The 57090-nt window shown below is 68.1% G+C and carries 52 protein-coding genes, 3 tRNA genes, 1 other RNA gene and 1 pseudogene (1 of these 57 only partly in view); 37 read left to right on the top strand and 20 right to left on the bottom strand.

Features of this window, described 5'->3' with window-relative positions:
• Positions 1-192: 192 nt before the first annotated feature.
• Complete coding sequence (locus DFR72_RS29445; RefSeq protein WP_090068096.1) at positions 193-720, top strand: M48 metallopeptidase family protein; 528 nt, start codon at positions 193-195, stop codon at positions 718-720.
• A 70-nt stretch (positions 721-790) separates the two neighbouring features.
• Here DFR72_RS29445 and DFR72_RS29440 read toward each other — a convergent pair whose 3' ends face one another.
• A complete protein-coding gene (locus DFR72_RS29440) occupies positions 791-2110 on the bottom strand; it encodes a zinc-dependent metalloprotease (protein ID WP_090068098.1) in 1320 nt (439 codons plus the stop codon).
• A 44-nt stretch (positions 2111-2154) separates the two neighbouring features.
• Here DFR72_RS29440 and DFR72_RS29435 point away from each other — a divergent pair, with 44 nt between their 5' ends.
• The gene (locus tag DFR72_RS29435; protein WP_245983615.1) at positions 2155-3234 is read left to right on the top strand and encodes a YlbL family protein; all 1080 of its coding nucleotides are present in this window, start codon (positions 2155-2157) and stop codon (positions 3232-3234) included.
• A gap of 114 nt (positions 3235-3348) precedes the next feature.
• On the opposite strand, the gene DFR72_RS29430 is transcribed toward DFR72_RS29435, so the two are convergent.
• Positions 3349-3888 carry a PPA1309 family protein gene (locus DFR72_RS29430; RefSeq protein WP_090068102.1) on the bottom strand — a complete coding sequence of 180 codons (540 nt, stop codon included), beginning with the start codon at positions 3886-3888 and terminating at the stop codon, positions 3349-3351.
• A gap of 94 nt (positions 3889-3982) precedes the next feature.
• Here DFR72_RS29430 and DFR72_RS29425 point away from each other — a divergent pair, with 94 nt between their 5' ends.
• From DFR72_RS29425 to DFR72_RS29415, 3 genes are all read left to right on the top strand, one after another.
• Positions 3983-6982, top strand: coding sequence for a UPF0182 family protein (locus DFR72_RS29425; RefSeq protein ID WP_090068104.1), 3000 nt, complete (start codon positions 3983-3985; stop codon positions 6980-6982).
• Between the two features lie 51 nt (positions 6983-7033).
• A tRNA-Met gene (locus tag DFR72_RS29420) sits at positions 7034-7107 on the top strand.
• Positions 7108-7441: 334 nt separating this feature from the next.
• Positions 7442-7515: transfer RNA gene (locus DFR72_RS29415), tRNA-Met, on the top strand.
• 79 nt (positions 7516-7594) lie between these two features.
• Here DFR72_RS29415 and DFR72_RS29410 read toward each other — a convergent pair.
• Positions 7595-7804 carry a hypothetical protein gene (locus DFR72_RS29410; RefSeq protein WP_090068106.1) on the bottom strand — a complete coding sequence of 70 codons (210 nt, stop codon included), beginning with the start codon at positions 7802-7804 and terminating at the stop codon, positions 7595-7597.
• Positions 7805-8189: 385 nt separating this feature from the next.
• Between DFR72_RS29410 and DFR72_RS29405 the strand changes: the two genes are divergently transcribed.
• The 6 genes from DFR72_RS29405 (at position 8190) to DFR72_RS29380 (ending at position 13003) form a co-directional block, all read left to right on the top strand.
• Positions 8190-8690: a PadR family transcriptional regulator gene (locus DFR72_RS29405; protein ID WP_030470382.1), complete on the top strand. Its 501-nt coding sequence runs from the start codon at positions 8190-8192 to the stop codon at positions 8688-8690.
• Between the two features lie 70 nt (positions 8691-8760).
• Positions 8761-9864 (top strand): peptide chain release factor 2, encoded by a 1104-nt coding sequence (gene prfB, locus DFR72_RS29400; protein ID WP_090068108.1) that lies wholly within the window; start codon positions 8761-8763, stop codon positions 9862-9864.
• Between the two features lie 172 nt (positions 9865-10036).
• Positions 10037-10726, top strand: a complete 690-nt coding sequence (gene ftsE, locus DFR72_RS29395) for a cell division ATP-binding protein FtsE (protein WP_030470385.1) — start codon at positions 10037-10039, stop codon at positions 10724-10726.
• 40 nt (positions 10727-10766) lie between these two features.
• Positions 10767-11669, top strand: a complete 903-nt coding sequence (gene ftsX, locus DFR72_RS29390; RefSeq protein WP_030481520.1) for a permease-like cell division protein FtsX — start codon at positions 10767-10769, stop codon at positions 11667-11669.
• 30 nt (positions 11670-11699) lie between these two features.
• Entirely contained in the window at positions 11700-12176 is a 477-nt protein-coding gene (gene smpB, locus DFR72_RS29385) for an SsrA-binding protein SmpB (RefSeq protein ID WP_090068110.1), read from the top strand.
• Positions 12176-13003: an amidohydrolase family protein gene (locus DFR72_RS29380; protein WP_090068112.1), complete on the top strand. Its 828-nt coding sequence runs from the start codon at positions 12176-12178 to the stop codon at positions 13001-13003. Before smpB ends, DFR72_RS29380 begins: the two co-directional genes overlap by 1 nt.
• On the opposite strand, the gene DFR72_RS29375 is transcribed toward DFR72_RS29380, so the two are convergent.
• Positions 12988-13629: a response regulator transcription factor gene (locus DFR72_RS29375; RefSeq protein ID WP_170176439.1), complete on the bottom strand. Its 642-nt coding sequence runs from the start codon at positions 13627-13629 to the stop codon at positions 12988-12990. The genes DFR72_RS29380 and DFR72_RS29375 overlap by 16 nt on opposite strands.
• On the bottom strand, positions 13617-14855 hold the full coding sequence (locus tag DFR72_RS29370) for a sensor histidine kinase (protein ID WP_425459919.1): 1239 nt from the start codon (positions 14853-14855) through the stop codon (positions 13617-13619). Before DFR72_RS29370 ends, DFR72_RS29375 begins: the two co-directional genes overlap by 13 nt.
• A 121-nt stretch (positions 14856-14976) precedes the next feature.
• On the opposite strand from DFR72_RS29370, the gene ssrA reads away from it, so the two are divergent.
• Both ssrA and DFR72_RS47165 read left to right on the top strand, forming a co-directional pair.
• Positions 14977-15354: a transfer-messenger RNA gene (ssrA, locus tag DFR72_RS29365) on the top strand.
• Between the two features lie 206 nt (positions 15355-15560).
• Positions 15561-15911, top strand: a complete 351-nt coding sequence (locus tag DFR72_RS47165) for a DUF6416 domain-containing protein (protein ID WP_256239441.1) — start codon at positions 15561-15563, stop codon at positions 15909-15911.
• Between the two features lie 98 nt (positions 15912-16009).
• On the opposite strand, the gene DFR72_RS29355 is transcribed toward DFR72_RS47165, so the two are convergent.
• Positions 16010-16933: a saccharopine dehydrogenase family protein gene (locus tag DFR72_RS29355; RefSeq protein ID WP_090068114.1), complete on the bottom strand. Its 924-nt coding sequence runs from the start codon at positions 16931-16933 to the stop codon at positions 16010-16012.
• Between the two features lie 53 nt (positions 16934-16986).
• Here DFR72_RS29355 and DFR72_RS29350 point away from each other — a divergent pair, with 53 nt between their 5' ends.
• Together DFR72_RS29350 and DFR72_RS29345 are read left to right on the top strand one after the other, a co-directional pair.
• The gene (locus DFR72_RS29350) at positions 16987-17931 is read left to right on the top strand and encodes a GlxA family transcriptional regulator (RefSeq protein ID WP_090068116.1); all 945 of its coding nucleotides are present in this window, start codon (positions 16987-16989) and stop codon (positions 17929-17931) included.
• A gap of 28 nt (positions 17932-17959) precedes the next feature.
• Positions 17960-19372, top strand: a complete 1413-nt coding sequence (locus DFR72_RS29345; protein ID WP_090068119.1) for an amino acid permease — start codon at positions 17960-17962, stop codon at positions 19370-19372.
• Positions 19373-19390: 18 nt separating this feature from the next.
• Here the strand turns inward: DFR72_RS29345 and DFR72_RS29340 are convergent, their stop codons facing one another.
• The 3 genes from DFR72_RS29340 to hrpB are packed head-to-tail and all read right to left on the bottom strand — an operon-like array spanning position 19391 to position 23409.
• Positions 19391-19993: an HD domain-containing protein gene (locus tag DFR72_RS29340; RefSeq protein WP_245983610.1), complete on the bottom strand. Its 603-nt coding sequence runs from the start codon at positions 19991-19993 to the stop codon at positions 19391-19393.
• Positions 19990-21048 (bottom strand): macrolide family glycosyltransferase, encoded by a 1059-nt coding sequence (locus DFR72_RS29335; protein WP_170176438.1) that lies wholly within the window; start codon positions 21046-21048, stop codon positions 19990-19992. The genes DFR72_RS29340 and DFR72_RS29335 overlap by 4 nt, the downstream gene beginning before the upstream one ends.
• 57 nt (positions 21049-21105) lie before the next feature.
• Positions 21106-23409: an ATP-dependent helicase HrpB gene (gene hrpB / locus DFR72_RS29330; RefSeq protein WP_090068123.1), complete on the bottom strand. Its 2304-nt coding sequence runs from the start codon at positions 23407-23409 to the stop codon at positions 21106-21108.
• A 127-nt stretch (positions 23410-23536) separates the two neighbouring features.
• Between hrpB and DFR72_RS29325 the strand changes: the two genes are divergently transcribed.
• From DFR72_RS29325 to DFR72_RS29295, 7 genes are all read left to right on the top strand, one after another.
• Entirely contained in the window at positions 23537-24346 is an 810-nt protein-coding gene (locus DFR72_RS29325) for a GNAT family N-acetyltransferase (RefSeq protein WP_090068577.1), read from the top strand.
• 50 nt (positions 24347-24396) lie between these two features.
• On the top strand, positions 24397-25680 hold the full coding sequence (locus DFR72_RS29320) for an MFS transporter (protein ID WP_090068125.1): 1284 nt from the start codon (positions 24397-24399) through the stop codon (positions 25678-25680).
• Positions 25681-25726: 46 nt separating this feature from the next.
• Positions 25727-26509: a DsbA family protein gene (locus DFR72_RS29315; RefSeq protein ID WP_090068127.1), complete on the top strand. Its 783-nt coding sequence runs from the start codon at positions 25727-25729 to the stop codon at positions 26507-26509.
• Positions 26510-26821: 312 nt separating this feature from the next.
• Positions 26822-26894 (top strand) — tRNA-Ala (locus DFR72_RS29310).
• A gap of 815 nt (positions 26895-27709) precedes the next feature.
• Positions 27710-30919, top strand: coding sequence for a LamG domain-containing protein (locus DFR72_RS29305; RefSeq protein ID WP_170176437.1), 3210 nt, complete (start codon positions 27710-27712; stop codon positions 30917-30919).
• 31 nt (positions 30920-30950) lie between these two features.
• Entirely contained in the window at positions 30951-37721 is a 6771-nt protein-coding gene (locus DFR72_RS29300) for an RHS repeat-associated core domain-containing protein (RefSeq protein WP_090068131.1), read from the top strand.
• Positions 37722-37852: 131 nt separating this feature from the next.
• On the top strand, positions 37853-38431 hold the full coding sequence (locus tag DFR72_RS29295) for a hypothetical protein (protein ID WP_090068132.1): 579 nt from the start codon (positions 37853-37855) through the stop codon (positions 38429-38431).
• A 73-nt stretch (positions 38432-38504) separates the two neighbouring features.
• Here DFR72_RS29295 and DFR72_RS29290 read toward each other — a convergent pair.
• Positions 38505-39069: pseudogene (locus DFR72_RS29290) on the bottom strand (hypothetical protein).
• A gap of 441 nt (positions 39070-39510) precedes the next feature.
• Here DFR72_RS29290 and DFR72_RS29285 point away from each other — a divergent pair.
• From DFR72_RS29285 to DFR72_RS46450, 6 genes are all read left to right on the top strand, one after another.
• Positions 39511-40500, top strand: coding sequence for a DNA/RNA non-specific endonuclease (locus tag DFR72_RS29285; RefSeq protein ID WP_090068134.1), 990 nt, complete (start codon positions 39511-39513; stop codon positions 40498-40500).
• A gap of 102 nt (positions 40501-40602) precedes the next feature.
• Positions 40603-41166, top strand: coding sequence for a hypothetical protein (locus tag DFR72_RS29280; protein ID WP_090068135.1), 564 nt, complete (start codon positions 40603-40605; stop codon positions 41164-41166).
• A 5-nt stretch (positions 41167-41171) separates the two neighbouring features.
• Positions 41172-42266 (top strand): sensor histidine kinase, encoded by a 1095-nt coding sequence (locus tag DFR72_RS29275; RefSeq protein ID WP_090068579.1) that lies wholly within the window; start codon positions 41172-41174, stop codon positions 42264-42266.
• Positions 42263-42886: a response regulator transcription factor gene (locus DFR72_RS29270; RefSeq protein ID WP_090068137.1), complete on the top strand. Its 624-nt coding sequence runs from the start codon at positions 42263-42265 to the stop codon at positions 42884-42886. The genes DFR72_RS29275 and DFR72_RS29270 overlap by 4 nt, the downstream gene beginning before the upstream one ends.
• A gap of 32 nt (positions 42887-42918) precedes the next feature.
• Positions 42919-43626, top strand: a complete 708-nt coding sequence (locus DFR72_RS29265; RefSeq protein ID WP_090068138.1) for an excalibur calcium-binding domain-containing protein — start codon at positions 42919-42921, stop codon at positions 43624-43626.
• 121 nt (positions 43627-43747) lie between these two features.
• Complete coding sequence (locus DFR72_RS46450; RefSeq protein ID WP_245983609.1) at positions 43748-44614, top strand: peptidase inhibitor family I36 protein; 867 nt, start codon at positions 43748-43750, stop codon at positions 44612-44614.
• A 54-nt stretch (positions 44615-44668) separates the two neighbouring features.
• Here DFR72_RS46450 and DFR72_RS29255 read toward each other — a convergent pair whose 3' ends face one another.
• Positions 44669-45895: a PucR family transcriptional regulator gene (locus tag DFR72_RS29255; protein WP_114773784.1), complete on the bottom strand. Its 1227-nt coding sequence runs from the start codon at positions 45893-45895 to the stop codon at positions 44669-44671.
• A 175-nt stretch (positions 45896-46070) separates the two neighbouring features.
• Here DFR72_RS29255 and DFR72_RS29250 point away from each other — a divergent pair, with 175 nt between their 5' ends.
• The 6 genes from DFR72_RS29250 (at position 46071) to DFR72_RS29225 (ending at position 50580) form a co-directional block, all read left to right on the top strand.
• Positions 46071-46367: a hypothetical protein gene (locus DFR72_RS29250; RefSeq protein ID WP_143086823.1), complete on the top strand. Its 297-nt coding sequence runs from the start codon at positions 46071-46073 to the stop codon at positions 46365-46367.
• Between the two features lie 12 nt (positions 46368-46379).
• A complete protein-coding gene (locus DFR72_RS29245) occupies positions 46380-47222 on the top strand; it encodes an NYN domain-containing protein (RefSeq protein ID WP_090068145.1) in 843 nt (280 codons plus the stop codon).
• 70 nt (positions 47223-47292) lie between these two features.
• A complete protein-coding gene (locus DFR72_RS29240; protein WP_090068147.1) occupies positions 47293-48183 on the top strand; it encodes an ABC transporter ATP-binding protein in 891 nt (296 codons plus the stop codon).
• Positions 48180-48920, top strand: coding sequence for an ABC transporter permease (locus DFR72_RS29235; RefSeq protein WP_245983607.1), 741 nt, complete (start codon positions 48180-48182; stop codon positions 48918-48920). The genes DFR72_RS29240 and DFR72_RS29235 overlap by 4 nt, the downstream gene beginning before the upstream one ends.
• Positions 48917-49981: a sensor histidine kinase gene (locus tag DFR72_RS29230; RefSeq protein ID WP_090068149.1), complete on the top strand. Its 1065-nt coding sequence runs from the start codon at positions 48917-48919 to the stop codon at positions 49979-49981. Before DFR72_RS29235 ends, DFR72_RS29230 begins: the two co-directional genes overlap by 4 nt.
• A complete protein-coding gene (locus DFR72_RS29225; protein ID WP_090068151.1) occupies positions 49978-50580 on the top strand; it encodes a response regulator transcription factor in 603 nt (200 codons plus the stop codon). Before DFR72_RS29230 ends, DFR72_RS29225 begins: the two co-directional genes overlap by 4 nt.
• Here the strand turns inward: DFR72_RS29225 and DFR72_RS29220 are convergent.
• From DFR72_RS29220 to DFR72_RS29210, 3 genes are all read right to left on the bottom strand, one after another.
• On the bottom strand, positions 50577-51215 hold the full coding sequence (locus DFR72_RS29220; protein WP_090068584.1) for a DNA alkylation repair protein: 639 nt from the start codon (positions 51213-51215) through the stop codon (positions 50577-50579). The two genes, DFR72_RS29225 and DFR72_RS29220, sit on opposite strands and share 4 nt — an antisense overlap.
• Before the next feature lie 74 nt (positions 51216-51289).
• Entirely contained in the window at positions 51290-51655 is a 366-nt protein-coding gene (locus tag DFR72_RS29215; RefSeq protein WP_090068153.1) for a MerR family transcriptional regulator, read from the bottom strand.
• A 6-nt stretch (positions 51656-51661) separates the two neighbouring features.
• A complete protein-coding gene (locus DFR72_RS29210; protein ID WP_090068155.1) occupies positions 51662-52021 on the bottom strand; it encodes a hypothetical protein in 360 nt (119 codons plus the stop codon).
• 85 nt (positions 52022-52106) lie between these two features.
• Here DFR72_RS29210 and DFR72_RS29205 point away from each other — a divergent pair, with 85 nt between their 5' ends.
• Positions 52107-52847, top strand: coding sequence for a hypothetical protein (locus DFR72_RS29205; RefSeq protein WP_090068157.1), 741 nt, complete (start codon positions 52107-52109; stop codon positions 52845-52847).
• On the opposite strand, the gene DFR72_RS29200 is transcribed toward DFR72_RS29205, so the two are convergent.
• Positions 52837-53046: a hypothetical protein gene (locus tag DFR72_RS29200; RefSeq protein ID WP_090068159.1), complete on the bottom strand. Its 210-nt coding sequence runs from the start codon at positions 53044-53046 to the stop codon at positions 52837-52839. The two genes, DFR72_RS29205 and DFR72_RS29200, sit on opposite strands and share 11 nt — an antisense overlap.
• Before the next feature lie 49 nt (positions 53047-53095).
• The gene (locus DFR72_RS29195; RefSeq protein WP_090068161.1) at positions 53096-53635 is read right to left on the bottom strand and encodes a TetR/AcrR family transcriptional regulator; all 540 of its coding nucleotides are present in this window, start codon (positions 53633-53635) and stop codon (positions 53096-53098) included.
• 107 nt (positions 53636-53742) lie between these two features.
• Between DFR72_RS29195 and DFR72_RS29190 the strand changes: the two genes are divergently transcribed.
• Positions 53743-53943 (top strand): hypothetical protein, encoded by a 201-nt coding sequence (locus tag DFR72_RS29190; RefSeq protein WP_090068163.1) that lies wholly within the window; start codon positions 53743-53745, stop codon positions 53941-53943.
• Positions 53944-54106: 163 nt separating this feature from the next.
• Positions 54107-54679, top strand: coding sequence for a dihydrofolate reductase family protein (locus DFR72_RS29185; RefSeq protein WP_090068588.1), 573 nt, complete (start codon positions 54107-54109; stop codon positions 54677-54679).
• 2 nt (positions 54680-54681) lie between these two features.
• Here DFR72_RS29185 and DFR72_RS29180 read toward each other — a convergent pair whose 3' ends face one another.
• The 4 genes in view from DFR72_RS29180 to DFR72_RS29165 are tightly spaced (at most 10 nt apart) and all read right to left on the bottom strand, a layout consistent with a single transcriptional unit that may run on beyond the window.
• Positions 54682-55344, bottom strand: a complete 663-nt coding sequence (locus tag DFR72_RS29180) for an HAD family hydrolase (RefSeq protein ID WP_090068165.1) — start codon at positions 55342-55344, stop codon at positions 54682-54684.
• On the bottom strand, positions 55341-56138 hold the full coding sequence (locus tag DFR72_RS29175) for a pseudouridine-5'-phosphate glycosidase (protein WP_090068590.1): 798 nt from the start codon (positions 56136-56138) through the stop codon (positions 55341-55343). Before DFR72_RS29175 ends, DFR72_RS29180 begins: the two co-directional genes overlap by 4 nt.
• Before the next feature lie 7 nt (positions 56139-56145).
• Positions 56146-56370, bottom strand: a complete 225-nt coding sequence (locus DFR72_RS29170; RefSeq protein ID WP_090068167.1) for a tautomerase family protein — start codon at positions 56368-56370, stop codon at positions 56146-56148.
• 10 nt (positions 56371-56380) lie between these two features.
• A protein-coding gene (locus DFR72_RS29165) for an amino acid adenylation domain-containing protein (protein WP_090068170.1) crosses the window boundary here: on the bottom strand, positions 56381-57090 show its 3' end. The gene runs 3154 nt beyond the window's last position; 710 of the gene's 3864 nt are visible here — the last part of the coding sequence; its start codon lies beyond the right edge, outside the window — the gene reads right to left on this strand; the stop codon is at positions 56381-56383.

Below are 57090 nucleotides of genomic sequence, written 5' to 3'. Positions count from 1 at the left end.
CCCTCCCTTGCAGTTGTGAGTGCGGACACACTCGGGGACCTTGGCGCGACGGTACCTCCGCAGGCGTGCGAAATCGCGCATGTCGATCCCGCGCGTGTCCAGCCGCCGTTCGGTGGAACTTCACCCGCCGGGTGCGCGCCTGCCGCCGGTTGGGGGCCGAAAATTGTCGGTGACGGCGTTTACGGTGACTGCATGGCCGAACCGCGGGTGGAAGTGCGGCGGAGCCCCCGGCGCCGCCGCATGGTCAGCGCGTACCGGGAGGGCGACACCGTCGTCGTCCTTCTGCCGGCACGGATGACCAAGGGGGAAGAGAAGCACTGGGTGGCGGAGATGTTGAGCCGCCTCCAGCGCAGTGAGACGCGCAGGAAGTCCCCTGCGCGCACATCGGACGAGGCGCTGATGGCGCGGTGCGCCGAGCTGTCGGCGCGCTACCTGGACTCGCTGGCGGAGCCGGTGAGCGTGCGCTGGGTGCCGCCCATGCGCACGCGCTGGGCCTCGTGCACGCCGACCGAGGGCACGATCCGCGTGTCCGAGCGGCTGCGCGACGTGCCGCCGTGGGTGCTCGACTACGTGCTGGTGCACGAACTCGCGCACCTGCTGGTGCCTGGGCACGGCAAGGACTTCTGGGAGTGGGTCCACCGCTACCCGAAGACCGAGCGGGCCATGGGCTACCTGGAAGGTCTCTCGGCCGCCGCAGGCCTGGGGATCACAGAGGACTGAAGAACCCTCACGAACGTGAAGCGCCCGGCGAGGGTGTGCTCGCCGGGCGCTTCACGTCTTCAAGTGCTGGTCAGGCTTCTTCCGGCTTGTCCGGCTTGTCGCCGTCCCCGGCCTTGCCCTCGTCCTCGCGCATGGTGCGCTCCAGCTCGGCGATCGGGTCCTCCAGCGCCTTGCGGGTGTTCGTCAGGCGCTCCGCGAACTCCAGCGGGTCGTCGAGGTCCTCGGCGGTCGGGACGAGCTCGGCGTGCTCCCACACGCTGTCGCGCACCTCGACGCCGTGCTGGTCGCCGACCAGCTTCCACAGGGCCGAGGCGGCCCGCAGCTTGCGCGGGCGCAGCTCCAGGCCCACGAGCGTCGCGAACGTCTGCTCGGCCGGGCCGCCGGAGGCACGGCGGCGGCGCAGCGTCTCGCGCAGGGCCGGGGCACCGGGCAGGCGGTCGGAGACGGCGGCGTCGACCACGACGTCCACCCAGCCCTCGACGAGGGCGAGGAGCGTCTCCAGGCGGTTCAGCGCCGCCTTCTGCTCCGGGGTGGTCTGCGGTTCGAGCAGGCCCGAGCCCATGGCCTCCTCGATGGAGGCGGGGTTCGACGGGTCGATCTGGCCGGCGAGCTGCTCCAGGGCCGAGGTGTCGACCTTGATGCCCTTGGCGAACTCCTCGACGGTGTCGAGCAGGCGCTGCCGCAGCCACGGCACGTGTGTGAAGAGGCGCTGGTGGGCGGCCTCGCGCGCGGCGAGGAACACCATGACCTCGGACGCGGGACGCTCCAGGCCCTCGGTGAACTTCTCGATGTTCGCCGGCAGCAGGGCCGCGGTGCCCTCGGGGCCGAGCGGCAGGCCGACGTCGGTCGAGGTGAGCACCTCGGCGCCGAGCTGCGCCAGCGCGTTGCCCAGCTGCGAGCCGAACGCCATGCCGCCCATCTGGCCGAGCATCGCGAGCAGCGGGCCGGCCGCCTGCTTGGCCTCGGCGGGCATCGCCTCGACCCAGGCACCGGACATGCGCTGCGCCACCGGGTCGCACAGGCGCTGCCAGGTCGGGATGGTGCGCTCGATCCAGTCGCGCGCGGTCCACGCCTGCGTCGTGCGGGTGCCCGCGGGCAGCGACGTGACCGGGTCGAGCCACATCTCGGCGAGGTGCACGGCGTCGGTGACCGCGCTCGACTGGTCGGCGGCGAACCCGATCGTGGTCGTCGTCGAGGACAGCTGCTGGAACGCGATCTGCTTGGCGAGGTCGTAGTTCACCGGCCCGCTCGACGAACCCGCGTTGCTCAACATCGAGCCCAGTTGGCTCAGCATGTCGCCCAGCTGGCTGAAGTCGAACGGGTTGTCTCCCGGCTTCCCGCTCTTGTCGTCGGGGTCGTCGGGGCGGAACCCGAACGGCACGTCACTCATGCCTCTACCGTACGCGGACAGACATGGTCGTACGCTGTTCAGCCGTGAGTGAAACCGTCACGACCGCACCCCCACCCGCGCCCCCGCCGAGGGAACGCGGACTGACCCGCCGGACGTGGACGCTGATCGTCAGCTTCCTAGTGGTGGCGGCGCTCGGACTGCTCGGCGGTTTCGCCAGAGTCCCGTACGTCGCGCTGGGCCCCGGCCCGACCTACGACGTGCTCGGCCAGGTCAAGGACGCCGACGTGGTGTCGGTCGAGGGCCAGGACACCTTCCCCACCAAGGGGACCCTGCGCATGACGACGGTCTCGCTCACCGACGACGTGTCGCTGTTCGGCGCGCTGGGTCTGTGGTTGTCCGGCCGCTACGCGCTGGCGCCGCGCGAGGAGTTCTTCAAGCCCGGCGAGTCGGAGCAGCAGGTCCAGGAGAACAACGAGCGCGCGTTCAGCGAGTCGCAGACCGCCGCCGAGGTCGCGGCGCTGCACCACCTCAAGTATCCGGGCATGGTGATCGCGAACCAGGTCACGAAGGGCAGCCCGGCGGACAACGTGATCCCGCTCGGCGCCCGCATCATCTCGGTCAACGGCAAGCAGGTGCAGAGCGCCGCCGACGTGAGCGGCGCGCTGGAGAACACCAAGCCCGGCGACCGCATCGAGGTGGCGTTCGAGAAGGACGGCACCTCCCAGTCGACCCAGCTCACCCTCGGCACCCGCGACGACGGCCGCCCTGCGGGCTTCATCGGCATCTCGCCGGTCGACCGCGCCGACGTGCCGTTCAAGATCAAGATCAGCCTGTCCGACGTGGGCGGTCCCTCGGCCGGTCTGATCTTCGCGCTGGCGATCGTCGACAAGCTGACGCCGGGCGAGCTCAACGGCGGCAAGTCCATCGCGGGCACCGGCGAGATCACCGGTGACGGCACCGTGAAGCCCATCGGCGGCATCGCCTTCAAGATGGTCGCCGCGAAGGAAGCGGGCGCCACGGCGTTCCTCGTGCCCGCCGACAACTGCGCGGACGCGAAGCAGCAGGCACCCTCCGACCTCAAGCTGATCAAGGTCGAGAACCTGACGGACGCCGTGTCGTCGCTGGAGGCGCTCAACGCCGGCAAGGACACGCCGAGCTGCTGACCCGGCCGCGACCCCGGCGGGTGGTCGCTGTCCGCTTGCCGCGAACATCGGGCAACGCATCACAACCCCGGCGCGATCACGCGCCGGGGTTGTGCCAGCCTGGGGATGTGACGACTAGGGCCGCAGCGTGGCGAGCAGGGCGTCGGTGAGGTTGGGCGCCAGTTCGGGGTGCTCGACGAACTCCTCTGGCACCTCGACCGTCCCGCGCAGCCTCAGCACGCAGGAGACCGAGCCGTCGCGCAGCACCGCCGCCACCAGGCGCGCCTCGCGGCGGGCGGGGTGTTCGGCGGCGAAGCGGCGGGCCGCCTCGTCGTCCAGCTCGCCGTGGCTCAGTTCCGTCTCGGCCTCCGGCGGCAGGACGACGATCTCCTGGGCCAGGGCGCACCCGGTGACGGCCGGGGGCCACTCGATGCCCGCGAGCGCGTCGCCCAGGTCGCCCGACAGCTCGTCCTGGGCGATCGGGGTCAGCGGACTCGACTCGGGGTCGAGCTGGTTGCGCAGCTCCGGTTGCTGGTCGAGCAGGTCTGAGGTGGCCACGAGGGCGAAGAGTTGCGGTGGCTGCTCCCAGCCGCCTGCCGCTACGAACTCCTCAACCTCGCGGGCGACCGTCGGGAGGATGACCGCTGGCGTTTCACTCGCTGACACGCGTGTCATCGTAAGACTGCGGACTTCACGGGAACCCAGGGCGTCGTCCGTAGAGTTGGACTAAACGTACGTATCGATTTACCGCGATCCAGGAGCGTGCCTCGTGGCCACACGGCCTCCGGTCGGACTGCCGAAACTGTCCCGGCGAAGCCGAATACTGCTCATCGTGGGTGTTGTGCTCCTGTTCGGTCTCATCACGGGATCGCGGCTGCTCGACACCTACGTGAACTGGCTGTGGTTCGGCGAGGTGAAATTCCGCGACGTCTACAGCACAGTCCTGCTCACCCGCCTGGCCCTGTTCGTGGCCGTCGGGGCCGTGGTCGGCGGCGTCGTCGCGCTGAACCTCTTCCTCGCGTACCGGGCCCGGCCGGTGTTCGTGCCGGTGTCCGGACCGGACGACCCGGTGGCGCGCTACCGCACCGTCGTGATGGGCCGGGTCCGGTTCTTCGCGATCGGCATCCCCGTGTTCGTCGGGTTGATCGCGGGCGCGTCGGCGCAGGCCGACTGGCAGCAGATCCAGCTGTTCCTGAACTCCCAGCCGTTCGGCGTGACCGACCCGCAGTTCGGGCACGACATCGGCTTCTACGCGTTCCAGCTGCCGTTCTACGAGTGGCTGCTGTCGTGGCTGTTCATCACGGTCGCGGTGTCGTTCATCGGCGCGGTCATCGCGCACTACCTGTTCGGCGGCATCCGCCTGGCCGGTCGCGGCGGCCAGCTCTCGGGCCCCGCGCGGCTGCACCTGGCGCTCGTCGCCGGCACGTTCGTGCTGCTCAAGGCCGTCGCTTACTTCTTCGACCGGTACTCGCTGCTGCTGCACGAGAACGAGAAGTTCGTCGGCGCGAGCTACACCGACCTCAACGCGGTGCTGCCGGCCAAGCTGATCCTGCTGTGCATCGCGGTGTTCTGCGCCGTGGCGTTCTTCGCCGGCGCGTTCATGCGCAACGTGCAGCTGCCCGCCATCGCGACCGTCCTGCTGGTGCTGTCGAGCGTGCTCGTCGGCGCGGCGTGGCCCGCGGTGCTGGAGCAGTTCTCGGTCAAGCCGAACGCCATCCAGAAGGAAGCCGAGTCGATCACCCGCAACATCGCGGCGACACGGCAGTCGTTCGGGTTGACGGACGACAAGGTCGAGACGAAGCCCTACGAGGGCAAGCAGAACGTCAGCAACGACCAGGTCAAGACCAACGACGCGGGGACGCTGGGCAACATCCGCCTGCTCGACCCGGCGGTGCTGTCGCGCACCTTCACCCAGTTCCAGCAGCTGCGGCCGTTCTACGGCTTCCCGAACAAGCTCGACGTCGACCGGTACACACTGGACGGAAAGCTCCGCGACTACATCGTCGCGGTGCGCGAGCTGAAGCTCGACAGCCTGCCGCAGGGCCAGCGCGACTGGATCAACCAGCACCTCATCTACACCCACGGCAACGGCTTCGTCTACGCCGAGGCGAACAAGGTCAACGCGGTCGCCGACGAGTCCAACGGCGGCTACCCGGACTTCAAGACCGGTGAGGTCAAGTCCAACGGCGACGTCGGCAACGCGCAGAACGGCATCAAGGTCGACCAGCCCCGCACCTACTTCGGCGAGCTGTTCGGCGTGAACGACTACTCCATCGTCGGCGGCCGCCCGGCCGGCTCGGCGGCGGAGTACGACACGGACGCCAAGTCCTACACCTACACCGGCAGCGGCGGCGTCCCGATCGGCAGCCTGTTCAACAAGGTCGCCTTCGCGGCGTACTACGGCGAGCGCAACATCCTCTTCAACCAGTCGATCGCGGACGACTCGAAGATCCTGTTCAAGCGCACGCCGCGCGACCGCGTGCAGGCAGTCGCCCCGTGGCTCACGGTCGACAGCGACCCGTACCCGGCCGTCGTCAACGGCCGCATCACGTGGATCGTCGACGGCTACACCACGCTCGAGAACTACCCGTACGCGCAGCGCACGCAGCTCGGTGACGCGACGAACGACTCGCTCACAGCGGACGGCGTCGTCATCTCGCAGGTCAACAAGCCCGTCAACTACATCCGCAACTCGGTCAAGGCCACTGTGGACGCCTACGACGGCACGGTGAGCCTGTACCAGATCGACGACAAGGACCCGGTCCTCAAGGCGTGGATGGGCGTCTTCCCGAACACGGTGAAGCCTGGCAGCGAGATCTCCACCGAGCTGCGCCAGCACTTCCGCTACCCCGAGGACCTGTTCAAGGTGCAGCGGCAGATCCTGTCGAAGTACCACGTCTCGTCGCCGTCGGACTTCTACTCCGGTGTCGCCTACTGGGCACCGCCGCAGGACCCGACGATCGACAACGTGACGACGGCCGACGCCCAGCGCGACGCGGCGAGCAAGCGCCGTGACGCCCAGCCGCCGTTCTACGTCCTCGCCGGTGACCCGAGCGACCCGAGCAAGGTCCGCTTCCAGCTGACCAGTCCGCTCGTCCGCGAGAACCGGGAGTTCATGGCGGCCCACGTCTCGGTCGGATCCGATCCGGACAACTACGGGAAGATCAGCGTCCTGCAACTCAGCCAGGACGCGAAGGGCCCGCAGCAGATCCAGACGCAGTTCCTCACGTCGGACAACGTCAGTCGCGAGCTCAACCTGCTGACCCAGCAGAAGACGACGGTCGTCTACGGCAACCTGCTCACGCTGCCCGTGGGCGGAGCGCTGCTCTACGTCGAACCCGTCTACATCGAGCGCGCGTCGAACAACACGTCGTACCCGCAGCTGTCCAAGGTGCTCGTCTGGTACGGCGACCGGGTCGGCTACGCGTCCACGCTCAACGAGGCGCTGGACCAGGTGCTCAGCGGTGCCGGCGCGGTCGTGCCGCCGCCGAGCGACAACAACGGCAACGGCCAGACCTCCACGCCGCCGACCACACCGCCCACCAACAGCGCGCTGAGCCCTGAGCTGCAGAAGGCGGTCACCGACATCGACGCCGCGCTGGCCGACATCAAGAAGGCCCAGCAGAACAGCAACTTCACCGAGCTCGGCCAGGCGTACGCCAAGCTGGACGACGCCACCAAGAGGTTCAAGCAGTACAACACCGGGGCACCGGCCGCGCCGCCGACGGGCCAGTCGTCGGTTGTGCCGAGCCCCACACCGTCTGGCTGACCTCACGATTTGCATTAACCGCTCCGCCCCGCGTAAGGTTCTAATTACCGACGCGGGGTGGAGCAGCTCGGTAGCTCGCTGGGCTCATAACCCAGAGGTCGCAGGTTCAAATCCTGTCCCCGCTACAAAGTAGAGAAAGCCCTGTTCGCGGAAACGCGGACAGGGCTTTTTCGCATTTGCGGGTAGAGGCGGAGTCCTCAAGCCCACCCCACTGCCAAGGCCTGGCTTTGCCTTGGCTCCGGCTTCCGTAGTCGACCCTGCTGTATCGGGGGCTTGCTCGGTGGCGACGTGTGGGTCTGCTTGGCCGAGGTTGACGTGCTGGCCGGGTGATGCGGGTTTTGGGGGCCTTGACCTGCGGAGATGCTGCTTGAGGGGGGTGGGTGAAAATGGGTTTTCGGAGGGTGTAGAGTTCTCCTTACAACAGCAAGACAGCAACACCGCAAGACAAGCTAGAAGCGGCGCGGGGTGGAGCAGCTCGGTAGCTCGCTGGGCTCATAACCCAGAGGTCGCAGGTTCAAATCCTGTCCCCGCTACTAGAATAGACAGAAGGCCGGAGTCCACTGGACTCCGGCCTTCTGTGTTGTCTGGCCGAGGTGACTCGGCCAGGGTCTTTCAGGTCATGTTCTCCGCCCAGTACTGGGCGCACAGCATGCTGGAGCAGATGCGGCCCTGGCCGTTGACGGTGCGGTGCTTGCGGATCTGTTTGCCGCAGACCATGCACTCGTCCTTGCCGGCCTGCTCCGGGATGCCTCCCGTCACCCACGCCCTCGTGTGCGCCGCCACCTTCTTGTGGTCCAGCCACTTCAAGTTCAGGTTCTTCATGGTCCCCGACCTCCGTGTTCAACCGCGCCTGCCTGGCAATGATCATTTTCCCCTAATGCCGGGCCTGGGAAAGAGGTCTGCGCGGACATCACCAGGTCGTGCGACGACGGCCCCCGACCGTCCATTCGGGTGGCTCCGGCCGGTGAGAGTCGTACCGCCGATCGAGTGAGAGCGGGGACTTTCGGTTCTGCGAAAGGACTTTTCCATCCGGGATGGACACAGACGGTCAAGAGGCCAAACGCGTGAGGCTCGGAAACTGCCGCTTACTCAGCGAGACTTTTCGTTGCTCCGCATGGCCCATCAGACTAGCCCGGTGATCAGCCACTGTGGACAGAACGGCTGACCATTGTGGACAGCTTCCCCCGGACGTGGGAACGTTGTCGTTGTGTCAGACCTGAATGCGACCGCAGCCGCCCTGCTCGGGCTGCTGCACGACGGACCCAAGACCGGTGGCCAGTTGGTGGCGGAGGCAGGAGACCGCTTCGGCGCGTTCTTCAGCGTGACCCGCTCCCAGGTGTACCGCGAGCTGCCCGCGCTGGCTGACCAAGGCCTGCTGCGCCTCGGCAAGCAGGGACCGCGGTCCAGCCAGCAGTACGTGCTGACTGCCGCGGGCAAGAAGGCCTTCAAGAACTGGCTGCTGTCCGAGCCCGGCCCGGACCACCTGCGCAGCCCGCTCATCCTCCGACTGGTGCACGCCGGCTCGCTGACCGCGAAGCAGCGCGAGTCCCTGATCACGACCGCACGCTCGACGTACGGTCAGGAACAGGAGAGCGCGAAGAGCGCGGCCAAGACGGCGGAGGACCCCTACGCAAAGGCGGTGGCGGAGTTCGGTCTCGCGCACGCGAAGGCCGTTCTCAAGCTGCTCGACGCGATTCCGACCGCGTAGAACCGCTTCGAAGAGAGCGCCAGCACGCACCGGTCGCGACTGACGGCCGGTGCTGGCGTAATCTTTTTGCGTGAACCCGGACGTCGAAGCAGACATCAAGGACCTCTCCGCCACCCTTTCGAGCATCGAGGCGGTGCTGGACCTCGATGCGCTGCGCGCCGCTGTCGCGGACCTGGAGGCGCAGGCGACCCGCCCTGACCTCTGGGACGACCAGGAGAAGGCGCAGAAGGTCACCAGCGCGCTCTCCCACAAGCAGGGCGAGCTGCGCCGCGTCACCGGTCTGCGCTCACGCCTCGACGACCTGCCGCTGCTCTACGAACTCGCCGAAGAGGCAGAGGACGCGGAGGCGGCGGCCGACGCGGACAACGACCGCGCCAAGCTGCGCGAGGAGATCGCGAGCCTCGAGGTCCGCACGCTGCTGTCCGGCGAGTACGACGAGCGCAACGCGCTGATCACCATCCGCGCCGAGGCCGGTGGCGTCGACGCCGCGGACTTCGCCGAGATGCTGCTCCGCATGTACTCGCGCTGGGCCGAGCGCCACAACTACGGCGTCGACGTGTTCGACACGTCCTACGCCGAAGAGGCCGGCATCAAGTCCGCCACGTTCCGCATCAGCGCCCCGTACGCCTACGGCACGCTGAGCGTCGAGCAGGGCACCCACCGCCTCGTGCGCATCTCGCCGTTCGACAACCAGGGCCGCCGCCAGACGTCGTTCGCCGGCGTCGAGGTCGTGCCCGTCGTCGAGCAGACCGACCACATCGAGATCGACGAGAAGGAACTGCGCGTCGACGTCTACCGCTCGTCCGGCCCCGGCGGCCAGGGCGTCAACACGACGGACTCGGCGGTGCGCCTCACGCACATCCCGACCGGCATCGTGGTGTCCTGCCAGAACGAGCGCTCGCAGCTGCAGAACAAGGCCACGGCCATGAACGTCCTGCAGGCGAAACTGCTCGAACGCCGCCGGCAGGAGGAGCAGGCGAAGATGGACGCGCTGAAGGACTCCGGCTCCAGTTGGGGCAACCAGATGCGCTCCTACGTGCTGCACCCGTACCAGATGGTCAAGGACCTGCGGAACAACCACGAGGTCGGCAACCCGTCGGCGGTGCTGGACGGGGAGATCGACGACTTCCTCGAGGCCGGCATCCGGTGGCGCAAGCAGTCCCAGCAGTCCTAGCCCTGATCTGACCGAAGAGCACGTTCAGCCCCGAACGAGGGCAGGACGTGCTCTTTTCGTGGACGGGTCGTGCCTGGTCGGATACGCCGCGTCGAGGTTCCGGCCGCCCTTCCGGGGCTGGAAGTTAACCGGAACGGGGGCTTTACCCCGGCCATGAGTAGACTCGCGCCTCGTGATTCGTCTCGAACACGTTTCCAAGGTCTACAAGACCTCCACGCGTCCTGCGCTCGACGACGTGTCCGTCGAGATGGAGAAGGGCGAGTTCGTCTTCCTGATCGGGCCCTCGGGGTCCGGCAAGTCGACGTTCCTGCGCCTGCTGCTGCGCGAAGAGGTGCCGACCAGGGGACGCGTCTACGTCTCCAACTTCGACGTCGCCAAGATGTCGCGGCGCAGGGTTCCCCGCCTGCGGCAGTCGATCGGCTGCGTGTTCCAGGACTTCCGTCTTCTGCCCACGAAGACGGTGGCGGAGAACGTCGCCTTCGCGCTCGAGGTCATCGGCAAGCCCCGCAACACCATCGTCAAGGTGGTGCCGGAGGTGCTGCAGCTGGTGGGTCTCGACGGCAAGGAGGACAGGTTCCCGACCGAGCTGTCCGGTGGTGAGCAGCAGCGCGTCGCGATCGCCCGTGCGTTCGTGAACCGCCCGCTGGTGCTGATCGCCGACGAGCCGACCGGAAACCTGGACCCCGACACGAGCCAGGACATCATGTTGCTGCTGGAGCGGATCAACCGCACCGGCACGACCGTCATCATGGCCACCCACGACCACGGCATCGTCGACTCGATGCGCCGCCGAGTGGTGGAGCTGTCGTACGGCAAGGTCGTCCGTGATGACGCGCGCGGCGTTTACGGCGTTGGCCGCTAAGCGTCCCTAAGCCCCCGAACCCCAAGGAACCCCGCCCCCGATGCGTACCAGCTTCGTGTTCAGCGAGGTCATCACCGGACTTCGCCGGAACGTCACGATGACGATCGCGATGATCCTCACGACCGCCATCTCGCTCGGGCTGCTCGGCGGTGGCCTGCTCGTCGTCCGCATGGTCGACAAGATGCAGGCCAACTACGCGGGCAAGCTCGAGGTCTCCGTGCTGCTGACGAACGATGTCAGCGCCAACGACAAGGACTGCACCCAGCAGCCGTGCGCGGGCCTGCGTTCCAACCTGGAGGCGACGTCCGGCGTCGAGTCCGTGGTGTACCAGAACCGGGACGAGGGTTTCGAGCGCTTCAAGCGCATCTTCGAGGCCCAGCCGGAACTGCTCAAGCTCGCGCGTCCCGAAGCCATCCCGGCCACGTTCCGCGTGAAGCTCGAGGACCCGGAGCGCACCGACGTCATCAAGCAGGCCTTCGAGGGCAAGCCCGGTGTGAAGGGCGTCGACGACCAGGGCAAGTTCCTGGAGCGGTTCTTCGAGGGCCTCAACGGCATGCGCGACGTCGCCCTGATCCTCGCGCTCATCCAGGCGTTCGCCGCGCTGCTGCTGATCTCGAACACCATCCAGGTGTCGGCGTTCACCCGCCGCGTCGAGGTCGGCATCATGCGCCTGGTGGGCGCGACGCGGTGGTACACGCAGCTGCCGTTCCTCATCGAGGCGGTCGTTGCGGGCATCATCGGCTCGGTCACCGCGGTCGGCGGCCTGGTGCTGTTCAAGGCGTTCTTCCTCGACCGGATCACCAGGAACCTCACCGAGTCGGGCATCATCCCGCCGATCGGCTACCTGGACATCCTGATCGTGTCGCCCTGGCTGTTCCTCGTCGCGATAGTCATCTCGGCGACCACCGGCTACGTGACACTCCGCCTCTACGTGCGGCTTTAAGGATTTTGCCGAGCATTTAGACTGGTCGTCATGGTCAAGGAACGCGGGCAGAAGGTCATCGCGTCGAACCGCAAGGCTCGGCACGACTGGTCCATTCTGGACACCTTCGAGGCGGGCATTCAGCTCGTCGGCACCGAGGTGAAGAGCCTGCGCATGGGACGGGCGTCCCTGGTGGACGCCTTCGCCCAGGTCGACGACGGCGAGATCTGGCTGCACGCGCTGCACATCCCGGAGTACGTCGCGGGCACCTGGACGAACCACGAGGTCCGGCGCAAGCGCAAGCTCCTGCTGCACAAGGCGGAGATCGAGCGGCTGATCGGCAAGACCAAGGAGTCCGGTCTGTCGCTCGTGCCGCTGCAGATGTACTTCAAGGACGGCTACGTCAAGGTCGAGCTCGCGCTGGCGAAGGGCAAGAAGTCCTACGACAAGCGCCAGGACCTGGCGAAGCGCGACGCGAACCGCGAGATCGCCAAGGCCCACGGCAGGGCACTGAAGGGTCGCTACTGATGGCACTGGTGGACGTCCACGTCCACTTCATGCCGCAGAACGTCCTGGCCAAGGTCTGGGCGTACTTCGACCGCGTGCGCGAGTCCGGGGTCGACTGGATCATCTGGTACCGCACTGACGAGAACGCCCGGCTCACCGCGCTGCGGGAGCTGGGCGTCGTCGCGTTCGCACCCCTGCTCTACCCGCACAAGCCGGGCATGGCGCCGTGGCTGAACGAGTGGGTGGCCGACTTCGCGGCACGGGTCCCCGAGGCGGTGCCGACGGGCACGTTCTACGCGGAGCCCGGTGCCGAGGCGTACGTGCGCAAGGCCCTGGAGGCCGGTGCGCGCTGTTTCAAGTCCCACGTCCAGGTCGGCGGCTACGACCCGCGTGACGCACTGCTGGACGGCGTCTGGGGCCAGCTGGCGGAGGCCGGCGTGCCCGTGGTCGTGCACTGCGGCGACGGGCCGATGCCGGGCGAGTTCACCGGGCTCGGGGTCTTCGAAGAGGTCCTGAAGCAGCACCCGCGGCTGACCGCGGTGATCGCTCATGCCGGGATGCCGGACTACTCGGGGGCGTTGGACCTGGTGGAGCGCTACCGCAACGTGCACGTCGACACCACGATGGTGGGCATCCCGTTCACCGAGCAGATGGTGCCGCTGCCCGCGGACTGGCGGGCGCGCATCGCCGGGCTGGCGGACCGGGTGGTGCTGGGCACCGACTTCCCGAACATCCCGTACCCGTACGAGGTGCAGCTCGACGCCATCAGGGCGTGGGGTCTGGACGCCGCCGCCGAGCAGGCGGTCCTGCACGACAACGGCGCCCGTCTGCTTCAGCTGTCGAGGTAGGCGAGCACGGCGCGCACGCGGCGGTGCTCGGAGTTCGACGGCTCCAGGCCGAGCTTGGCGAAGATGTTGCCGACGTGCTTCTCGACGGCGCCGTCGGACACGACGAGCGTGCCGGCGATGGCCGTGTTGGACAGTCCCTGGGCCATCAGCCCGAGGACCTCGCGTTCGCGGGGCGTCAGCTTGTCGACCGGGCTCTTCTTGCTGCGCACCATGAGCTGCGTGATCACCTCGTGGTCGATGCTCGTGCCGCCGTCGGCGACCCTGCGCACCGCGTCGACGAACTCCTTCACGTCCGCCACCCGTTCCTTCAGCAGATACCCGACACCGCTCGCGCCACCCGCGAGGAGTTCCACGGCGTAGCGCTCCTCGACGTACTGCGAGAGCACCAGCACCGGCAGCCCGGGATAGCGGCGGCGGCACTCGATGGCGGCCCGCAGCCCCTCGTCGGTGAACGACGGCGGCATCCGCACGTCCACCACGCACAGGTCGGGCCTGTGCTCGGTCACGGCGTCGAGCAGGTCGTCACCGTTCTCCACCGCCGCGACGGTCTCGATGCCCTCGTCGGCGAGCAGGCGCTGCACGCCCACCCTCAGCAGCACCGAGTCCTCGGCGATCACCACGCGCACGGCAACTCCGCTCGAATAACGGTCGGCCCACCAGCGGGGCTGACGACGACGACCACACCGTCGATCGTGGCAGCCCGGTCCGCGAGCCCGGCGAGCCCGCCGCCCGGCCGCAGTTCCGCGCCACCCTGACCGTTGTCGGTGACCTCGACCAGCACTCCCGTGTCCACCCTGTTGACCCGCACGGTCGCCTTGGTGCCGTTGGAGTGCTTGGTGATGTTCGTGAGCGCCTCGCCGACGGTGAAGTACGCGGCGCTCTCCACCGACGTCGGCGGCCGCGGCTCCACATCGACCTGCAGGTCGACCTCGATCGGCACACGGGCGGCGAGCGCGGACAGCGCGGCGTCGAGCCCCCGGTCACCCAGGACGGACGGGTAGATGCCCCGAGCCAGGTCCCGCAGTTCCTTGATGGCGAGCTTCGCGTCCGCGTGCGCCTCCGCGATGAGCTCGGCCGCGGCCTCCGGGTCCGTGCCCATCTTCGACTTCGCCCGCCCCAGCCCCATCGCCACGGCCACGAGCCGCTGCTGCGCGCCGTCGTGCAGGTCGCGCTCGATGCGCCGGCGCTCCGCCTCGGCCGCCTCGACACCACGCGCCCGGCTGGACGACAGCCGCTCCGCCTCGATCGCCAGCGCGTCCGCACGGGTCGGCCCGAGCATGCCGCGCGCGAACTTGCCGTGCACCGACCCGAGCCACCGGGTGCCGAGCGCCGCGAACGGGATCAACGCCAGCCCGATCAGCGAGACCGGCAACGCCGACGCGAACGAGTCGATGGTCCAGAAGTCGCCCACGATCACCGCGAACGGCGCGGTGCCGATCCAGAACGGCACCGCGATGAACGCCGCCGCCACCGACCACATGACGACGACGGAGACGAACTCGAGGATGCCGACGGGCAACAGCAACAGCAGGTAACCGAAATCGCGCCACGTCGCCGGATCCGTGAACTGGGCCTTGAACCGCTGCCACAACGTGCCGGTCGGTGGCTCGCGGTAAGGCCTGGGGATGTCCGTGCGCAACGCCGCCCTGACCCACGCCCGCTCCATCGTCGCGCCACCCCGCACGACCGCCATCGCCGACCACAGGATCGGCAGACCCACCCAGAGGACCGAGGTGGCGAACCCGACGACGGTGAGCACGACGGAGAGGGTGAACCAGAAGATGCCGGTCACCAGGTTGGTCAGCAGGTAGAACCCGGCTGCGAGCGCGTTCGGTTTCCTCATGACGTCCATGGTGTCGTTCTCGCTGGTCAGAGACCATCTGGCCAGCCATCCGGTCAGAGGTGGGGACAGCCCTACCTGCCTCGGGAAGAACTCGGTGGCCCCAGTCGTTATGCTATGCGTACCACTACGAGGGGGTGAACGGTTTCGACTGTGGACGTTGATTCAGGGGAAGCGTGTCGGTGCAGGCGAGAGACCACCGTTAAGCGTCATCGCAAACCAATAAGCGCCACGTCTAACGACAAGCGCACCGCGTACGCTCTCGCTGCCTGACAGCGGAGCTAGCGGTTGTCGGCCTAGGAGTGCCTTCGGCCTAGTTCCCGGCATCAGCTAGAGGGCTTACCAGCAGTCTCGGTCGCGGAGACTGCCCGGGAAACTCACAGCGACTGGGCCCGTCACACCTGCTTGTTCGCGTGACAGGTGGGGCCAAGCAGAGACACAGCGGACTGCGCACGGAGAAGCCCTGATGAACCGGCACAGGACCCGGGTTCGATTCCCGGCACCTCCACTCGATGGGCGAGTGCTGCTCGTGGGCAGCACTCGCCCTTTCTCGTTCTCGGGTGTCCTCTGGGGGCCGAGCCCCCAGACCCCCACGCCGGGGGCACGCCCCCGGACCCCCGGCTGGCTCGTCGCTTCGCGACATCGCCGTCCAAGCTGGGGCGTGGGGCGCTTGCGTCGTTTCCGTTGTTGACATCACGATCTAAGGGCTTGGGACGCGTGACCGGGTTGAACTCGCCGGGGGAACTGGTTGCGTGGAGTCGGGATGACGGCGAGCTTGCCGCGGCTGTTTGGGGGAAGTTCAGTGAGAAGGCCCAGGCTCTGTTCTCCGTGTTGATGGACAAGCCTGGAGTTCCGTTCAGTGGTGATGAGCTGGGGCTACTGCTTGGGTTGCCCAACGGCAAGCACGGCGTGGCGGGAGTTCTCGGGTGGCCCCTTCGGCACTGCCAGGCGGTCGGACGCTCGTGGCCTTGGGTCTGGGAGTATCCCGAAGGTGAGAACGTGCGCTATTGGATGACCGAAGAGGTCGCCGGTCTCTTTCGGCAGGCTCGGAGTGGTCAGAGCAGCTGAGTCCGGTCACGACGGCTCGGCACCACGTACGGGCGATGAACGACGATGTGCTCGCGCGCTTCGACCCGTCGTTGCGGCGCACGGACTTCGTGGAGTCATCAAGAACGGTGCCTGGCCTGGATGACGTCGTCCAGGGACACCAGGAAGTCGAGAGCGTCGAACATCGCGCCTGCCGAGGCGACGCCGGTGACGTTGAAGCGGCCGCTCAGCAGGCGTTCGACCGCTTCCACGGCTAGTGGGGCGCTCACGGCGTAGATGTCCTTGCCGGACGCGGTCAGGCGTCGTTCCTCGCCTGCCCTGCGCACGCGCACGTCGACCTCGAACGTCTCGGGCTCCTGCCGGGCCTGGGCCGCCTGCAGGCCGGTGGCCGCTTCCGCCGACATGTAGTTCGTCACCGACGCGATCCGCAGGTGACTCGGCACCGTCACGACGTCGGCCATGGAGAACTCGCCGATCACCTGGCGGGTGCCGTCCGGGAACTCCCAGTCCAGGACGGGTGCGGTGTCGCCGTGGTAGCGCAGCTCCCCGTCGCGGAACCGCACACGTTGGCCGTCACGGCGTTCGCGGGAGACCTGACCTGCGGTGAGGGTGCCCGCGGTGGGCTGCCAGCCGCTCAGGCCGTAGGCGATGTGGGCCTCGTCGGCGTAGTCCCAGCCGGCCATCGCGGCGGTGACCAGCAGGTCGCCGAGGCCACCGAAGAACGCCATCGCGGGCACCACCGGGATCGAGGCGCCGCGGGCGAACGTGTCGGCGTTCGCCTCGATCTCGGCCGCCACGTCCACGTACGGGATGCCGGCGCGTTCGGCGGCGGCGATCAGCGGGCCTGCGGTGACGGCGAACGGGCCAGCCGTGTTGATCACCGCGGCCGCGGTGTCGAGGGCTCGGTCCAGGGCGGCCGGGTCGTCAGCTGTGGCCTGCGCGCGGCCGAACGGAAGTGGCTGGTGGCCTCGCTTCTCCAGTTCTGCCAGGACGAACTGCCCCGTGGTGCCGGATGCGCCGTAGACCGCGATCTTGTGTCCCATGTGGACCAGTCAAGCTGCCCGGCGGGGTTGGAGCCAGTGTCTGGAACGACACGATGCGTACACTTTCGGACATGCTCGCCTTCGCCGTCACCACCGGGATGCTGCACTTCGAGCTGACCGCCACGTACGAGATCTTCACCGCCCCGCAGCTCGACTACGAGGTTCGGTTCTGCGGAGACGAGACGTCTCGTCTCGGCAGGTTCGCGCTGGAACCCGACCTGCCGCTCAGCGGGCTCGAGGAGGCGGACACCGTGATCGTGCCCGCCATCGCGGACGTGGACGCGCCGCTCGACTTGGAACTCGTCCAAGCTGTCAAGGCGGCCCACGACAAGGGTGCGCGGATCGTGTCGTTGTGCACGGGCGCGTTCGTGCTGGCCGAGGCCGGGCTGCTCGACGGGCTCCGGGCGACGACGCACTGGGCGCACACCGACGAGCTGGCCAGGCGGTATCCGCGCGTCGAGGTCGACCCGGACGTGCTCTACGTCGACAACGGGCAGGTGCTGACGAGCGCGGGCAAGGCGGCGGCGATCGACCTGAGCCTGCACGTGATCCGCAGCGACCACGGCACCGCGACGGCGAACACGGCGGCGCGGCGGCTCGTCGTGCCGCCGCACCGGGACGGTGGGCAGGCGCAGTTCGTGCTGGCGCCGGTGCCGTCGGGTGAAGGGCATCCGCTCACCGAGTTGTTCGACTGGGTTTCGGCGCGGTTCGACCAGACGATCACCGTCGAGGACATGGCGCGGCAGGCCAGCATGAGCTCACGGCACCTCGCGCGGCTCTTCCGGGCGGTGACGGGCACCACGCCGCTGCAATGGCTGCACACCCAACGCATTCGGCGCGCGCAGGAACTGCTGGAGATGACGGACGACAGCGTGGACCTGATCGCGGAGGCGTCCGGGATGGGCACCGCCACGACGCTGCGCCGGCACTTCCACCGGACCGTCGGTGTGCCACCGGACACATACCGCCGCACGTTCCGCCCCGTTGGTGGCCGCTAGATGCATTGGTGGGCGTTAGGTTGTCCTGATGAGCAACCAACAGCGCATCGGGGCGCGGGTGTTGCGGCGCAAGCCGATCGACCAGCTGACCCACCCTGGCAGCGAACTCAAGCGCACCATGGGTGTCGGCCACCTCACCATGATCAGCATCGGTGCCACGCTCGGCTCCGGCATCTTCGTGGTGCTGGGGGAAGCGGTGCCGCTCGCCGGGCCCGCCATCGTGCTGTCGTTCGCGCTGGCGGGCATCACCGCGTTGTTCTCCGCGCTGTCGTACGCCGAGCTCGCGGGCCTGATCCCCGCGTCCGGCTCCTCGTACTCCTACACCTACGCGACCCTCGGCGAGATCGTCGCCTGGGTCTGCGGCTGGTGCCTCGTGCTGGAGTACGGCGTCTCGGTCGCGGCGGTCGCGGTCGGGTGGGGGCAGTACGTCAACGAGCTGCTGCACCTGGTGGTGGGACTGCGAATTCCGGACGTGCTGAGCCAGCCGCCGGGTGAGGGCGGGATCGTCAACGTGCCCGCCGTGCTGGTCGTGGTGATCGCCATGCTGGTGCTGCTCGGCGGTTCGAAGGGCAGTGCGCGCACGAACACGATCCTGGTGTGGGTGAAGGTCGGCTCGCTGCTGATGTTCTGCGCGGTCGCGTTCACCGCGTTGAAGGCGGGCAACCTGCAGCCGCTGTTCCCGTTGGGGCTGGCGGGCCTGAGCGCCGGCGCGGCCACGTTGTTCTTCTCCTACATCGGGTTCGACGCCGCGTCGACCGCCGGTGAGGAGGCCGAGAACCCGCAGCGCGACCTGCCGCGCGCGATCATCATCTCGCTGGTCGTGATCACCGCGCTGTACTGCGCGGTCGCCCTCGCCGCCGTGGGAGCCATGCCGTGGCAGACGTTCGAGGGCAAGGAAGCGGCGCTGAGCCGGGTGCTGACCGACAACGTCGACGGCGCGATCTGGCCGATCCTGCTGTCGATCGGCGCTGTCGTGGCGACCACCTCCGTCGTGCTGACCGTCCTCTACGGACAGACGCGCATCCTGTACGCCATGTCCCGCGACGGGCTCGTGCCGTCGATCTTCGCGAAGCTCAGCCCGCGCACCGGTGTGCCGTTCGTGAACACCGTCGTCGTCGGCCTGTTCATCGCCGTGCTGGCCGCGCTGGTGCCATTGGGCTCGCTGGCCGACGTGACGAGCATCGGCACGCTGTTCGCGTTCGGACTGGTCAACATCGCGGTGGTCGTCCTGCGCCGCACCGAACCGGACCGCAAGCGCACCTTCCGCGTGCCGTTCTCCCCGGTGACACCGTTGGTGGGCCTGGGGTTCTGCGTCTACATGATGTTCAGCCTCGAGCTGGACGCGTGGATCGCGTTCCTCGCCTGGATGGCCCTCGGGTTCGCCGTCTACTTCGGTTACAGCGTCAGGAAGGCACGTCTCGAGGTTTCCGGTGATCAGTGACGTCGCCCGCACGGTGCTCTAGGTCAGGGACTGGAGCTCGCGGGCGAGGTTGGTCCGCGCGGCGTCGTCCCACCGCTGCCGCGCGGGTTCGGTCACGAACAGCACCTCACGGTCGAGCAGGGTCTTCAACACCTTCGCCCGGCCCGCCCGCCACGTCGCGTCGTCGTACCGCGCGTACTCCCGGCGCACGGCCTGGCTGTAGCGGTCGTAGTGCTCCGGCTGCGAGCCGAGGATCGCCAGGTCGGCGTCGAGCAGCACGTGCGCCAGCGGGTCGTCGGACGAGTGCGTGATCGTGGCCAGCACCAACGACTCCACGCGTGCGATGTGCGCTTCGTCCAGGCCTGCCAGGCGTTCGCGGGCCCACGCGGCCGATGCGCGTTCGTCCTCACCGGGCTCGCTGTCGTAGATCACGTCGTGCGCGCAGGCCGCCAGCGCGAGGATCGCGCGTTCCTCGACCGTGAACGCGAACGCGTCGGCCAGCGCCGACGAGTCGCGGACGACGGACACCACGTGGAAGGCGTTGTGATAGGTCCGGTGCGGTTCGGCGTAGCGCTCCATCAGATCGCCCGCGTCCGGCGCGCCGCCGAGCGCGCGCACCGCGTCGTCCCAGATCCGTCTCACCGGGTCAGTTCCTCCTCGACGACGTCCGCGGCGGACGCGCTGCCGCCCGCCCGGTGAATCATCCGCTGCATGTCCTTCACCCGCGCGGAAATCGCGGAATCCGACGCCAGCTGATCCACCAACGAGCGCACACTCTCCACGGTCACCGTGTCGAGCAGCACACCGAGCCCCAGTTCCTCGATCCGCTGGCCGTGGAGCCGCTGGTCGGTCATGTGCGGCACGACGATCATCGGGACGCCGTGGTGCAGCGCCTCCATCACCCCGCCCATGCCGCCGCGCGTCACGAACACGCTGGCGTGCTCCAGCACCGCGAGCTGCGGCACCTCGTCGTGGGTCTCGACGTTCAGCGCGGGGCTCAGCACCTTGCCCTTCGTGACGAGGTGCCACGGCATTCCGCGCGCCGCGTCCGCGCAGACCTGCGTGTCCGTCGTCGCGAGCACCACCGGCCTCTCCGGCGGAGGTTGCCACGTGCCCTGGAACGCGCGTTCGGTCAGGCACGGGCCGATGAACGCGACGTGCTCGTCGAACGTGTGGCCCTCCGGCTGGAACTCCCTGGGGAACAGGGCGATCCGGCGGCGCGCGCCCGAGACGAACTCCGGCAGCGAGCAACCGAGAAAGCCGTGCACCCTGGTGAAGAACCCGATCGCGGCCGGGTCGAACCGGCGCGGCGGCACGACCGCGGTGCCGAGCGACCAGTGCGCGTTGCTGGTCAGGAGCACTTCCAGCAGCACGTTCGGCACGTCCAGCCGGTGCGCGATGACGCCGCCGGACCAGGCCGCGATGTCCCACGCCACCAGGTCCGGCCGGTCGTCGCGGAACGTGCGCTCGAGCTGGGGCAACGCCGACTCGGCCTCGGTGAGCGCGAGCTGCGCGGCCTCGTAGAGCGTCGCCGGCAGTTCGTCGGGAAGCGTTGGCTCGTAGGGGATCGCCGTCGCGCCGCACTCGGTGACGGCGACGGCGAACCGGGCGGGGACCGGGCAGCTCACCCGATGGCCGCGGCGCACGAGTTCGGCGATCACCCCGAGCACGGGCAGGACGTGTCCCCGCTCAGGCATCAGGAAGATCGCGATGTGCGCCATAGAAGAGACTAACGCTGCTCGTTTCCTGGTGGTTCAACGAGTTTTGTCTTGATTTTGTTCGAGTTTGTTCGGCTTGCTTTTGTCGTAGGGCCGTTCCGGCCAGTGGTGCTTGGGGTATCTGCCTTTCAGCTCGCTGCGGACCCGCAGGTAGCCGTTGCGCCAGAACGACCTGAGGTCGCTGGTCACGGCGGTGGGACGGCCGGCGGGGGAGAGCAGGTGCACCACCACCGGAATTCCGGCGATCTGCGGTGTGTCCGCCCATTTCATGGCGTCCTGGATGCGGACGGAGAGCACGGGCTGGTCCTGCGTGTAATCGACCTTGCCCTGGCCGATGCGTTCCGGCGCGAGTTCGTCGAACTCCGCGGCCTCGGGCCACGGCAGCAGACTCCTCAGCAACGCCGTCGTGTCGATCTTGGCGAGGTCGGAGCGCTTCTTCGCCTTGCCGAGGTCGAGCGCGCGGATCAGGTGCTCGTCGTCGACGCTCGGCCAGTCGCGGGTCCTGTGCAGGAACGCCATCCGCTCGCGCAGGCGGAGGGCCGTGTCGGTCCACTTGAGCAGGCCCAGGCCCTCGGCCTCCAGGCCGAGGCGGAGTGCCTGCTGCGACTTGGCCAGATCGTTGAGCGGGCGCTCGTCGAGGGTGATCGCGCCGAGCTTGCGGACCTCGTTCGCGATGACGTCGCCGCTCCAGCGGATGTCGTCGACCGTGTGCACGAGGGCCTGGGCCGCGGTGACGGCCAGTTCCTCGTCGGCCGGCGCGGCGAGGCGGATGCGGCCGTGCTTGCTGCCCGGTTCGCGGTCGGCGATCGCGACCGCGAGCCACTTGGCGTGCGAGTCGGTGTGCTCGACCGCCGTGCCGTTCGCCATCAGGTAGACGTTGCTGTTCTTGGACCGGCGCTTCGCCAGCCGTTCCGGGTAGGCCAGGGCGACGACGAGCGCGGGGTCGCCGTTGCCCGCCGGGTTCGTGCCGAGCTTCTCCAGCTTCTTGACTTCCTGGCGCCACTTGCCGGGTGCCTTCAGTGCGGTCGCGAGGTCGCTCGTGGACGGGTGCGTGCTGTCGTCGAGCAGTGCCACGACCTCGGCGGCGGTCCGGTTTCCGGCGAGCGCGCTGCCGTCGATGAGGGCACGGCCGAGCCGCGGGTGCAGGCCGACGCTCGCGATGCGGTCGCGGCGGCCGGGTTCGAGTGCGCCGATCGCGTCGAGGGTTTCCTGCGCCGCCTTGAGCGCGCCCTCCGGAGGGGCGTCCCACCAGTTCAGGCCGCTGCCGTCCGGGGTGCCCCACACGGCCAGTTCGAGGGCGAGCCTGGTCAGGTCGGCGGTCTTGATCTCCGGTTCCGGGTAGCGGGGGAGCGTCGAGTGCTCGTGCTCCGGCCAGCAGCGGTAGACGCGGCCCGGCGCTTCACGGCCCGCACGCCCGGCGCGTTGCTCGGCGACGGCCTGGGAGACGCGGATCGTGGCGAGGCCCGCAAGGCCCCTGCGGTGGTCGACCCGTGGGACTCGGGCCAAGCCGGCGTCCACGACCGCGCGGACGCCGGGGACGGTGAGGCTCGACTCGGCGATGCTCGTGGCGAGCACGACCCGTTGGTTCGAGCCGCGCCGGAGGGCCGCGTCCTGGGTCTGGGCGTTGAGCTGGCCGTGCAGGATCACGGTCTCCGCCCGGATCAGGCTCGCGGTTCGGTTGATCTCCCTGACACCGGGCAGGAACGCGAGCACGTCACCGTCTACTTCGGACAGCGCCTTGTTGATGGCCCTCGCGACCGTGGTCTCGATGTGCTCGTTGCGCGCGGGCGGGACGTAGGTGATCTGCGTCGGGAACATGCGCGACTCGGTGTGCAGGACGGGCGCGTTCAGCAGGTCCGAGAGCCGTTGCGCGGCAACGGTCGCCGACGTGGCCAGGAGCCTGAGGTCCGGGCGCAGACCGGCCTTGGCGTCCAGCAGGAGCGCGAGCAGGAGGTCGGCGTCGAGGTGGCGTTCGTGGCACTCGTCCAGCAGGACCGTGCCGACGCCTTTCAGCTCCTGGTCGTGCTGCAGCCTGCGGACGAGAAGACCGCTGGTCACGACCTCGATGCGGGTGTGCCTGCTCGTCTTGCGGTCGCCCCTCACCGAGTAGCCCACGGTGTGGCCGACCGGTTCGCCCAGCAGGCTCGCCATGCGCGCGGCGGCGGCTCTCGCGGCGATCCTGCGGGGTTCGGCGACGACGACCCTGCCTTCGAGGGCCAGCGGGACGAGCGTCGTCTTGCCGGTTCCCGGCGGCGCGACCAGCACGGCCGCCCCGTGTTCCCGGAGCTGCTCCAGGAGTTGGGGGAGAACGGATTTCACCGGGAGATCGGGCAGGTCCACGTCGCTGAGTGTGCCAGGGTCGTCGTCTGGGGCCTCGGCTGTGCCGGTGACGGCGTCGTGGGCGACGATCGGGGTGTACTCCTGGACTGCGCGTCGCGTCCAGGTGCCCAGTGGAAGGACCGCCGCGTTGGTTGACCCGTTGCGCGACCCGGACGACCCGGAGCTGCTCGACCCCTACCAGTCCCGATCGCTGGCGATCCTGGTGGAGGGAGCGCGGCTCGCGTCCGGTGCCGTCCGGTACGGCAAGGTGGGCAAGGTCGGCAGCGCCGCCGTGGTGGTCAACCGGGAGAACCCGCTGCCGTCGGGCAACTTCGGGTGCGCGCTGGACGGCTCGTCGGTCGAGGTCGCGTCCACGTTGCTGCAGCTCGAGCACACCTTCGCCGCGGTGGGGCGCGCGGAGGCCGTCGTGTACGCGTCACCGACCACGGTGGACGAGATCGAGGGCATCGCCGACGACTCGGGCTGGTACGCGGTCGAGGAGCTGCTGACCGTGGTTCACCGAGGGCCTGCTTCGGTGGCCGAGGGCGTGCGGCCCGCGGTCGACGCGGACGTTCCCGGAATCGTCGAGCTGCTGTCCGACGAGCTCGTCGGCAACCGTGAACGGCTGAGCCGCTGGCTCGGGCATCGATTGGACGACCCGCGGTGTTCGATCCTGGTGATGGACGACGGCGACCGGATCGGCGGATTCGTGTCGGGATTCGCTGAGCGCGGTGTGGGTCTGGTCGAGCAGTGCGTGGTGCGTCCGGCGCGGCGGCGTCGTGGCGTCGGGCGGTCGCTGGTGGTGTCCGCTGCCGCGACTCTGCGTTCGTCGGGCGCGATGTTGGTCGCGTCGCAGGTGGACGAGGGTCCGGGGGAGCGGTTCGCCGAGGCGTGCGGATTCGTTGCGGCGTATCCGGTGACTGCTTATGTACGCAGAGTGGATGAGCTGCTCGACTGAGTTACTTAGTTGCCGCGTGACATATCCTTAGCAGGGCTAAGGGAGGCTTTGTGCGCGAGCGGTTGCCGGTCGAGGTGTGGGTTCTGGTGGCGGCGAGTTTCATCATCGCCATCGGGTTCGGGATCGTGGCGCCCGTGCTGGCGGTGCTGGCGAAGTCGTTCGGCGTCGGCAACACCGCTGTCGCGATCCTCGTCGCCTCGTTCGCTTTGGTGCGGCTGGCGTTCGCGCCGATGAGCGGCAAGCTCGTCAACAGGTTCGGTGAGCAGCGGATCTACATCATCGGAATCCTGATCGTGGCCGTCGGCACCGGGCTGTCGGGCTTCGCGGCCAGCTACGGCGAGATGCTGACGTGGCGTGCGCTCGCCGGCATCGGGTCGACGATGTTCACCGTGGCGGCGCTCGGGCTGCTGATCCGGATCACGCCACAGCCGATGCGCGGGCGTGCGTCCGGGCTGTGGGCGGCGGGGTTCCTGCTGGGCAACATCCTGGGCCCGGTCGTCGGTGCCGTCCTCGTGCCGTTGGGGATCTGGGTTCCGTTCGTGTCGTACGCCGGGATGCTGTGCATCGCCGCGTTCGTGGTGTGGTTCTTCCTGCGCAAATCGACGTTGGCCGCGATGGACAGGACCAACACCGAGACGCCGATGACCATGCGTGAGGCGCTGCAGCACCGCGCCTACCGGGCCGCCCTGGCGTCCGGGTTCGCCAACGGCTGGGCCGTGTTCGGCGTGCGGATGTCGCTGGTGTCGGTGTTCGTGATCGAGGCGCTGAACCACAGCGCGACCGAGGCGGGCATCTCGATGTCCGTGTTCGCCGCCGGCAACGCCGCGATGCTGTTCGTCTCCGGCAAGGTCGCCGACACCTGGGGCCGCAAGCCCATCGCGATCGCCGGCCTGGTCATCAGCGGCCTCGGCACGATCTGGATGGGCTTCACCACCGAGATGTGGGTCTTCATGGCCGCGTCCGTCGTCGCCGGCATGGGCGCGGGCCTGCTGAACCCGCCGCAGAACGCCGTGGTGGCCGACGTCATCGGCGGCCGCAAGGGCGGCCCCGTGCTCGCAGGATTCCAGATGGTGACCGACTTCGGCGCGATCATCGGCCCGATCAGCGCGGGCCTGATCGCCGACTCGTTCGGCTACGAGGCGGCGTTCGCCGTCACCGGCGCCTCACTGCTGCTGGCCGTGGGCTACTGGCTCGTCGCCCCCGAGACCCTGCCCACGCACGAGGAGGAGCACACGGCCGCCGCGGTGGCGCCGGAGTGCGGCCGCCTCGACGAAAGCGCGGAGGTACCGACCGGCGAACGGGTCGGCGGAAAGCCACGTCACCCAGAAGCGTGATTGCGCGCTCAGCTTTCTTTTAGTTTGTGTCGCTACCCTCGTCGCCGTGGGTGGAGCAGAGCGCAGTGCGCGGAAGAAGAAGCAGGCCGCGCGTTCGGTGGTCCAGGCCCGTTCGTCGGGTTCCGACCGCACGAAGGTAATAGCGGGCATCGCCGTGGTGGCAGTGCTGGCCGTCGCCGTGATCGGCTACGTCGTCTTCCAGCAGATGAAGCCGTCCACGTCGACCACGGACGCCATCCCGCTGGCCCCCGCGGACCACACGATCTCGGCCCCGGCCGTCCGCGACGGCGGCACCGTGCTCGTCGGCAAGGACACGGCCACCGTGACCGTCGACGTGTACGAGGACTTCCTGTGCCCGATCTGCGGCACGTTCGAGAAGACCTACGGCACCGACATCAAGAAGGCCGTCGAGGACGGCAAGGTCAAGGTCCGCTACCACATCCTGCCGATGCTCAACCGCCTCTCGTCGCCGGAGGGCTACTCGACCGACTCGGCCAACGCCGCCCTGTGCGTGGCCGACGACGGCAAGTTCAACGCGTTCCACGCGGCGCTGTTCAACAAGCAGCCCGAGGAAGGCGAAGCCGGCTACACCAAGGACCAGCTCATCAAGCTGGGCAAGGAAGTCGGCGTCACGTCAGCCTCCTTCGAGTCGTGCGTGCAGAACCAGACCTACAAGTCGCAGCTGGACGAGCTGATGTCCAAGACCAGCAACGACCCCGCCCTCCGCGACGGCGAGTCGGGCCGCTTCCGCGGCACGCCCAGCGTCGCCTCCGGCGGCAAGCTCGTCGACCTGGACAACAAGAACTGGCTTTCCGACCTGGCCAAGTAAGTCCTTCGCACGCCGCCCGGTCCCGATGTTCGGGGTCGGGCGGCGTTCGCTTTTGTGCCGCGCGTCACTCCCGATTCGATGCGTTCGGTGCGCGCGATCTGCTCGTGTTGCGGACGCTGTTCGTGCAGCTCGTGGCGGGTTTCGGGGCCTTGCACTCGATCTTCGGGGTGGTCGGTGCCGCGTGCTCTTCATAGGCTCCTACCAGGCCGAATGCGCCGTGGATACCCCCGATTTTTATCTTGTGGCATGGGTGTTGTACGGTATTGCCACACGAGAACGACGGGGAAACCCGACGGGAACGTGGACCTTCAAGGGGCTGTGGCGCAGCTGGTAGCGCATCACACTGGCAGTGTGAGGGTCAGGGGTTCGAGTCCCCTCAGCTCCACTTGTAGGTAGAACCCGTCTGGTCTGGCGACATCGCTGACCGGGCGGGTTTCTTGCTGTTGTGGGTGGATCTTGGACGATCGTCTGTTGATCGTGTTGCGGTGACCCTGTGGAGCAGTTCTGGAGCAGGATTCTCCGGTTCGGTCGTTGTGCTGCCCCCTGGCCTGGGGTGATCGATGTGACCCTCCTGTCAACGGTGTGAGGGTCAGCGGGCATTCGGTATGCGGTGAGCGGTCCGGAGGCATGACGTTTGAACGGCCTTGATGGTGCCGGGTGCTTTCGTTGTGGCTGTCCGGTTTGACGGTGTGACCATCCCACCGGCGATGTGAGCGTCAGGTCCGTTGTGCAGCTTGGCTCCAGCGATGCGTGTGGGCCGGCGCAATAGGGCGGACTGGACGTTTCTATGGTTGCGCTTAGCCAGTTGTCGCGGCGCGTTGAAGAGTCGTTGTTCGATTTCGTGCGCGACGTGTGAGCGGCCGCGGCCGTGCAGATGGCCGCCTGGGGCGTTGGAGTTGTTCTCGCCGGTAGGTGTGGGCCGCGGTGGATGACGTCGCTGTGCCCAGGCCGGTTCCTGCGCCGAGTCAGCACGTGCGGCTGTAGCCCGTGCCGGGCTCTGGGGTCGTTGTGATCCGCCTGGCGATGCTACTCACTGTGATACTGGTCTTGCGCTTGGTTACACCGGTCGGTGGATTGATCTCGAGCGGATGTTGGCTGAAGCTGGCTGCCGTTCCGGGGGAGTTTCTGACTGGGGGAATTTTGGTGCGCCACAGATCGGCGCGCAGCTTTGGGCTGCGCGCGTTTGCTCTTGTGCTCGTTTTGACGGCTGGTCTCGGCACACCTGACGCGCTTGCGGCTCCGGCACCGGCTGAGTTGCCGGATGAGGGGTCCGCGCTGGCGGCGGCGCGGAAGTTCGACAAGCCGGTGAAGGTGTCCGGGCTGACGACCGAGGCCTCAGAGACCTCGGCGAATCCGAACGGCACGATGACCGTGACCCAGACGCTCCGTGCGGAGCGAGTCAAGCGCGGTGATCAGTGGGTTCCGGTCGACACGGAGGTGCGCAAGCATTCGGACGGTCTGATCCGTCCTGAGGCGACGTTGGTGGACCTTCGGCTTGCCGGAAAGGGCAAGGGCACGCCGCTGGCGGTGGTGGCCAAGGACGGCGTCGAGATAGGTCTGAGCTGGCCTGAGGCGTTGCCAGAACCGACGGTGAACGGTTCTACGACGACGTACGAAGAGGTGTGGTCGGGTGTCGACCTGAGGGTCGATGCGACCTCCACTGGATTCAGTCAGGTGTTGGTGGTCAAGACCGCGGAGGCTGCGAAGTCGGACAAGCTACGCAAGATCACCTACGGCTCCCACGTCAAGGGCGGCAAGCTGAGCCAGCGGGATGGTCTGCTGGAGGTGAAGGACGACAGGGGGCAGGTCCGATTCACCGGTGATGCCTCCCAGATGTGGGACGCGACCGGTCGTTCGGCGAAGATGGCTGTCGAGCTCACCGCCGCCACCTTGTCCGTGGTGCCCGACCAGGCGTTCCTCGCTTCGCCGGAGACGAAGTTCCCGGTCTCGATCGACCCCAGGTACGACTGGGCCGGCTTCAAGAATCACCATCTGGTCCTGCAGGAGTACTTCCCGAACGCCCGCAACTACGACCGCACCGACGGTCAGTTGGGCGATCTCAAGTCGGGCTGGCACAGCAGCACCGGCGCCTCGATCTCGTATGTCGAGATGAACACGGGGCCGCTGGCCGGCAAGAAGGTCCACTCCGCGAAGTTCGCGACGAAGGTGATCCACTCCGCGAAATGCGCTGAGGTACAGCCGACTGCCTTGTGGCACATGGGCGGTTTCGGTCCTGACACCACGTGGGGCACCGGTGGGCCCGCGTGGTTCAGCAAGTGGGGAACGATCAACACGAAGAACAACGCTGATTACTGCCCCTCCGACGGTCAGACCGAGTTCGACATCACCGGCCTGGTCGACTCCCACGCCAAGAACTCCTATCCCGCGATGACCCTCGGACTCATCAGCGACAGCCTGGACGCGAACGACAAGGCGTGGCGCCGGTTCGACCTCAACCCGGTGCTGAGGGTCATCTACAACTCACCCCCGGACAAGGCGAGCGACCTGAGCATGGAACGCGGCCTGCACGTGTGCGGAAGTGGGGACAAGATCTCGTACGTGCCGACCAGGACGCCGCGCCTGCGTGGCCGGCTGTCCGATCCCGACGGTGGCGTGCTCTGGTCGCACTTCGCGTTGCACAGGGGACCGGTGGGGAACAGCATCGGTATCGCTGACTACCACTACGCGGACACACCTTCGGGCTCCTATGTCGAGGCTCAGGTACAGCCGGACACGATCACTGAGGACGGTGTCTACAACTGGTCGGTGAACGCGAGCGATGGTGAGCTGACTTCCGGTTGGAAGGGCAACTGCGAGTTCATCGTCGACACGGTGAAGCCCGTTGTGCCGCAGACGACTTCGGTCGAGTATCCGGCGTCGGTGCCTGGTGGCGGCGTGGGTGTGACTGGCACGTTCGAGCTGGACTCCGTGAAGGCGCAGAGCGGTGACGTAGCCAAGTTCATCTACTCGTTCACGCATGACGGCGGCGAATCGCTGAACAAGGAGATGGTTGCTGGAGCGGATGGCAAGGCGACGATCCGGTGGACGCCGACCGCGGTGGGCACGCAGACTCTGTTCGTGAAGACGGTGGACAGGGCGGGCCTTCTGTCCGACATTCAGCGGTACGAGTTCAACGTGCTGCCCGGTGGGCCTGCGACCGCGCACTGGGCGTTGGACGGCGCGCTGACCGATACCAACGGGGTCAACGCATTGACGTCCAACGGCACCCCGAACCTCACCGCGGCGGGCTACTCGGGCAAGGGGACCCGGCTGAACGTGGCGCAGGACTACCTCAGCGGTGGCGCGGTGGTCGACACGTCGAAGAACTTCACGCTGTCGGCGTGGACGAAGCTCGACGGCACCAGCGCCAGCCAGGCGGTCCTTTCCACGTCGGACGCTTCCACGCTCAGCTCCAGCCTCTACTACGACCAGAGCGTCAAACGCTGGACGTTCGGCATGACGGCGAAGGACAACAAGGCCGACCTCAGGGTCGTGCGGGCAGGGGCCGAGGTGGTGGCCGGTGTCTGGACCCATCTGGCCGGAACTTACGAGACCACGACGAAGACGCTCTCCCTGCACGTCGACGGCATCAAGCAGGGCGAGGTCGTGGGGCTGGAGAGCTGGCAGGCGTCGCAGTTGCTGGTGGGGCGCCATCGTTGGAACGGCCAGGACATCGCCTCCTTCGTCGGCTCGGTCGACGAGCTCAAGGTCTACAACCGCACGTTGAATGATGCCGAGATCAAGGTGCTGGCGAAGCAGGCAGGGATCCGTGCCCACTACAAGATCGGCGAGGGCACGGGCACGTCCACGAAGGACGAGGTGACCAGCCGTGTCGCCACTGCGGGTGGCAAGGTCGGTTGGGAGACGAGCAGCAGGTACACGTCGTTGCTGCTGAACGGGCCTGATGAACAGGGACAGCCTCAGGACGTCGAGGCGTACGTCTCGGCTCCTGCGCCGGGCATCCGGACCGACCGCTCCTACACCGTTTCCACGTGGGCGAGGCTGGATCTGGACGCGCCAGAGGACAAGCCTCGGACGATTGTGAGCCTGGCGCACAACGGCACCTCGCAGCTGGACCTGAGGTACGGCGGTGCGTCGAGGAAGTGGGAGTTCGTGATGGCCGGATCCACTGTTGCCACCGCTTATGAAGCGGAGGTGCAGGAGTGGGTGTACCTGACGGCGGTTCACGACACGACCGCTTCTGAGATGCGGTTGTACCTGAACGGTATCTACATCACCAGGGTTTCGTTCACCGGCGGGTCGGCCACAACCGAGTCCACTGTGGAGCTCGGCAGGCTCACGCCTGCGACCGCCGCGGGTGGGTTCTGGAAAGGCGGGATCGATGACGTCCGCGTCTACGCCGGTGCGCTCTCGGACGAAGAGATCCGGGCGCAGGCCGTTCGCAGCTGATCGGGCACTCCACTCCTAACAGAGGAAGTTCATGCGCAACCACAAGAGGTGGTCGCGCGCTCTAGCCCTGTCGCTGGGCTGGGTGATGATCGCCGGTGTCGTTTCCCCGACGCCGGCGCTCGCCCAGCCCACGGGCAGAGACGCGAAAAAACCCGACACCCAATCCGAGACGAACGTTCCCGGCGAGGCCGCGAAGCTGCGGCCCGTCGCACCGATCGTGGCGAGCAACCAGCCTGTCCCGAACGTCAGCTGGCCGTCAGCGAGCAACTCCGAGGTCGCCGCTTCAGGTGACCTCCGCCAAGCCGGTGCGGCCCCGGTCAAGGTCGGCAAGGCGGACGCGGCCCCGGTGCGGGTCGAGACGTTCGGCCAGGACACGTCAGCGAAGATCGGCGTGGCCGGTGTCGTGCTGAAGGTGTCCGACAAGGCAGGGAAGTCTCCAGGCAAGACGTCGGTCGAGGTCGACTACTCCGGTTTCGAGCACGCCTACGGCGGCGACTACGGTTCGCGGCTGCGGTTGGTGCGGCTGCCGGAATGTGCGCTGTCCACGCCGGACAAGGCCGAGTGCAAGACGCGCACCGCGGTGCAGTCGCGCAACGACGTCAAGACGAAGAAGCTGACGGCCACCGATCTCGCGCCGTCCTCGGGCGCGATGCTGCTCGCTGCCGAGCCCGCCACGGGTGGTGCCGGGGGTTCGTTCCAGGCGACCTCGTTGTCCCCTGCGGGTAGCTGGTCCGCCGGTGGTTCGAGTGGAGACTTCACCTTCAACTACCCGATCAAGCTGCCGGGTTCGGTTGGTGGGAGCGCGCCGGGGGTGTCGCTGGGCTACTCGTCCGGCGGTGTCGACGGACGCACCAGCGCGACGAACAACCAGGCGTCGTCGTCCGGTGACGGCTGGGACCTCAGCGCGGGCGGGTTCATCGAGCGCCGCTACAAGAGCTGTGGAGAGGACCTCAACACCACGATCGGCCAGAAGAAGACGGCCGACCTGTGCTGGGTGACCGACAACGCCACCATCCAGCTCGCCGGCATCTCGTCGGAGCTCGTCAGGATTGGCACCACGGAGACGTGGCGGGCCAAGAACGACGACGGCTCGAAGGTTGAGCGCCTCTACCGCACGCCGGTCGCGGGCGGTGATGACAACGGCGAGTACTGGAAGGTGACGACCCCGAACGGCACCCAGTACTTCCTCGGCTCGCGCGAGGCGGAGTCGACGTGGACGGTGCCGGTGTTCGGCAACCACTCCGGTGACCAGTGCTGGGCGGCAGGGAAGCCGTTCAAGGACCTGTCGTGCCGTCAGGCGTGGCGGTGGAACGTCGACTACGTGGTGGACCCGAAGGGCAACGTCACCCGGTTCTACTACAAGACCGAGAAGAACCGGTACGGCCGCAACCTCGAGGCCACCGACGGAGTGGAGTACGAGCGCGCCGGCCGGTTGGACCGCATCGACTACGGCCTGCACAACTCGGACGAGAACGCTCCGGCTCCGGGACGTGTTCAGTTCCACTACTCGGAGCGATGCATTCCGTCGAGCGGTTTCGACTGTGCTCCGGGCAAGCTGAACAAGGACAACGCGAAGAACTGGCCGGACGTGCCGTTCGACCAGATCTGCGCACCCGGTGCGAGGTGCGAGAACCAGTACTCGCCGACGTTCTTCAGCCAGCAGCGGCTCACGAAGATCACCACGCAGGTGCGCAAGGAGAACGTCGCCGCGGAGTGGCGTGACGTCGACCAGTGGGAGCTCGGCCAGTCGTTCCCGCCGTCCAACGACGGTCTGGACCCGGCGCTGTGGCTCGACAGCATCAAGCACACCGGACTGGTCGGTGACGCGAAGTCGTTGCCCGCAACGAAGTTCGAGCGCCTCACGATGGCGAATCGGGTGGACGGTGACAGCGACGTGTATCCGCCGCTGCTGCGCGGTCGCGTCAAGCGCGTCCAGCACGAGGCCGGTGGTATCACCGAGGTCGAGTACACCGACAAGGATTGTGTGCCGGGGCAGCGCATGCCGGTTCTCGCGAACGCTCATGAGAACACGATGCGGTGCTTCCCGTCGTACTGGACGCCGGAGGGCGCTACTGAGCCGCAGTTGCACTGGTTCCACAAATACGTCGTGCGCGCGGTCATCGCGGACGATCGTGTTCGTCAGCTCAGCGAGCAGACGAAAACGTACTACGAGTACGAGAGCATCGACAACGCTGCGTTGTGGCACTACGACGAGAACGACTTCGGTGATCCGAAGTACCGGACCTGGTCACAGTGGCGTGGCTACAACAAGGTTCGCACGATCTCCGGTGACACCAACGAGCCCGATCGGCCGGTGACCGAGACGATCTACCTGCGCGGCATGGACGGCGATCCCGTGCCCGGCGACCGGCCGCCCGGCGATCCGGTGCCGAGGGGTAAGCGCAATGCCTGGGTCGAGTACGACGGTGAGCGGATCGAGGACGTCGAGCGGCTCAAGGGCATCGTGTGGAAGACGTTCTCCCTCAACGGTGGAGCGGTCCACACGAAAACCACGAGCGAACCTTGGATCTCGCCTGTCGCTACGGCGGAGAACGGCGACGACAAGGCGTTGCTGCTCAACACCAAGACGGTGACCACGAAGACCGCGGTCGGCAACGATCAGTGGCGGACCAAGCGGGCGAGCACGACGTTCGACGACGCTCACGGCCAAGCCCTCACGGTCCAGGATGAAGGCGACATCGACGTCACCGGCGACGAACGGTGCACGGTCACCACCTACGCGTCAAACGAAGCCGCGTGGATGTGGACCTATGCCAGCCGGATCCTCACCTACGCCGCGAAGTGTGATGCCGTGGCGACCGACGACAACACCATCAGCGACACGGTCTCCGCCTACGACGGCAAGCTGCCTGGTGAGGCGCCGAGCCAGGGGCTTGTCACCATCGCGTCGCGGTGGAACGGCGAGCGCACGACCCCACGCGCGTATCAGGCGATCACGACCACTGAGTACGACGTCTACGGCAGGGTCAAGAAGACGACCGACCCCGCGATCGGCGACACCACCACGGTCATGGAGCCCGCGTTCGGCTTCCCGGTGCGCAAGGTGACCACCACCAACGCCAAGGGCCACGCCTCGACCGTCGAGTACGACCCGGCACTCGGCCTGCCGGTCGCCCAGATCGGTCCGAACGGTGAGCGGATCGACGCGAAGTACGACGCGCTGGGCCGGTTGACCCACACCTGGCTCCCGCATCGGGCACGGCACCTCAGTGCCAGTGCCCAGTACGAGTACGTCTACGACGAGGCGACCGCGACCGTCATCGAGGTCTCGAAGTCGTTGCGCGAGCGCGACCAGCAGTACAACGTCTCGTACAAGATCTTCGACGGTCTGCTGCGTGCTCGCCAGACCCAGGTGCCCGACGGCGAGCAGAAGGCCGGGGATCTCGGGCGGATCATCACGGACACGTTCTTCGACTCACGTGGCCTGGTGACCAAGACGAGCAACGCCTACTTCAACCGGCAGGCGCCGGACGGCAAGTTGTTCGTGGTGGCGGATGTCCAGGTGCCCAACCAGGAGGTCACCAAGTACGACAAGCTGGCCCGCCCGGTCAGCGTCGCGTTCCACAGGTTCGGCACGCCGCAGTGGAGCACCACCACGGTTTACGCGGGCGACCGCGTGCACGTGACGCCTCCGCCGGGACAGATCCCGACCACCGTCGTCAGTGACGCGCACGGCCGTGAGATCGAACGCATCCAGCACAACGGTCCCGGCGCCGACGTGACGAAATCGAAGTTCAACTTCAAGGGACAGCTGGAACAGGTCACCGACCCAGCGGGCAACACGTGGTCGTACAAGTACGACCGGCTGGGTCGCAAGTTCGAGGAGACCGACCCTGACCGGGGCACGGCAACCGTCGAGTACAACAACCTCGACCAGGTCGTGAAGACGGCCGACAGCGAGAACCGGTCGGTGTCGTTCAAGTATGACCAGCTGGGCCGCAAGACCCAGATCCTCTCCGGTGACACCACGCTCGCGGAGTGGAAGTACGACGCCAAGAAGAAGGGCCTGCTCGACTCGGCCACCCGGTTCTCCGGCGGACAGGCCTACATCCAGCGCGTCACTCGGTACGACGCCTACAGCCGCATTCGCGAGTCCCAGGTCGAGATTCCCGCGACCGAAGGGGCACTGGGGCAGACCTACTACTTCGAGCGCGACTACACGCCGGTCACCGGCGCGCCCCAGTCCACGCTGCTACCCGCCGCGGGTGGGCTGCCGGAGGAGTCGGTGGCCACCTTCTACAACGACCAGGGCGCGCCGGTCAAAACCGCCGGGCTCACCACCTACGCCAGCGACCACATCTACTCGAAGTTCGGCGAGACGCTGCGCCTGACCCTCGGCCCGGAATCCAACCCCACCGATGGTGTCAACCAGCTGTGGCTGACCAACTACTTCGAGGAGGGCAACCGCCGTCTCGAACAGTCCATCGTGGACCGTTCACGTGACACCGACTGGCGGATCTCCAACCAGAAGTACTCGTACGACACCGGCGGCAACATCACCAGGATCGCCGACGAGCCGAGCGACAAGACGGCCTGGGACACCCAGTGCTTCCAGTACGACAAGCTGCGCAGGCTGACCAAGGCGTTCACTCCTCTGTCAGGCGACTGTGCGACCACCGTTGTCGGCGGCGCGGCCTCGTACCAGCACGAGTACCAGTACGACAGCATCGGTAACCGCACCAACGAGCGCACGACCACGGGATCCAACGTGGTCAACCGCAAGTACAACTACGACCCGGCGAAGCAGCCGCACGTCGTCCGCTCGATCGAGGAAAGCGGCCCGTCCGGCACTGCTCTTGACGAGTTCGATTACGACAAGACCGGCGCCACAACCTCCCGCAAGGTGGCGGGCAACACCCAGACGGTCTCCTACGACGTCGAAGGCCGCACGTCGAAGGTGGTGGAGGCGTCCGGTAAGGAGTCGTCGTACCTCTACAGCGCCGACGGTAGCCGGCTGATCAAGCGCGAACCGGGCCGTACCACGCTCTATCTGCCCGAGGGCATGGAGCTGGTCATGGACGATGCGACCCAGCAGGTGTCCGGCAAGCGCTACTACGCGCACGGCGGCACCGTGGTAGCGGTGCGGCATTCCAGCGGGCGGCTGTCGTACGAGGTGGGCAATCATCAGGGCACGCCGACGTTGTCGGTGAAGGCTGGTGACTTGACGTATCAGCGTCAGTACTTCGACCCGTTCGGCAAGGCCCGCGGCCCGAACGGCGGCTCCTGGCCGGATGACAAGGGTTTTGTCGGCGGTACACGAGATACGTCTGGTCTGACGCATCTGGGGGCTCGCGAGTACGACCCGGCGACCGGCCGGTTCCTGTCAGACGACCCGATCATGAACACGGCCAACCCGCAGCAGGTCAACGGGTACTCCTACAGCAACAACAACCCGGTGACGTTCTCCGACCCGTCAGGCATGTACCTGGAGGGCGGCACCGGTGCCGACGGCCACAACTACGGCATCGACAAGGAGCGCGGCATCATCGTCGGCAACGCGCCGAGCACAGGCGATCACGGGCTCGCGCAGGCGTACCCGAGTGCCGGCAGGAACCAGCAGCGGGGTCAGGCGTCCACCGCGGCGGCACAGCAGGCTCGTTACGCCGCTTTCGGGGGCAAGGACAAGTACGAGGAGTACCTGCGCGAGGCGAACAGCTCGCAGTCGTGGTGGAGCATCGTCGTCGCGGAGCTTCCTGACCTGTTGATGGACCTCGCGGGCATCAACGACGTCAAGAACTGTTTCACGGAGTTCGACATCCTCGCCTGCGTCAGCCTGGTGCCTGCGGCGAAGGTCTTCAAGCTGCTGCAGGCCGGTGAGCGGATCGCCAGGGCGATCATCAAGGCGAACCGGATCATCGACAAGATCGCAGACGCCGCCGCGAGGCTGCGCCGAGTCGAGGAAAAGGTCGACGAAGCCGTCGAAACGGCGGCCGCGTGTCTGGTCAACAGCTTCGTACCCGGCACACGGGTCTTGATGGCAGACGGATCGACGAAACCGATCGAGGAGATAGAACTCGGAGATCAAGTCCTGGCCACGGATCCGGAGACCGGCGAAAGCCAGAGCCAGGGCGTGGTACGGACCATCGCCGGCAACGGCTCCAAGAACCTCGTGGAGCTGATGGTCGAGGGCCAGGACGAGAAGATCGTCGCCACCGACGGGCACCGGTTCTGGTCGCCTGAACTCGGGGATTGGGTTCGGGCGGACAAGCTCTTCGCTGGTCAGTTGCTGCAGACCTCTACCGGAACCGTGGTGCAGATCGCGAAGATTCGGAAGTGGACGGCTCAGCAGCGCGTTCATAACCTGACGATCAACGGCGAGCACACCTTTCATGTTCAGCTGGGTGCTGCCGCCGTCCTCACTCACAACTGCGGAAACCAGGTTTTTCATCCTGGTCGCAGGGGGGTCGACACCGAGTTCCAGGAAAGGATTCCCGACGACATCGGCGAGGCGCCTGGTTCGTCACTTGCGGATGGCGAGTACCTCTTCGTCGTTCGTGAGGATGGCGCGCTGCGTGCCGCGACCGAGGCTTCTGTTCAGGCAGTCGGGCTCGGCAGTGCCGGACACACGTCCCTGGCCAAGAGGAACGGGGTGATCATGGCAGGTATGTTCTCGGTGGAGAACCGCGTGATCAGAGCTATCAGCAACCACTCAGGGCACTACATGCCAACAGAGACTCCGGGGTTCAACTCCTTGTTGAGCATCACAAAGAAGGCGTTCAACCGGCACGGATGGGGCTTCGACGACAAGGCATGGTCACTGAGGAAACCGGAGGGCTCATGAGTCGTACGGCTTTTCCCGGCCCAGACGTGCTTTTGGAACGCCTGGAGCGGAGCCGAGGAGACGATCGTCCTCGAGTAGAGGGCGGAGGTTACACTGAGGAACTCCTCGGTCGGCTCGCGGAGCAGCTCGGCGTGCAGAGGCTCGATCTTTTCATCGTCGCGGATCTGGCTGTCCCCGAGGATGAGTTGCCCTTTCATCCGAACGCCAGCGGTGCGCTCGCCCAGCTGGTGGAGCGCACGCTTCGCTTGCCTGAGGCGGGTAGGAAACGGCTGCGCGAGGTCGCTCGGTCGCTGCCTGTGCAGCCGCCGTCCGGGCCGTCGCGTTATGGTCCTCTGCAGCCGACCGGGCAGCCGTACCCGCCGGGATTCGGCTCGCTGTTCGCGCGAATGCTGGCACTTCGCAACATGAGTTGGGGTGCATCGGTCCAGGTGCTGCACCTGATGTCCGGAATTTACCTGTCAACATCGAACATCGGCGGGATGGTGCGCGGGCTACGAGTGTTCGACGCAAAGCTCGTCATCGGCCTCGCAGCTGTCTTCGGGATGCCAGCCGGTGTCCTGGCAACGTTGATGGACGTGGATCTGGCGATCGGAGATCACGTGCACTCGGCCAAGAACCGTGATGCTGCCGCTTTGCTGTGGGAAGTGCGTCAGTTGACGTCAGAGCAGGTGTGGGGGCTGTCGGAGTTGGCCGATCAGTTGAACGGCTGAGGATGCAGCAGTGAAAGAAGCCGAGGGCCGGACACGATCATCGTGCCCGGCCCTCGGTCCGTTGTGGGTTCGGTCAGCGTTCGGACCGCCGCAGAAGTCCTAACTGGCGCCACGAGCGGCGGCGTCCGTTGGCACTGGGCACCGCACCTTCCGCCGCCGCAGCGGTGGAGGCGTCACGCCGTGGCCTGCGCACCGCGCGCATGGCCGCGCCGGCGACGCGACCGTGCAAGGGCTGACGCAGGCCGAGACGGCGTGCGGCGACACCGTGCGCCCGCTTGATCGTACGGCGGTCGGCGGCCCGTGACGGTCCAGGCCTCCGGGTGCTTGGAGAGCCACATGTACCGGCGTACCGAGTACGGCAGGTGCGCCAGGTACACGACCATCGCGATGATCAGTCCCACCAGCGGGTAGGTGGTGATCGCGGCGGCGGCCAAGCAGTCCGATGAGGACCAGCAGTGGTGCCACCGCGCGCGGCGGCACCTTCACCGTCTTCACGGACAGCGTCCGATGCGGGACACCAGCAGCATCGCGATGCGGCCGTCCAGGCCGTCGAACACGGCCGCTGCCGCGATCGCGGCGATGGCCGCGCCCCACATGCCGACGTTCGCGAAGTGCACTGCGGACAGGCCCGAGCACATGGCCAGGACCGTGATCGCGTTCGGCAGCAGGCGAACGCCGGGCCCGCTGGGCGGCTCGTCGAGTGACTTTCGGCTACGAGCCTCACACTGTTCTAAGTGGAGCGGTTCTGGAGCACCGCGTAGAGCAGAACGTCGCGCAACGGCGCCGAACAGCGCTGAACGACGCCCAACCACGCTGGTTGACTATGGAGTTCTCTGTTTCTGCAGGTCAGAGACATGACCTGACCCGACTGGCAGTGTGAGGGTCAGGGGTTCGAGTCCCCTCAGCTCCACTTGTAGGTAGAACCCGTCTGGTCTGGCGACATCGCTGACCGGGCGGGTTTCTTGCTGTTCCGGGTCATAGGAACCCGGAAGAGGCGGTATTCGCCGACTCGATTGCGCACCGCCGTCACCGTAATGCGCCGAAACCCTCCTCTCGTTCCCACCGATGAACGAGCTGCGGTGATCTTCCGCCGCGGACCGGCGAACGAGGGGAACTCGGTGACCACCAAGCGCAAGAGGAACGTCGTCGACGACGACAGCGACGACGAGTTCCAGGTCGACAGTTCGGAGGACGAGTCGAGCAGCTCGGACTCGGAGGACGAACGCTCGCCCAAACGGCGCCGCCTGAACGACTCGGACTCCGAGTCCGGCTCGTCTGACGACGGGTCCGGCTCGTCGGACGACGAGTCCCTCGAGGACGACATGGAGGAGGACGAGAAGCTGGCTGCCGAGGAGGCCGCCGCGACCCTGGCCGACACCAGTGGCCGGAGCCGGCTCGTCATCCCGAACCCCTTGTTCATCTCGCAGATGCAGTACCTCGCCGGGCCCAGCTACATCCAGTTCAAGGACAACGCGGGCCTGCCGAACGGTCGCGGTGGGCGGCTCAGCACCGCGACGCTCGGTCCTGGTGCCGTGGTGAACATCAACAGCAACGCGCAGTCCACGGCCTCGTTGCCGGTGCTCGGCGCGATCCGCCTCAAGTACCCCGACCGCGCGTTCAAGGCGGGGCACCTGCTCAACGCCATGTTCGGCGGGTCGGCCGACCAGAAGAACATCACCGCGTTGACCAGCAACGCCAACGGCCAGCAGAACACCTTCGACAACCGGGTGAAGACGGCCGTCGAGGTGGTCAAGAAGGTCTACGAGGGACTCAACGGGCTCGGCATCGACGTGAGGGCGCTCGGGTACGGCATCGGTGTCACCGTCACGGTGTCCGACGCGACCTGGGGGCTTGCCGCGCCGGAGAAGTGGATCGCCACGGACATGACCTGCCACGCCGCCGTGGTGGGCGCGCCGAACGTCGATCTCCTGTTCGCCCAGAAGTACCCGACCTCCCAGGGCAGGCCGGACCGCTGGCAGACGGTGTTGAAGGATCTCAAGAAACTCGTCGCCGACGTGGCCGGTCTGGTGGCCCAGGCCAATGCGGCAGGCACGATCAACAACAACTGACTCGCACGTGCCGATCGGCACCCCTGGCGGCGTGACCTCTGGCCGTCGATGTGGCCGGTCGGGACTTCGGCGCACGGTGGTGGTGTTCCTAGCGTCGGTGGTGTGGCTGACAACGAGATGTTCTTGCCGAGGTTCGGTGCCGTGTGCGGGGTCGTCCTCGCCCTGTCGATCGGTGTGCCGGGGGCCGTGGAGGCCTTCACCGGGGAGACGGCGCTCACCAGTGCGGTGATCGGGCTGGGGACGGCGTTCGGGGCGCCCGCGGTGCTGGCGTTGCACGGGCACCAGGCGCACGCGTCGGGGAGGTTCGGGGCGTTCGCGTTCGCCGCGAACCTGCTCGGGCTGGGGCTGTTCACCGGGGTGGCGTTCGCGCTGAACCTGGTGATCTTCTTCCTGGAACCGGGGTCGCTGGCGCCGCTGACCCAGGTGGTGCTGAAGGCCGGGTCGTTGGTGTTCGTGCTCGGGTCCGTGCTGTTCGGGGTGTCGATGGTGCGGGCGAAGGTGTTCCCGGCGGTGCCGGCGTGGGGGTACGGGGTCGGCTTCGTGCTGCTGGCCGTGTTCGCCGTGCTGCCGGACACGCCGTTGTCCGCTCTGGTGCACGTCGCGTGCGCGGTGGTGCTGGTGTGGCTTTCGGCGACGGTGTGGCCGGCACGTCCGGCGCTAGCCTGAGCGGCATGGTCACCTCGCGGCCGGCGTTCTGGGTGTCGCCGGTGATGTGTGCCGCCGTGCTGGTCGCGGGGGTGTATGCGGCTGTCTCCGGGCTCGGCGACACCGACGTGCCGTTGCTGGTCGGCGGCCTGCTGGTGCTGGCGGTCGTGGACCTGGCCGAGTTCCGGCGGTATCCGGTGCGCACGCCCAAGCGCGTTGCGGTGGTGTTGTCGGCGTTGCGGGCCGTGCTGTACCTGGCACTGGCCTATGTGGACGGTTCCGGGCTGGCTCGGCTGTTGTTGTTGCTCGTGCCGTTCACGGCCTACTTCGCGTTCGGGCAGGGCGTCGCGATCGTGCTGGCGGTGGCGTGTCTTGGACTGGCCGTGGTGAGCACGCCGGACTGGTACGCCCACGTCGAGCAGGTGTCGGACCTGGTGATGTTCGCCGTGGGACTGGTCCTCACGATCACGATGGCCGCGGTGGCGGTGCGTGAGCGCGATGGGCGGATCCGGTTGCAGGAGTCGCATCGGACGGTCGCGGAGCTGTCGGCGGCGGCAGAACGGGCTCGGGTGGCCCGGGACCTGCACGACGACCTCGGGCACCACCTCACGGCGATCGTGGTGTCGCTGGAGAAGGCCGCCGCGTTCCACGAACGTGAGCCCGGCACGGCGAAGGCCGCGGTGCTGGACGCCGAACGGTCGGCGCGGCGGGCGTTGGGCGAGGTGCGCGAGTCGGTGCGGTCGCTGCGGTCGTTCCACCTGCCGGCCGCCCTGGACGAACTGGTTGCGGGGCAGGGAGATGTGACGCTGACGGTCAGTGGCTCGCCCGAGGAGCACGAGACCGGCGCGCTGCACGCGTTGTACCGGGCGGCGCAGGAGGGCATCACGAACGCACGCAGGCACGCCGCCGCCACGCGCATCCGCGTCGCGGTCGAACTCGACGCCGAGCGGGCACGGCTGACCGTGGCCGATGATGGACGCGGCATGGGTGCGGCGGCGGAGGGGTTCGGGTTGCTCGGGATGCGGGAACGGGTCGCGCTGGCCGGCGGGCGGGTCGACCTCGCCAGCACGCCGGCGGGCACACGGCTGACCGTCACGATTCCCGTCGCGGGGACACCATGACGCGCGTGCTGGTCGTCGACGACCAGCGACTGATCCGGGAGGGCATCGCGTCGTTGCTGGGCCTGCAGCCCGGTATCGAGGTCGTCGGTACCGCGGCGGACGGGCACGAGGCCGTGGAGCGGGCCGTGACGCTGGCTCCGGACGTGGTGCTGATGGACGTGCGGATGCCGGGTCTCGACGGGGTCGAGGCGGTGGCGTTGCTGCGCAGGCGTGCGCCGGCCTGCAAGGTCGTCATGCTGACCACGTTCGACGACGAGGACTACGTGGTGCGCTCACTGCGCGCGGGTGCGACCGGTTATCTGCTCAAGGACCTGCCCTCGCAGGAGCTGGCGGCGGCGGTGAAGCTCGCCGCGGCGGGCGTGGCGCAGTTCGACCCGGCTGCGGCGGCCCGGCTGGCGGCGGTGCTGGACCGGTCGGAGACGCAGCGCGAACCGCTGACCGTGCGCGAGGCCGAGGTGCTGCGGCTGGTCGCGTCCGGGGCCACGAACAAGGAGATCGCCGAACGCCTCCACCTGTCGGAAGGCACGGTGAAGAATCACATCTCGCGCATTCTCGGCAGGCTCGGGTTGCGCGATCGCACGCAGGCCGCGCTTTATGCGCAGTCGAATGGACTTGTGTAACGAGATGCGGAGAAGGCCGCGATGTGGCGGCCATGACCGTTTCCAAGCAGCTGTCGACCGGAGCCGCGATCGCTGCCGGTTTTGTGCTCGTGGTGTCCGCATGCGGCACGCAGGCGCCCACCAAGCTCGCGGCCGACGTCTCCACGACGAGCACCACCACGACCACTACCACCACGACGACCACTCCTCCGCCGGTGACCGTGGAGTCCATCGTGGACGGTCGCACGGTGCTGCTGTCCAACGGCACCGAGCTCGTGATTGCCGGACTCGCCCAGCCCGGTGAGTGCTGGGCCGCGTCGGCCGTCGAGTTCGCGACGAAGACACTGGTGGGCAAGCCGGTCCAGGCGGCGGCGTCGAGCCTGGTGCTGGCCGACGGCAAGGACTTCGCGGTGCTCGCGGTCAGTCAGGGCGTCGCTCGCGCGGTCGCCGGGGCGGACGCGGCGATCCAGGTCGCGGAGTCGGCCGCCAAGCAGGCTTCCCTGGGGTTCTGGGGTCCGTCGTGCAGCGGGCTCGACGTGAAGCCCGTGCCCGTCGTGGCACCGCCGGTGGCGCCGAAGCCCGCACCTCAGCCCGTGGTGCCCCAGCCGCAACCGGCGCCCGCGCCGCCCGCGCCCGCACCCGCGTACTTCGCCAACTGCACCGCCGCGAAGGCAGCCGGTGCGGCACCGCTGTACCGCGGGCAGGCCGGTTACCGCCCGGCTCTCGACCGCGACGGCGACGGCGTGGCCTGCGAGAAATAGCTCGCCTGACAGTTCGGTGGCTGCGGGTGTCAGCGGAATGTCAGCGGCGCTCGGAATTCTCTGACCCAACGAAGCTTCCCCTGCACAGGCCGGGGAGCCTGTGGAGCGAAAAGGGTCAAACGTGCTGAAGAAATTCACCTTCGTGGCATTGATGGGCGCGCTCGTCAGCGCGTCCTTCGGCGCCGGTGTCGCCAACGCGGCGACCGATCGCAACGGCTCCTGCGAGTCGGGCGAGTTCTGCCTGTACTACAACAGCGACAACGCGGGTTCGGTGTCCGACTTCGCGGACTCCGTCGCCGACTACGGTGACTCGCAGCCGAGCTGCTACGACTTCAAGAGCGCGGGCAACGGTCAGGGCGTGTGCGTCAAGAACAACGCCGCGTCGGTCTGGAACAAGACCAGCAAGGCCGTCACCGTGTTCTACAACAGCAACTACGGTGGCGCGAAGCAGACGTTCGCGGCCGGCGCCAAGGGCAACCTGAAGACCGAGCTGAAGAACGAGAACGCCTCGCACCGCATCGGTGACGCCGGTGGCGACCCGGACCCGTCGCCGGGCGTGTACCCCGCGCCGGAGACCAACCCGCACCCGTCCGCCACGGCGCGGGCGCCCCAGGCCACCAAGCGCACGCAGTTCATCGACGACCAGATCGCCTCGAAGACCGGCGAGAAGCAGTGCTGGGTGGGCGACTACCGCAGCTACGAGTCGTCGACGAGCAACCACAACACCGGCAACGCGCTCGACTGCACCATCTCCAACGCGATCGGCACCTACCCGACGGCGACGCAGAAGGCCCAGGGCTGGAAGCTGGCCTACTGGCTGCAGAAGCACGCGTCGAAGCTCGACGTCCGCTACGTGATCTGGCAGGGCAAGATCTGGAGCGTGGCCCGTGCCTCCGAGGGCTGGCGCACCTACACCGGCGGTAGCGGTGTGACCGCCGGCCACTACGACCACGTCCACGTCTCGGTCCAGAACCCGCACGGCGACTGATCTGAGTTGGTGAAGAAGGCGAGCGCACACCCGTGCGCTCGCCTTCTTGGCGTTTCAGGTCCTCAGGTCGTGGACGATCAACGACGCCGAGAGCAGCCGGATGTCCGTCGGGTCCGCGGGGTTGTAGCCGGTGAGCTCGGCGACGCGGCGCAGGCGGTAGTTGAGCGTGTTGCGGTGCAGGTGCAGCTCGTCGGCCGTGCGGTGGCGATTGTGGTCGCTGTTGATGAACGTCCGCAGTGTGTGCACCAGGTCGGGGTGCTCGGAGAGCCGGTCCATCACGCGTGCCAAGCGCTTGCGGCCGGGACCGGGGCGGCAGAGCTGGTACTCGAGCAGCACGTCGTCGAGGACGTACGCGCCGGGCTGCCGGCCGAGGCGCTGGGCGAGTTCGGCGATGTCGGCGGCCTGCCGGGCGGCCGCGGGGATGTCCTCCCTGGTCTCCGCCGCCGCGATCCCGCCGATCAGGCCGGTGCCGGCGGCGGTGAGCAGGGCGCGGACCAGTTCGGCTGAGTCCTCCAGCTCCTGGTCGAGGCCCTCCTCTGTCGTCGGCAACAGCACCGTGCCGCCGTCGTGGTCCAACGCGGAGAGGGCGTGCTTGGGCAGCTCGGCCCGTAGCCGTCGCACGAGCCCATGAACGGCAAGACGAGCGTCGGCACCATCAGCTACCGACGGTGCTTCGACGCGTATGGCGACGACGACGTGATGACTGGACAGCTCCAGCCCGATCCGTTCGGCGAGCGGCTCGGCCTCCCGGCCGGTCAGCAGGGCCGCGACCAGCGCACGGCCGGCTTCGCGGCGTTCGGCGTGCAGGGCCTGCTGCTCTGCGAGGTACGACCCGGCCACGGCCGGCACCGCGACGCTCAGGTACCGCAGCAGCGCCGGCACCGTCGCCAGCAGGTCGGGGATCTCCTCGGGCTCGGCGACGGCGGCCATCGCCTCCCAGCCCACGGTCGCCGCGACGTGGTAGGTGCTGAGCACGATGTCGAGCGGAACGCCCTGCTGGGCGCGCCGCACCGCCGTCGCGATCTGCATGTCCAGCTCCTCGGGCGCCGGCGGGCGCTGTTCCCGCAGCGCGCGGAGGAAAACCTGCAGGTGACGGGTCACCGCCTCGGTGATCTCGCGGTCGACCAGCTGGTGCGGCAGCTGCCGGTAAGTGGCGGATCTGGCGAAGAACGCCTCCAGCACCTTCTCGGCGATGCTCGGGATCTGGGTCGCGGCTCGGTCGTAGAGCGGCGCGGCGGGATCAGGTGCGGGGATGTCGACCACCGCCAGAGGCTTGCGCATCCGCCCGCCGCAGGCGATAGCCCGATCGAGTCCTTCTCGGCTGGTTGCCTGCACGAAAGAGGGATGCCTGCGTTGTGCACGTGCCTCAAACATTTGACCCTATCGAGTGATGGGCGATGAGGACGGCCGCTGCTCACAGCCACAATCGGGTGTTGTGAGCGGCGTCGAAGAATGCATGAAGTTGTTGCTGCGCAGCGGGTTCCGGAGGACAGTCGTGCGTGATCACTTCACGTGCGTCAACGCGGTGATGTTCAGGCGCGTGTGGCGCGGCACCAATGAGACGGTGCTCGCGTACTCGGAGTCGGAGGCCCTGGCCTATCGCGTGGCCGAGGAGGACGCGAACCCCACGGACCCGTTCGTCGTCGATCCCGACCTGACGGAGTGGCAGTGCGGGGGAGAGTTCCTGGACGTCGCCGGCCAGCTGCTGGAGTTACCGGCAGCGCCTGGTCATTCCGCGTTCGGGGGGAAGTAGTAATCTCGGCTGGTGGGTGAGACCGTCCGGATCGGAGTGTTCTACGACGGCACGTGGTTCGCCTATCTGAGCGACTTCTACGCGACAGCGCACCCCAGAGGAGCGCGCGTCTCTCTCGACGGCCTGCACGACGCGTTGCGCTGGTACGTCCACAAGGAGACGGGTCGTCCGCTGGACGAGTGCGTGGTCGCCGAGGCGCATTACGTGCGCGGTCGCATCGACACCCCCGCAGAGTCCTTCGACCGAGTGCTGGCCTCCGCCGGCATCACGCGGCACGACCTGCCGCTGCACAACGGCAAGGAGAAGGGGGTCGACGTCCTGCTCGCGCTGGAGGCGTGGGACCGGGCGACGACGGTGCCGCTGCAGTGGGTCGTCCTGCTGACCGGCGACTCGGACTTCACCCCTCTCGCGGAACGGCTGACGGCGCGGGGCGTGCACGTGATCGTGCCGGTCGTCGACATCATGACGGTCAACGCGCCACCTGCCTGGACTCCGCGCACCGCGGCGCCGCTGCGGGCCGCGACACCGTTCACCCCCGGTTTCGACCAGCTGTTCGCGCCCGGTGACCAGGCCGACTACCCGTTGCGACGCGCCTTCGTGCGGTCGTCGCAGGCGGTGGCGTCGCCGGTCGGGGCGCCACGCGGGCGCCGGCGGGGCACCGTGGCGACCTGGAAGACCGGGCAGGCGCACGGGTTCATCACGGACACGCGCGGCGGGTCGTGGTTCGTCTCGCGCGACGAGCTGCCGAACGGCCTGACGCTGCTGCTCGCGGGCACGCCGGTGTCGTTCACCGGGTCGCCCGCACCGATGCCCGGCCGCAAGTACCCGAGGGCGCAGGCCGTCCGGCCCGAATGACTTTTGTCATCCCGAGGTCGTGACGCTGCTCCACTACTGACGGGAGCCGGTTCCGACCAGGCTCAGCGCCATGGAAACGGTGCTCGGAGTACGAGGGGCGCGGCACAGCTACGGTGCCACGCAGGCGCTGGACGGCGTTGATCTCGACGTCGGCGCGGGGGAGTGCGTGGCGCTGCTCGGGCCGAACGGCGCGGGCAAGACGACGCTGGTGAACCAGGTGATCGGGCTGCTGCCGGCCAAGGCCGGTTCGGTGCTCGTGTGCGGTGGAGACCCCCGCGTCGCGTCCACCCGCCGGCAGCTCGGGGTGGTGCAGCAGTTGCTCGGGTTCCCGAACACGCTGAAGGTGTCCGAGCTGGTCGTCGGGGCCGCGGTGCGCGCGGGCAAGCCCCGTGCGGCGGCCGGGCCGGTGATGGCCGAGCTCGACCTGACCGAACTGGCCGGGCGGCGCGCGTCGAAGCTCTCCGGCGGCCAGAAGCAACGACTGCAGCTCGCCATGGCCCTGGTCGCCGATCCGGCGCTGCTGGTGCTGGACGAACCGACCGCCGGTCTGGACGTGCCCACCCGCAAGCGGTTCTGGCAGATCCTCGCGGAACGGCGTGGGCGCGGCGCCGGCGTCCTGCTCACCACGCACCTCATCGAGGAGTCCGCGGCCGTCGCCGACCGCGTCGTCGTGCTCGACCGCGGCCGGGTGCTCGCCGGGGGCACGCCGGACGAACTGGTCGCGCGGCTGCCCGACCGCACGGTGATCGCCCGGACGGCCCTCGGTTTGGAGCGCCTCCAAGCGCTGCCGGGTGTCGTGTCGTTGCGCGACGACGGCGAGCACGTCCGGCTCGGCACGCGTGCTCCGGAGGCGTTGTTGCGGGTGCTGCTCGCGGAGGACCCCGGCCTGTCCGACCTGCGGGTCGAGGGTGCCGGACTGGAAGAGGCAGTGGCGGGTCTGATCGAGAGGGGTGCCGCGTGACCGTGCACAAGGTCTTCGGCGTGGAGCTCGCGGACGAGCTGAGGGGTATCGTCCGCGAACCGGCCGCCCTGTTCTTCTCGATCATCATGCCGGTGGGGTTCTTCGCGCTCTTCGTGTCGCTGTTCGGGAAGTTCAGCGCAGGCGGGGTCTCCGCGGGCACCACGATGATCGCCACGTTCGGCGCGTTCGGCGTGATCTCGGTCGTGCTGATGAACCCCGGCATCGGCGTCGCGTCCGACCGGGAACGCGGCTGGCTGCGCGCGAAGCAGGTGTCGGCGGTGCCGATCGGCGTGACGCTGGCGGCGAAGGTGGTGGCGGCACTGCCCTACGCCGCCGGGGTGCTGGTCGCGATGACGGCGACCGCGGCCGTCACCGGTTCGCTGAACGCGCCGTTGCCCGCGTTGCTGCGGCTTCTCGTCGTGCTGGTGCTCGGCGCGCTGCCGTTCGCGTTGCTGAGCCTCGCGATCGGGTTCCAGGTCGGTGCGGGTGCCGCGGCCGCCGTGCTCAACGCGATCCTCATCCCGACGTCCGTCCTTTCCGGACTGTGGATGCCGCTGGAGATCATGCCCGCGTTCTTCGGTGACGTCGCGCGGTTCCTGCCGACCTACCACCTGTCGGAGCTCGCCCGCGCCCAGCTGACCGGCGGGCCGGTCGTCGCGCACGTGCTCGTGCTGCTGGGCTTCGCGCTGGTGGCTGCGGTGCTCGCGGCCGTGTCGTATCGTCATGCGCGGTCATGAGAATCGTCGCTGGGATCTCCCGCTGGTTGCACCTGATCTACCTGGGGAACCTGCTGTGGGCACCGATCTTCGACCCGGCCACGGACTGGGTGGACTGGGCGCTCGTCGCCGTCGTCGCCACGGCCTTCGTGCCGATGTACGTGCTGGCCTGGCGGCGGCCGGACCGCGTCCGCTGGTGGTGCCTGGTGCCGACGGTGGTGCTCGGCGCCTTCGCGACGCCGTTCAACACCGGCGCCGCCGTGCTGTTCGTCTACGCGGCGACGTTCGCGGGCCTCGCGGAGTCGCGGCGGGTGGCGATGCGGTGGTTCGTCGCGCTGACCGCGTTGATCTGCCTGTTCGGCGTGGTGTCGGTGGTCGAGATGCCGTACCGGCTGTGGGGGCTGCTGCCGTCGCTGATCTTCCTGTGGGTGATCGGCATCCTCCAGGTCGAGTGGTCCGAACGGGACCGCGAAGGCGCCGACCTGCGCATCCGCACCGCCCGGATCGAGCACCTCGCCACCCTCGCCGAACGCGAGCGCATCGCCCGCGACCTGCACGACCTGCTCGGCCACACGCTGACCGCGATCGTCCTGCGCGCGCAACTCGTCGCCGCGGATCCCGCGCGGGCGCAGGAGGAGGCGGCGGAGATCGAACGGACGGCCCGCGCGGCGCTGGGCGAGATCCGCGACGCCGTGACGGGGTGGCGCAGCGCGTCACTGGAGACCGAACTGGAGGCGGCACGTGCCGCGTTGTCGAGCCTGGGCGTCGAGGTGACCGTGCGCAGGGATCCGGGGCTGGTGATCGTCGGCTCGACCGAGCACGAACTGGCGCTCGCGTTGCGGGAGGCCGTGACCAACGTGGCCCGGCACGCGCACGCCAGGACGTGCCACATCGGTGTCGAGGCCCGCGACGGTGAGCTGCGGCTGGTGGTCGCCGACGACGGCGTCGGCGGGCACGCGCCGGAGGGCAACGGGCTGACGGGCATGCGGGAGCGGATCGCCGCGCTGGGCGGCCTGGTCGCGCGGACGGTCTCGGCGGGCACCACCGTCACGATCGCCGTGCCGCTGAAGGTGGCCACGTGATCAGGGTCGTGCTGGCGGAGGACCAGGCGATGGTGCGCGGCGCGTTCGCCCAGCTGCTCGACCTGCAGCCCGACGTCACGGTCGTCGCGACCGCGGGGGACGGCGACGAGGCGCTCGCGGCCGTGGCGGAACACCGGCCCGACGTGCTGCTGACCGACATCGAGATGCCCGGCCGGACGGGACTGGACGTCGCGCAGGCGCTGAGCGAGCGCGGCGACCCCACCCGCGTCCTCATCATCACGACCTTCGCCCGCAGCGGGTACCTGAGGCGCGCGATGGACGCCGGGGTCTCCGGATACGTGCTGAAGGACGCACCGATCGCGGACCTCGTCTCGGCGCTGCGCCGCGTGCACGCCGGCGAACGCGTCGTCGCCGCCGAGCTCGCGATGGCCGCGTGGGACAGCGCCGATCCCCTGACACCGCGCGAACGCGAGCTGCTGCAGGAGGTCACGACGGGCGCGAGCAACGCCGACATCGCGGCCCGGCTCAACCTCGCCGAGGGCACGGTCCGCAACTACCTGTCGACCGCGATGGCGAAACTGGGCGCGCGCAACCGTTCCGAGGCGGCGAACACCGCGCGCGAACGGGGCTGGCTCTAACCGTTGCGCCGCACCATCTCGCCGATCCAGATCGGTGCGAACGGCGACGTGCAGCCCGGCGGCGTCGGGTAGTCCTTGAGGACCTCCAGGCGTTCGCCGATCTCGACCGCACGGGCGCGCAGTGCGGGGTGTTCGATCCCGATCTGCGCCAGGCAGTGGTTCATCGCCCACTGCAGCCGTTCCGGCGCGTCCTTCATGTCCTCCTCCACGACGTCGAGCAGCCCGTCGAGGTCGAGGCCCTCCGGCTTCTTCGCCACCCGGTCGACGGTCAGCGCCCAGCCCGCGCTCGCGACCACCGGGTCCGGGTCGGCGAACCACAGCACGCGCAGTTCTTCGGTGTGCGGGCTCTTCTTCACCACGTAGTTCACGAGCCAGTCGTGCACCTTGGGGCGCTTGGCCTCGCGCAGCATGGTGTCGAGCTCGTCGCGCCCGAACGCCTTGGGGCGGCAGATCAGCAAGGCCAGCAGCCGGGCCGCGGTGTCACCCGTCGCCCACAGTTCGAGCGAGAGGTCCTGCTGCGTTTTGAGGCGCTTCGCGATCGCGCGCAGCTTGCCGAGGTTCACGCCGTGGTCGTCGCCGTGCTTCTCGTTCACCGCGCGTGCCTTCGGGTCTTCGAGCGCGGCCAGTTCGGCCATCAGCCCCGCCACCGTGTCGTCCGCCACCGCTCGACCTCCCGTTCGCCAGCCGACAGCTTACGAGCAGGAACGCCTCAGTCGCTCAGCGCCGCGACCACCGGGCACTGGTCCCGGACGCCGTTCGCGGCGACGTCGAGCAACGCGAGCCGCACCCGGTCCAGGTCGTCGATCCGCTGCTCGATCTCGGCGACCTTGCCGGTGACCACGTCCCCCACGTCGGGTGTCGTGGAGGCGGAGAGGAGCTGCTCGAGCTCGGTGAGCGTGAACCCGAGCCGGGCCGCGCGGCGGATGAACCTCAACCGCTTCAACGCTTCCTGGTCGTAGTGGCGGTAGCCGCCGTGGGACCGGGCGGTGGGGACGACGAGGCCGCGGCGCTCGTAGAACCGCACGGTGCTGATGCCCACCCCGGCGGCGCGGGCCAGTTCGGATATGCGCACCACCGGAAACTACCTCCGCAGCAGCGCGCGCAGCTGGGCCGCGCCCCAGAACAGTTCCAGCGCCAGGAACGCCGCCAGCGCCGGGGTGTGCCCCTGCCACAACGCCCACGCGAACCAGAGGCTGAACAGTGCACGCCCGGTGGTGTCGGCGGCGATCAGCAACCGTTCCGGCCGGAGCCAGCGGACGATCGACCACATCACCACGACGGTGCCGAACAGCGTGGAGAACAGGAGCGTTTGCTCGGTGTGGGGAGTGCCGAGCAGGTCCAGCGCCAGTGCGCCGGTCCAGGGCGTGACGAACGCGATGCTCGCCACGAGGTCGTACGCCGCACCGGCCTTGCCCCAGCGGGTCACGTGATCTTGTGTCATGCGGCCACGATGGACTCTGCACCGTGGTGCAGAGTCAAGCCCGCTACCGTGGACGGGCGAGCGTTCGCCGAGCCGAGGGAGGCGCGTGGCCGGTCAGATCGTGCGTCACGCCGGCCGGATCGAGGCCGTGCGCATGCGGTTCGCGGCCGTGCACAAGGCCAGTGCGGTCGTCGTCGGTGACGAGACCGTGTACGGGCGGCTGTGCCGGTGGATCATCGACGCCGTCCTGGAGAAGCACGCTCGGCAGGACGAACTGGTCTCCTACGTCGAGGAGAACCTGCGCCTGATCGTGGCCGGGCTGTACGCCCTCTACGGCGTGCGGCCACCTGATCCCGACCCCGTGCGCGAGGCCGCCGTGCCCTCGCTGGTCGAGCCGGTCGAGGACTCCGCGCGAGCGGCGATGGAGCAGATCAGGCCGTTGCGGGACTCCCTGGACGACCTCACCGGCCTGCCGGACGTCATCGCCGCGCACGCGATGACCTGGTACAACATCGCGGCCGAGCAGCAGGACATGGCCGACGAGCTCGAAGACCTCCTGGAACAGGACGCGCCTCAGTGGAGTGGCGCCGAGGAGCACCTGCGGCTGATGGGTCACAACATCGAGGCGATCCGAGGGCTGAGCTCGGTGTCGGCGGCGTTCGGGGAGATCACCGAGAGCGTCGGGGTGCTGGTCGAGCAGACCCGGCGGCTCGTGCGGGAGCTCGTGATCAGCCTGGCCGTGGCGCCGACGGACGCGACGCTGTGGCGGCTGGCCTGCCGGATCGCGGTGTACGGGGTGGCACTGGAGGCCACCCTCACGCACCTGGAGAACCGGCTCAGCGGTTAGCGCGGCGTCGGGCCAGCTGCGGCAGGAACCACATGTAGATCCCCGTTCCCATGAGGACGAACAGCGGCAGCAGCGGCACGTACGACACCCACACCACGGAACTGTCGACGGTCAGGGCGACCGCCGTGAACACCACGGTGGCCGTGAAGACCATGCTCACCACTCGGTGGAACTGGCGGATTCCCTTGCTGCTGGCCATTTTCTCGGTCCTCCCGGTCGTTGTTGGACCCAACGGTAGGAGCGCGGGCTCAGCCGTGCTTCTCGATTCCTGACCGGACGATCGCGCGCGCCTCCTCCGGCGTGAGGTTGCCCGTCTGGGTCAGGTGCGCGAGTCCCAGCGCCAACGCGAGCAGCTCCTTCGCCGCCGGACCGGTCAGCACGGTCAGCAGGCCGACCAGCTCGTCGTAGCCCTGGCGCAGTTGCGCGACCAGTTCCGGGTTCGTCAGGGCGTGCGTCTCGAACGCCTGCGCGACGCGGAACTGCCGGCGTTCCTCCTCGGTCCCAGGGATCAGTTCCGTCAGCAGCGCCTCGGCGGGGGACGACTCGGCGAGGCGGGCCTGCACGCGGGCGGTGCCGAGGTCGTTGATCGCGGTGAACGCCGCCGTGAGCAGGTCGTCCTTGCTGGGGAAGTAGTGCTGGACGCGGCCCACGGACACACCGGCGCGTTCGGCGACGCGGCGGATGCTGACCTGGTGGGTGCCCTCGGTGTCGATGATCTCGAACACCGCTTCCAGGATCGCGCCGCGCCGTTCGTCGTGGGCGGCGCCCCTGCCTCGTACCGGCTTCACTCGACTCCCTCTTTTCGAGACGTTCGCATTGATTTGACCACGAGGCGGGACAGGGCTACCGTTTCGGGTGTCAAAACAATACAAAAGTATTGATCTGAGGGGGAGCTGTGGAGCTGATCGCACTGGTACTGCTGGTGCAGGGCGGCGGCGGGTTGATCAACAACCTGACCGGTGGGTCGAGGAGCTGGTTCGTGCTGAACTACGTGGAGATGCCGGACGCGCTGCGTGTCACGGCGTACGCGGTGATGGTCCTGCTGGGACTGGTGCTGGTGGTCCGGAGGTTCGGCTGGGACTGGCTCAGGGGCTAGTACTGCCGGGTGCCGTGCAGTTCCAGTCCCCGGCGCTGGACTCGGAGGGGTGTTCAGCGCCGCCATGGGTCGTGGCGCAAAATCTCCTGGCGCGAGATGTCGATCCCGGCGTCTCCCGTTCGACGCACTGATGACAGCAAGCGCGAACACCGAGGAGAACCAGATGCGCACCCTGATCGCCACCGCCTTCGTCTCACTCGACGGCGTCGTCGAGGCACCCGGCGGCGAGCCCGGTCACCGCAGCGCCGGCTGGACCTTCCAGGACATCGAGTTCGACGAGGCCGCCTACGAGATCAAGGGCCGCGAGCAGGACGAGGCCGCGGCGATGATGATGGGCCGCGTCAGCTACGAGGCGTTCGCCCCGGTGTGGCCGACGCTCGACTACTTCCCGAAGTACAACGCGATGCCGAAGTACGTCGTGTCCAGCACGCTGAAGGACGACCAGCTGGTCGACAACTGGGGCGACATCACGATCCTGCGCTCGCTGGACGACGTGGCGGCGCTGAAGGAGACCGAGGGCGGGCCGATCTCCCTGCACGGCAGCGCGACGCTCAACCGCAACCTCTCCGACGCGGGCCTGATCGACCGCTACCACCTGCTGGTGTTCCCGGTGCTGCTCGGCGCGGGCAAGCGCCTGTTCAGCGAGACCGACAAGGCCAAGCAGGTGCTGAAGGTCGTCGAGAGCGAGTCGTACTCGAACGGCATCCAGAAGCTGGTCTACGACGTCGTGCGCTGACCTCAGGCGCACTCGCGCACGGCGGCCACGACCCCGGCGAACGAGTCGACCAGCCACGTCGGGTTCGCGCTGAGCAGCTGGTCGACGCCGTGGACGCCGTAGGTCACGGCGACGGACGCGATGCCCGCGCCGTGCGCCATGTTGATGTCGTGAGTGGTGTCCCCGACCATGACCGCGTTGCGCGGGGACACCCCGAGCCTGCGCAGCACGAGCAGGCCGGATTCGGGATCGGGCTTGGGTTTCGAGACCTGGTCCGCGCCGACGACGACGGAGAACTCCTCGCGCAGACCGGCCGCGGTGAGCAGCGCCTCGGCGTTGCCGATGAACTTGCTCGTGGCGACGGCGAGCTGGAAACCGTCGTCCCGCAACGACTGCAGCCCGTCGTACACGCCCGGGAACACCAGTTGCGTCGCCATCGGCAGCACGATCTTGCGGTACGTCGGGTGGTAGAGCTCGACGCACGCGGTGACGACCGGTTCGTCCTCGGACGTCCCGAGCACCTTCGCGAACGCGGCGGGCAGCGGGAGCCCGATCGTGGCACGGATGGTCGGGGAGTCCGCCGTGGGCAGGTCGAGCTGGGCGAGCACCGCGGCGAACGTCGTGACGATCCCGCGCGGGGAGTCGACGAGCGTGCCGTCGAGGTCGAAGATCGCGCACCGGTTCATGAGGAGAACTCCTTCGCGTGGGCGGCGGCGAGCTCTCCCGCGACCTCGGCGGTGTTGATCCGCACCGCCATGGTCGCCTTCACGGATTCGATCTCGTCGTCGTCGATCGCGTCCGCGGGCTTCGTCGGTGTGGTCACGAGGAACGAGCCGGGGTTGCCGAGCGCCCAGTGGCTCTCGATCGCGCGGGCCATCACCCGTGGGTCGTCGACTCGGTGCGGGCTGGGCAGACCCGAGGTCTCGAAGTAGAACGCGGGGAAGTCGTCCGACCGGTAGGCGACGACCGGAACGCAGTGCGTTTCCAGGAACTCCAGTGTGAGCCCGAGGTCGAGGGTGTTCCGGGCCCCCGCGCAGACCACCGCGACCTTCGAGCGGGTGAGCTGCACGAGGTCGGGGGACAGCCGCCGGCCGTCCCGGTGCACGCCGCCGATCTCCGCGCTGGACAGGAACTTCAGCCCCGCGAGCCCGGCCGCGACCATCGACGCCGAAACCGTCGCCGCCCCGGTCGTGCCGCGGGCAAGGACGACCGGCAGGTCCCGGCCGTCCACTGCGGACACCCCTGGTGCGGTGGCGAACCTCTCGATGTCGGACTCGGAGAGACCGACGAGGATCCGTCCCTTGTCCACGCCGATCGTGGCGGGGACCGACCCGCTCGCCCGCACCGCGTCCTCGACCAGGCGCACGGTCTCGGCGCTGTCCGGGCCGGACCTGAGCACGTCCGACGCCAGCGCCACGACGGGCTGGCCCGCCGTGACCGCCTCGGCCACTTCCTCGCTGTACACCAGGGGAATGCGCATCGGCACCTCAATAGTTCGGGGTCTTGCGCAGGAGGTGGTTCCGTTCCACGATCTCCGGCGCGTAGACCTGGTCCTGCCACGCCTGCTGCTCGACCGGTTCCAGGGCGATCGACACGACGCCCTCGGCACAGCCGAACGCCCTGGTCACCGCCTCGGTGATGGCCGAGACCAGCTCGGACGTCTGCTCGTCGTCGAGCGGTGCAGGGAAGTGCTTGATGTTCACGTGCGGCATGCGAGCCTCCTCACGACCGGCTTCCCACGATGGCGAGGGTGACGGCCTTGGTGACGGCCGCGATCAGTTCGGCCATCTGCTCGTCGGACAGCAGGACCGGCACCCGCGCGACCTCCTCCTGCACGGTCGCGTTCTGCCGCATGGACGCCAGCAACTCGTCGATGTCGGGCTCGCGCAGCAGGCTGTAGTGGTCCGCCTCCAGTTCGACGACCACCGGGTCGGTGACCGAGAAGCCCTCACTGCCCTCGATGAACGAGTAGTCGTCGCCCTGCGCCTTGAAGATGGTGAGCGGCGCGGTGATCGTGCGCTCGGCCAGCTCGCCGAAGGTGTACTTGAAGGAGAACGTCTCGGTGACGATCTTGATGATCCGCCGCACGAGCTCGCTGTCGAGGTCGCGGAACTCACCGCTGATGAACGCGGCGAAGCTGTCCTCGTCCTTCGCGACCTCCAGGCACCGGTCCAGCCGCGCGTCGGTGATGCTGCCCGCGAAGACCGAGAACAGGATCGTCACGAACGCGCTGTTGTCGTAGGAGGCCTCGTCGCTGTCCCGTTCCGAGCGCACCTTCGGCGAGCCCGGCGCGATGAGGTACAGGTTCTCGACCACCTCGCCCGCCTGTTCGAGCTGGTGGGCCGTCTCGAACGCGACCCGCGCGCCGAAGGAGTAGCCCCACAACGTGTACGGGCCCTCCGGCTGCACCTCCTTGATCGCCTCGATGTCGG

This window comes from Lentzea flaviverrucosa (genome assembly GCF_003350445.1).
GTDB classification, from domain to species: Bacteria; Actinomycetota; Actinomycetes; order Mycobacteriales; family Pseudonocardiaceae; genus Lentzea; species Lentzea californiensis.
This window is presented reverse-complemented; position numbering and strand designations above follow the sequence as displayed.

Excerpts from the sequence above, each read along its gene's own strand:
- DFR72_RS29445 (WP_090068096.1), top strand. The coding sequence starts at position 193 with ATGGCCGAACCGCGGGTGGAAGTGCGGCGGAGCCCCCGGCGCCGCCGC.
- DFR72_RS29440 (WP_090068098.1), bottom strand. The coding sequence starts at position 2,110 with ATGAGTGACGTGCCGTTCGGGTTCCGCCCCGACGACCCCGACGACAAG.
- DFR72_RS29430 (WP_090068102.1), bottom strand. The coding sequence starts at position 3,888 with ATGACACGCGTGTCAGCGAGTGAAACGCCAGCGGTCATCCTCCCGACG.
- DFR72_RS29410 (WP_090068106.1), bottom strand. The coding sequence starts at position 7,804 with ATGAAGAACCTGAACTTGAAGTGGCTGGACCACAAGAAGGTGGCGGCG.
- ftsX (WP_030481520.1), top strand. The coding sequence starts at position 10,767 with ATGCGTACCAGCTTCGTGTTCAGCGAGGTCATCACCGGACTTCGCCGG.
- smpB (WP_090068110.1), top strand. The coding sequence starts at position 11,700 with ATGGTCAAGGAACGCGGGCAGAAGGTCATCGCGTCGAACCGCAAGGCT.
- DFR72_RS29380 (WP_090068112.1), top strand. The coding sequence starts at position 12,176 with ATGGCACTGGTGGACGTCCACGTCCACTTCATGCCGCAGAACGTCCTG.
- DFR72_RS29370 (WP_425459919.1), bottom strand. The coding sequence starts at position 14,855 with ATGGACGTCATGAGGAAACCGAACGCGCTCGCAGCCGGGTTCTACCTG.
- DFR72_RS29355 (WP_090068114.1), bottom strand. The coding sequence starts at position 16,933 with ATGGGACACAAGATCGCGGTCTACGGCGCATCCGGCACCACGGGGCAG.
- DFR72_RS29350 (WP_090068116.1), top strand. The coding sequence starts at position 16,987 with ATGCGTACACTTTCGGACATGCTCGCCTTCGCCGTCACCACCGGGATG.
- DFR72_RS29345 (WP_090068119.1), top strand. The coding sequence starts at position 17,960 with ATGAGCAACCAACAGCGCATCGGGGCGCGGGTGTTGCGGCGCAAGCCG.
- DFR72_RS29335 (WP_170176438.1), bottom strand. The coding sequence starts at position 21,048 with ATGCCTGAGCGGGGACACGTCCTGCCCGTGCTCGGGGTGATCGCCGAA.
- DFR72_RS29300 (WP_090068131.1), top strand. The coding sequence starts at position 30,951 with ATGCGCAACCACAAGAGGTGGTCGCGCGCTCTAGCCCTGTCGCTGGGC.
- DFR72_RS29275 (WP_090068579.1), top strand. The coding sequence starts at position 41,172 with ATGGTCACCTCGCGGCCGGCGTTCTGGGTGTCGCCGGTGATGTGTGCC.
- DFR72_RS29270 (WP_090068137.1), top strand. The coding sequence starts at position 42,263 with ATGACGCGCGTGCTGGTCGTCGACGACCAGCGACTGATCCGGGAGGGC.
- DFR72_RS29265 (WP_090068138.1), top strand. The coding sequence starts at position 42,919 with ATGACCGTTTCCAAGCAGCTGTCGACCGGAGCCGCGATCGCTGCCGGT.
- DFR72_RS29255 (WP_114773784.1), bottom strand. The coding sequence starts at position 45,895 with ATGCGCAAGCCTCTGGCGGTGGTCGACATCCCCGCACCTGATCCCGCC.
- DFR72_RS29250 (WP_143086823.1), top strand. The coding sequence starts at position 46,071 with ATGAAGTTGTTGCTGCGCAGCGGGTTCCGGAGGACAGTCGTGCGTGAT.
- DFR72_RS29240 (WP_090068147.1), top strand. The coding sequence starts at position 47,293 with ATGGAAACGGTGCTCGGAGTACGAGGGGCGCGGCACAGCTACGGTGCC.
- DFR72_RS29230 (WP_090068149.1), top strand. The coding sequence starts at position 48,917 with ATGAGAATCGTCGCTGGGATCTCCCGCTGGTTGCACCTGATCTACCTG.
- DFR72_RS29220 (WP_090068584.1), bottom strand. The coding sequence starts at position 51,215 with ATGGCCGAACTGGCCGCGCTCGAAGACCCGAAGGCACGCGCGGTGAAC.
- DFR72_RS29210 (WP_090068155.1), bottom strand. The coding sequence starts at position 52,021 with ATGACACAAGATCACGTGACCCGCTGGGGCAAGGCCGGTGCGGCGTAC.
- DFR72_RS29200 (WP_090068159.1), bottom strand. The coding sequence starts at position 53,046 with ATGGCCAGCAGCAAGGGAATCCGCCAGTTCCACCGAGTGGTGAGCATG.
- DFR72_RS29185 (WP_090068588.1), top strand. The coding sequence starts at position 54,107 with ATGCGCACCCTGATCGCCACCGCCTTCGTCTCACTCGACGGCGTCGTC.
- DFR72_RS29180 (WP_090068165.1), bottom strand. The coding sequence starts at position 55,344 with ATGAACCGGTGCGCGATCTTCGACCTCGACGGCACGCTCGTCGACTCC.
- DFR72_RS29175 (WP_090068590.1), bottom strand. The coding sequence starts at position 56,138 with ATGCGCATTCCCCTGGTGTACAGCGAGGAAGTGGCCGAGGCGGTCACG.
- DFR72_RS29170 (WP_090068167.1), bottom strand. The coding sequence starts at position 56,370 with ATGCCGCACGTGAACATCAAGCACTTCCCTGCACCGCTCGACGACGAG.